Annotated in this window: 57 protein-coding genes and 1 tRNA gene (2 of these 58 only partly in view); 35 read left to right on the top strand and 23 right to left on the bottom strand. The window is 71.2% G+C overall.

Annotation, left to right across the window (positions count from 1 at the left end; translation table 11 throughout):
• From eno to ACIHIX_RS29300, 6 genes are all read left to right on the top strand, one after another.
• Positions 1-929 carry the 3' portion of a phosphopyruvate hydratase gene (gene eno / locus ACIHIX_RS29275; protein ID WP_399961260.1) on the top strand. It extends 358 nt beyond the left edge of the window, so only the last 929 of its 1,287 coding nucleotides appear in the window; its start codon lies beyond the left edge, outside the window; it ends in the stop codon at positions 927-929.
• Positions 930-1,022: 93 nt separating this feature from the next.
• Positions 1,023-1,499, top strand: coding sequence for a septum formation initiator family protein (locus ACIHIX_RS29280; protein WP_399961262.1), 477 nt, complete (start codon positions 1,023-1,025; stop codon positions 1,497-1,499).
• Between the two features lie 23 nt (positions 1,500-1,522).
• Positions 1,523-2,047 (top strand): DUF501 domain-containing protein, encoded by a 525-nt coding sequence (locus tag ACIHIX_RS29285; protein ID WP_399961264.1) that lies wholly within the window; start codon positions 1,523-1,525, stop codon positions 2,045-2,047.
• 98 nt (positions 2,048-2,145) lie between these two features.
• Positions 2,146-3,099: an exopolyphosphatase gene (locus ACIHIX_RS29290; protein ID WP_399961266.1), complete on the top strand. Its 954-nt coding sequence runs from the start codon at positions 2,146-2,148 to the stop codon at positions 3,097-3,099.
• Between the two features lie 467 nt (positions 3,100-3,566).
• A complete protein-coding gene (locus ACIHIX_RS29295; protein WP_399961268.1) occupies positions 3,567-4,958 on the top strand; it encodes an NAD(P)/FAD-dependent oxidoreductase in 1,392 nt (463 codons plus the stop codon).
• Positions 4,959-5,124: 166 nt separating this feature from the next.
• A complete protein-coding gene (locus ACIHIX_RS29300) occupies positions 5,125-6,417 on the top strand; it encodes a class I SAM-dependent methyltransferase (RefSeq protein WP_399961270.1) in 1,293 nt (430 codons plus the stop codon).
• Positions 6,418-6,470: 53 nt separating this feature from the next.
• Here ACIHIX_RS29300 and ACIHIX_RS29305 read toward each other — a convergent pair whose 3' ends face one another.
• Together ACIHIX_RS29305 and ACIHIX_RS29310 are read right to left on the bottom strand one after the other, a co-directional pair.
• Positions 6,471-8,999: an ABC transporter permease gene (locus ACIHIX_RS29305; protein ID WP_399961272.1), complete on the bottom strand. Its 2,529-nt coding sequence runs from the start codon at positions 8,997-8,999 to the stop codon at positions 6,471-6,473.
• Positions 8,999-9,769, bottom strand: a complete 771-nt coding sequence (locus tag ACIHIX_RS29310) for an ABC transporter ATP-binding protein (RefSeq protein ID WP_399961274.1) — start codon at positions 9,767-9,769, stop codon at positions 8,999-9,001. Before ACIHIX_RS29310 ends, ACIHIX_RS29305 begins: the two co-directional genes overlap by 1 nt.
• 395 nt (positions 9,770-10,164) lie before the next feature.
• On the opposite strand from ACIHIX_RS29310, the gene ACIHIX_RS29315 reads away from it, so the two are divergent.
• The 5 genes from ACIHIX_RS29315 (at position 10,165) to ACIHIX_RS29335 (ending at position 14,053) form a co-directional block, all read left to right on the top strand.
• Positions 10,165-10,247, top strand: a tRNA-Leu gene (locus ACIHIX_RS29315).
• A gap of 55 nt (positions 10,248-10,302) precedes the next feature.
• Entirely contained in the window at positions 10,303-10,821 is a 519-nt protein-coding gene (locus ACIHIX_RS29320) for a hypothetical protein (protein WP_399961276.1), read from the top strand.
• A gap of 501 nt (positions 10,822-11,322) precedes the next feature.
• Positions 11,323-11,688 (top strand): hypothetical protein, encoded by a 366-nt coding sequence (locus ACIHIX_RS29325; RefSeq protein WP_399961279.1) that lies wholly within the window; start codon positions 11,323-11,325, stop codon positions 11,686-11,688.
• A gap of 108 nt (positions 11,689-11,796) precedes the next feature.
• The gene (locus ACIHIX_RS29330) at positions 11,797-12,972 is read left to right on the top strand and encodes a 4-hydroxybenzoate 3-monooxygenase (protein ID WP_399961281.1); all 1,176 of its coding nucleotides are present in this window, start codon (positions 11,797-11,799) and stop codon (positions 12,970-12,972) included.
• Between the two features lie 172 nt (positions 12,973-13,144).
• Positions 13,145-14,053, top strand: coding sequence for a Bax inhibitor-1/YccA family protein (locus ACIHIX_RS29335; RefSeq protein ID WP_399961283.1), 909 nt, complete (start codon positions 13,145-13,147; stop codon positions 14,051-14,053).
• A 73-nt stretch (positions 14,054-14,126) separates the two neighbouring features.
• Here ACIHIX_RS29335 and ACIHIX_RS29340 read toward each other — a convergent pair whose 3' ends face one another.
• Complete coding sequence (locus tag ACIHIX_RS29340) at positions 14,127-14,357, bottom strand: DUF4287 domain-containing protein (protein ID WP_194081132.1); 231 nt, start codon at positions 14,355-14,357, stop codon at positions 14,127-14,129.
• Between the two features lie 104 nt (positions 14,358-14,461).
• Between ACIHIX_RS29340 and ACIHIX_RS29345 the strand changes: the two genes are divergently transcribed.
• A complete protein-coding gene (locus tag ACIHIX_RS29345) occupies positions 14,462-14,773 on the top strand; it encodes a hypothetical protein (protein WP_399961285.1) in 312 nt (103 codons plus the stop codon).
• A 6-nt stretch (positions 14,774-14,779) separates the two neighbouring features.
• Here the strand turns inward: ACIHIX_RS29345 and ACIHIX_RS29350 are convergent, their stop codons facing one another.
• The 3 genes from ACIHIX_RS29350 to ACIHIX_RS29360 form a co-directional block, all read right to left on the bottom strand.
• A complete protein-coding gene (locus tag ACIHIX_RS29350) occupies positions 14,780-15,562 on the bottom strand; it encodes a hypothetical protein (RefSeq protein WP_399961466.1) in 783 nt (260 codons plus the stop codon).
• 283 nt (positions 15,563-15,845) lie between these two features.
• A complete protein-coding gene (locus tag ACIHIX_RS29355) occupies positions 15,846-17,066 on the bottom strand; it encodes an acetyl-CoA C-acetyltransferase (RefSeq protein WP_399961286.1) in 1,221 nt (406 codons plus the stop codon).
• A 170-nt stretch (positions 17,067-17,236) separates the two neighbouring features.
• A complete protein-coding gene (locus ACIHIX_RS29360) occupies positions 17,237-18,283 on the bottom strand; it encodes an SGNH/GDSL hydrolase family protein (RefSeq protein ID WP_399961288.1) in 1,047 nt (348 codons plus the stop codon).
• A gap of 149 nt (positions 18,284-18,432) precedes the next feature.
• Here ACIHIX_RS29360 and ACIHIX_RS29365 point away from each other — a divergent pair, with 149 nt between their 5' ends.
• Positions 18,433-19,821 carry a cystathionine beta-synthase gene (locus tag ACIHIX_RS29365; RefSeq protein WP_399961290.1) on the top strand — a complete coding sequence of 463 codons (1,389 nt, stop codon included), beginning with the start codon at positions 18,433-18,435 and terminating at the stop codon, positions 19,819-19,821.
• Between the two features lie 360 nt (positions 19,822-20,181).
• Here the strand turns inward: ACIHIX_RS29365 and ACIHIX_RS29370 are convergent, their stop codons facing one another.
• The 6 genes from ACIHIX_RS29370 to ACIHIX_RS29395 form a co-directional block, all read right to left on the bottom strand.
• On the bottom strand, positions 20,182-20,616 hold the full coding sequence (locus ACIHIX_RS29370) for a hypothetical protein (RefSeq protein WP_399961469.1): 435 nt from the start codon (positions 20,614-20,616) through the stop codon (positions 20,182-20,184).
• Between the two features lie 19 nt (positions 20,617-20,635).
• Positions 20,636-20,887, bottom strand: coding sequence for a hypothetical protein (locus ACIHIX_RS29375; protein ID WP_399961292.1), 252 nt, complete (start codon positions 20,885-20,887; stop codon positions 20,636-20,638).
• 303 nt (positions 20,888-21,190) lie between these two features.
• Entirely contained in the window at positions 21,191-22,126 is a 936-nt protein-coding gene (locus ACIHIX_RS29380; RefSeq protein WP_399961294.1) for an ABC transporter substrate-binding protein, read from the bottom strand.
• A 10-nt stretch (positions 22,127-22,136) separates the two neighbouring features.
• Entirely contained in the window at positions 22,137-22,799 is a 663-nt protein-coding gene (locus ACIHIX_RS29385) for an ABC transporter permease (RefSeq protein ID WP_399961296.1), read from the bottom strand.
• A gap of 1 nt (position 22,800) precedes the next feature.
• Complete coding sequence (locus ACIHIX_RS29390) at positions 22,801-23,442, bottom strand: ABC transporter permease (RefSeq protein ID WP_399961298.1); 642 nt, start codon at positions 23,440-23,442, stop codon at positions 22,801-22,803.
• Positions 23,439-24,473, bottom strand: coding sequence for an ABC transporter ATP-binding protein (locus ACIHIX_RS29395; protein WP_399961300.1), 1,035 nt, complete (start codon positions 24,471-24,473; stop codon positions 23,439-23,441). Before ACIHIX_RS29395 ends, ACIHIX_RS29390 begins: the two co-directional genes overlap by 4 nt.
• Positions 24,474-24,614: 141 nt before the next feature.
• Between ACIHIX_RS29395 and ACIHIX_RS29400 the strand changes: the two genes are divergently transcribed.
• The 3 genes from ACIHIX_RS29400 (at position 24,615) to ACIHIX_RS29410 (ending at position 27,650) form a co-directional block, all read left to right on the top strand.
• Entirely contained in the window at positions 24,615-26,120 is a 1,506-nt protein-coding gene (locus tag ACIHIX_RS29400) for an aromatic amino acid ammonia-lyase (RefSeq protein ID WP_399961302.1), read from the top strand.
• Entirely contained in the window at positions 26,117-26,968 is an 852-nt protein-coding gene (locus ACIHIX_RS29405) for a MurR/RpiR family transcriptional regulator (protein WP_399961304.1), read from the top strand. Before ACIHIX_RS29400 ends, ACIHIX_RS29405 begins: the two co-directional genes overlap by 4 nt.
• A 97-nt stretch (positions 26,969-27,065) precedes the next feature.
• On the top strand, positions 27,066-27,650 hold the full coding sequence (locus ACIHIX_RS29410; protein ID WP_399961306.1) for a hypothetical protein: 585 nt from the start codon (positions 27,066-27,068) through the stop codon (positions 27,648-27,650).
• Positions 27,651-27,662: 12 nt separating this feature from the next.
• Here the strand turns inward: ACIHIX_RS29410 and ACIHIX_RS29415 are convergent, their stop codons facing one another.
• From ACIHIX_RS29415 to ACIHIX_RS29435, 5 genes are all read right to left on the bottom strand, one after another.
• Complete coding sequence (locus tag ACIHIX_RS29415; protein WP_399961307.1) at positions 27,663-28,037, bottom strand: hypothetical protein; 375 nt, start codon at positions 28,035-28,037, stop codon at positions 27,663-27,665.
• A 23-nt stretch (positions 28,038-28,060) separates the two neighbouring features.
• On the bottom strand, positions 28,061-28,534 hold the full coding sequence (locus ACIHIX_RS29420) for a roadblock/LC7 domain-containing protein (protein WP_399961309.1): 474 nt from the start codon (positions 28,532-28,534) through the stop codon (positions 28,061-28,063).
• 31 nt (positions 28,535-28,565) lie between these two features.
• On the bottom strand, positions 28,566-29,375 hold the full coding sequence (locus ACIHIX_RS29425; RefSeq protein ID WP_399961311.1) for a transcriptional regulator: 810 nt from the start codon (positions 29,373-29,375) through the stop codon (positions 28,566-28,568).
• Entirely contained in the window at positions 29,372-29,758 is a 387-nt protein-coding gene (locus tag ACIHIX_RS29430; RefSeq protein ID WP_399961313.1) for a hypothetical protein, read from the bottom strand. The genes ACIHIX_RS29425 and ACIHIX_RS29430 overlap by 4 nt, the downstream gene beginning before the upstream one ends.
• A 188-nt stretch (positions 29,759-29,946) precedes the next feature.
• Positions 29,947-31,332 carry a diaminopimelate decarboxylase gene (locus ACIHIX_RS29435; RefSeq protein ID WP_399961315.1) on the bottom strand — a complete coding sequence of 462 codons (1,386 nt, stop codon included), beginning with the start codon at positions 31,330-31,332 and terminating at the stop codon, positions 29,947-29,949.
• Positions 31,333-31,448: 116 nt separating this feature from the next.
• Here ACIHIX_RS29435 and hutU point away from each other — a divergent pair, with 116 nt between their 5' ends.
• The 4 genes from hutU to hutI are packed head-to-tail and all read left to right on the top strand — an operon-like array spanning position 31,449 to position 36,869.
• Positions 31,449-33,113 (top strand): urocanate hydratase, encoded by a 1,665-nt coding sequence (hutU, locus tag ACIHIX_RS29440; protein ID WP_399961317.1) that lies wholly within the window; start codon positions 31,449-31,451, stop codon positions 33,111-33,113.
• A 32-nt stretch (positions 33,114-33,145) separates the two neighbouring features.
• Positions 33,146-34,348: an allantoate amidohydrolase gene (locus ACIHIX_RS29445; protein WP_399961471.1), complete on the top strand. Its 1,203-nt coding sequence runs from the start codon at positions 33,146-33,148 to the stop codon at positions 34,346-34,348.
• A complete protein-coding gene (locus ACIHIX_RS29450; RefSeq protein WP_399961319.1) occupies positions 34,345-35,676 on the top strand; it encodes a formimidoylglutamate deiminase in 1,332 nt (443 codons plus the stop codon). Before ACIHIX_RS29445 ends, ACIHIX_RS29450 begins: the two co-directional genes overlap by 4 nt.
• Positions 35,677-35,696: 20 nt before the next feature.
• The gene (gene hutI / locus ACIHIX_RS29455; RefSeq protein WP_399961321.1) at positions 35,697-36,869 is read left to right on the top strand and encodes an imidazolonepropionase; all 1,173 of its coding nucleotides are present in this window, start codon (positions 35,697-35,699) and stop codon (positions 36,867-36,869) included.
• Positions 36,870-36,919: 50 nt separating this feature from the next.
• Here the strand turns inward: hutI and ACIHIX_RS29460 are convergent, their stop codons facing one another.
• Positions 36,920-37,849 carry an RNA polymerase sigma factor SigF gene (locus tag ACIHIX_RS29460; RefSeq protein WP_399961323.1) on the bottom strand — a complete coding sequence of 310 codons (930 nt, stop codon included), beginning with the start codon at positions 37,847-37,849 and terminating at the stop codon, positions 36,920-36,922.
• A gap of 237 nt (positions 37,850-38,086) precedes the next feature.
• Here ACIHIX_RS29460 and ACIHIX_RS29465 point away from each other — a divergent pair, with 237 nt between their 5' ends.
• The 7 genes from ACIHIX_RS29465 to ACIHIX_RS29495 all read left to right on the top strand — a co-directional run bounded on the left by ACIHIX_RS29465 (position 38,087) and on the right by ACIHIX_RS29495 (position 43,895).
• On the top strand, positions 38,087-38,464 hold the full coding sequence (locus ACIHIX_RS29465) for an STAS domain-containing protein (protein WP_399961325.1): 378 nt from the start codon (positions 38,087-38,089) through the stop codon (positions 38,462-38,464).
• Positions 38,465-38,703: 239 nt separating this feature from the next.
• The gene (locus tag ACIHIX_RS29470) at positions 38,704-39,219 is read left to right on the top strand and encodes an ATP-binding protein (protein WP_399961327.1); all 516 of its coding nucleotides are present in this window, start codon (positions 38,704-38,706) and stop codon (positions 39,217-39,219) included.
• A 102-nt stretch (positions 39,220-39,321) separates the two neighbouring features.
• Positions 39,322-39,795 (top strand): carboxymuconolactone decarboxylase family protein, encoded by a 474-nt coding sequence (locus ACIHIX_RS29475; protein ID WP_399961329.1) that lies wholly within the window; start codon positions 39,322-39,324, stop codon positions 39,793-39,795.
• Positions 39,796-39,935: 140 nt separating this feature from the next.
• Positions 39,936-40,622 carry an LPXTG cell wall anchor domain-containing protein gene (locus ACIHIX_RS29480; RefSeq protein ID WP_399961331.1) on the top strand — a complete coding sequence of 229 codons (687 nt, stop codon included), beginning with the start codon at positions 39,936-39,938 and terminating at the stop codon, positions 40,620-40,622.
• 56 nt (positions 40,623-40,678) lie between these two features.
• The gene (locus tag ACIHIX_RS29485) at positions 40,679-41,539 is read left to right on the top strand and encodes a hypothetical protein (RefSeq protein ID WP_399961334.1); all 861 of its coding nucleotides are present in this window, start codon (positions 40,679-40,681) and stop codon (positions 41,537-41,539) included.
• A complete protein-coding gene (locus tag ACIHIX_RS29490) occupies positions 41,536-42,606 on the top strand; it encodes a hypothetical protein (RefSeq protein ID WP_399961336.1) in 1,071 nt (356 codons plus the stop codon). Before ACIHIX_RS29485 ends, ACIHIX_RS29490 begins: the two co-directional genes overlap by 4 nt.
• Positions 42,603-43,895, top strand: coding sequence for a hypothetical protein (locus ACIHIX_RS29495; RefSeq protein WP_399961338.1), 1,293 nt, complete (start codon positions 42,603-42,605; stop codon positions 43,893-43,895). Before ACIHIX_RS29490 ends, ACIHIX_RS29495 begins: the two co-directional genes overlap by 4 nt.
• 68 nt (positions 43,896-43,963) lie before the next feature.
• Here ACIHIX_RS29495 and ACIHIX_RS29500 read toward each other — a convergent pair whose 3' ends face one another.
• Positions 43,964-45,460, bottom strand: a complete 1,497-nt coding sequence (locus ACIHIX_RS29500; RefSeq protein ID WP_399961340.1) for an oligopeptide:H+ symporter — start codon at positions 45,458-45,460, stop codon at positions 43,964-43,966.
• Positions 45,461-45,788: 328 nt separating this feature from the next.
• On the opposite strand from ACIHIX_RS29500, the gene ACIHIX_RS29505 reads away from it, so the two are divergent.
• Complete coding sequence (locus tag ACIHIX_RS29505; protein ID WP_016436346.1) at positions 45,789-46,466, top strand: response regulator transcription factor; 678 nt, start codon at positions 45,789-45,791, stop codon at positions 46,464-46,466.
• A gap of 9 nt (positions 46,467-46,475) precedes the next feature.
• On the top strand, positions 46,476-47,750 hold the full coding sequence (locus ACIHIX_RS29510; protein WP_399961342.1) for an ATP-binding protein: 1,275 nt from the start codon (positions 46,476-46,478) through the stop codon (positions 47,748-47,750).
• Between the two features lie 71 nt (positions 47,751-47,821).
• Here ACIHIX_RS29510 and ACIHIX_RS29515 read toward each other — a convergent pair whose 3' ends face one another.
• On the bottom strand, positions 47,822-48,325 hold the full coding sequence (locus ACIHIX_RS29515; protein ID WP_387778188.1) for a GtrA family protein: 504 nt from the start codon (positions 48,323-48,325) through the stop codon (positions 47,822-47,824).
• Between the two features lie 197 nt (positions 48,326-48,522).
• Here ACIHIX_RS29515 and ACIHIX_RS29520 point away from each other — a divergent pair, with 197 nt between their 5' ends.
• From ACIHIX_RS29520 to ACIHIX_RS29530, 3 genes are read left to right on the top strand one after another with little or no spacing between them, the layout of a single operon-like run.
• Positions 48,523-49,662: a 5-(carboxyamino)imidazole ribonucleotide synthase gene (locus ACIHIX_RS29520; RefSeq protein WP_329338322.1), complete on the top strand. Its 1,140-nt coding sequence runs from the start codon at positions 48,523-48,525 to the stop codon at positions 49,660-49,662.
• Entirely contained in the window at positions 49,659-50,183 is a 525-nt protein-coding gene (gene purE / locus ACIHIX_RS29525) for a 5-(carboxyamino)imidazole ribonucleotide mutase (protein WP_399961346.1), read from the top strand. The genes ACIHIX_RS29520 and purE overlap by 4 nt, the downstream gene beginning before the upstream one ends.
• Positions 50,184-50,188: 5 nt before the next feature.
• Positions 50,189-51,367: a dipeptidase gene (locus tag ACIHIX_RS29530; RefSeq protein WP_399961473.1), complete on the top strand. Its 1,179-nt coding sequence runs from the start codon at positions 50,189-50,191 to the stop codon at positions 51,365-51,367.
• On the opposite strand, the gene ACIHIX_RS29535 is transcribed toward ACIHIX_RS29530, so the two are convergent.
• The gene (locus ACIHIX_RS29535) at positions 51,316-52,344 is read right to left on the bottom strand and encodes an alkene reductase (protein ID WP_399961348.1); all 1,029 of its coding nucleotides are present in this window, start codon (positions 52,342-52,344) and stop codon (positions 51,316-51,318) included. The genes ACIHIX_RS29530 and ACIHIX_RS29535 overlap by 52 nt on opposite strands.
• A 27-nt stretch (positions 52,345-52,371) precedes the next feature.
• Between ACIHIX_RS29535 and ACIHIX_RS29540 the strand changes: the two genes are divergently transcribed.
• Both ACIHIX_RS29540 and ACIHIX_RS29545 read left to right on the top strand, forming a co-directional pair.
• The gene (locus tag ACIHIX_RS29540) at positions 52,372-52,731 is read left to right on the top strand and encodes a MerR family transcriptional regulator (protein WP_399961350.1); all 360 of its coding nucleotides are present in this window, start codon (positions 52,372-52,374) and stop codon (positions 52,729-52,731) included.
• 106 nt (positions 52,732-52,837) lie between these two features.
• Complete coding sequence (locus tag ACIHIX_RS29545) at positions 52,838-53,956, top strand: dipeptidase (RefSeq protein WP_399961352.1); 1,119 nt, start codon at positions 52,838-52,840, stop codon at positions 53,954-53,956.
• Here the strand turns inward: ACIHIX_RS29545 and ACIHIX_RS29550 are convergent.
• Positions 53,939-54,346, bottom strand: coding sequence for a VOC family protein (locus ACIHIX_RS29550; RefSeq protein WP_399961355.1), 408 nt, complete (start codon positions 54,344-54,346; stop codon positions 53,939-53,941). The two genes, ACIHIX_RS29545 and ACIHIX_RS29550, sit on opposite strands and share 18 nt — an antisense overlap.
• Before the next feature lie 16 nt (positions 54,347-54,362).
• On the bottom strand, positions 54,363-54,725 hold the full coding sequence (locus tag ACIHIX_RS29555) for a VOC family protein (protein WP_399961358.1): 363 nt from the start codon (positions 54,723-54,725) through the stop codon (positions 54,363-54,365).
• Positions 54,726-54,807: 82 nt separating this feature from the next.
• On the opposite strand from ACIHIX_RS29555, the gene ACIHIX_RS29560 reads away from it, so the two are divergent.
• A protein-coding gene (locus ACIHIX_RS29560) for a CGNR zinc finger domain-containing protein (protein ID WP_399961360.1) crosses the window boundary here: on the top strand, positions 54,808-55,330 show its 5' portion. Its footprint extends 68 nt past the window's final position; only the first 523 of its 591 coding nucleotides appear in the window; its start codon is at positions 54,808-54,810; its stop codon lies beyond the right edge, outside the window.

The raw sequence follows: 55,330 nt of genomic DNA on the forward strand, positions 1-55,330 counted from the left end.
TCGCCCACGCCGCCTCCGAGGCCAGCGACCTCCCGCTCTTCCGCTACCTGGGCGGCCCGAACGCGCACCTGCTGCCGGTGCCGATGATGAACATCCTGAACGGCGGCTCGCACGCCGACTCCAACGTGGACATCCAGGAGTTCATGATCGCCCCGATCGGCGCGGAGTCCTTCTCCGAGGCGCTGCGCTGGGGCGCCGAGGTCTACCACACCCTCAAGAAGGTGCTGAAGACCAAGGGCCTGTCCACCGGCCTCGGCGACGAGGGCGGCTTCGCCCCGAACCTGGAGTCCAACCGCGCCGCCCTCGACCTCATCGTCGAGGCCATCAAGCAGGCCGGTTACATCCCCGGTGAGCAGATCGCGCTCGCGCTCGACGTCGCCGCGTCCGAGTTCTACAAGGACGGCAAGTACGAGTTCGAGGGCAAGTCCCGCTCGGCCGCCGAGATGACGGAGTACTACGAGGAGCTCGTGGCGGCGTACCCGCTCGTCTCCATCGAGGACCCGCTGTTCGAGGACGACTGGGCCGGCTGGAACGTCATCACCGAGAAGCTGGGCGACAAGGTCCAGATCGTCGGCGACGACCTCTTCGTCACCAACCCGGAGCGCCTGGCCCGCGGCATCGAGGAGGGCTCCGCCAACGCCCTGCTCGTCAAGGTCAACCAGATCGGTTCGCTGACCGAGACCCTGGACGCCGTCGAGATGGCCCAGCGCAACGGCTTCAAGTGCATGATGTCCCACCGCTCCGGCGAGACCGAGGACGTCACCATCGCCGACCTCGCCGTCGCGGTGAACTGCGGCCAGATCAAGACCGGCGCCCCGGCCCGCTCGGACCGCGTCGCCAAGTACAACCAGCTGCTGCGCATCGAGGAGATCCTCGACGACGCCGCGGTGTACGCCGGCCGTAGCGCGTTCCCGCGCTTCAAGGGCTGACACCCCCTTAAGGACAGCGTCGTACGTACGTCCCCGTACTCGGTCCCGTACCGTGTGCGGGGACGTACGCGCGTGGGTGAACGGGAGTGAGAGATGGCCGTCAAGGACCGGGACCGTTTCTCCACCGCGACCCGGATCCGGCTGCTCGGCGAGCAGACCGCGGCCCGGGTCTACCGCTCCCAGACCAAACGGCAGGCCCGCCGCTCCCGGCTCACCGGCCGCGCGGCGCTGCTCGCCCTCGTCCTGTGCTCGCTGATCGTCGCGCTCGCCTACCCGATAAGGCAGTACGTCTCCCAGCGCGCCGAGATCTCCGATCTCCAGCGGCAGCAGGAGCAGGCCCGGCAGCGCGTCGAGCAGCTGCGCGATCTCAAGGCGCGGTGGCAGGACGACGCGTACGCCGAGCAGCAGATCCGGCAGCGGCTGCACTATGTGATGCCGGGGGAGACGGGGTTCGTCGTCGTCGACCCGGGCGCGGCCCAGCAGTCGCGCGCCGAGCTGGGGGCGGCGGACCGTCCCTGGTACTCGAACGTCTGGGACGGGGTCGACAAGTCCGACGCCTCCGACCAGTGAAGCCGACCTAGAGAAAGACAGGCATGGAAACGCCCCCGCCCACCACCCCGCGCACCGAGCCGACCGACGCCGACGTCGAGGCCTTCAAGCAGCAGCTCGGGCGTCCGCCGCGCGGGCTGCGCGCCATCGCGCACCGGTGCCCCTGCGGGCAGCCGGACGTGGTGGAGACGGCCCCGCGCCTGCCCGACGGCACGCCCTTCCCGACGCTGTACTACCTGACGTGCCCGAAGGCGAACTCGGCGATCGGGACGCTGGAGGCGAACGGCGTGATGAAGGAGATGACGGAGCGGCTGGCGGCCGACCCCGAGCTCGCCGCGGCGTATCGCGCCGCGCACGAGGACTATGTCCGGCGGCGTGACGAGATCGAGGAGCTCAAGGGCTTCCCGAGCGCGGGAGGCATGCCGGACCGGGTGAAGTGCCTGCATGTACTGGTGGCGCACTCCTTGGCCGCGGGCCCCGGTGTGAACCCGCTCGGCGACGAGGCCCTTGCGATGTTGCCGGAGTGGTGGAGCAAGGGGGCGTGCGTCGTGGCCACCGCTGATCAGTGACCGTCCCTCCGCTCGCCGTACCAGGGGGCTCCGCCCCCTGGCCCCCGGACCTTCGCCCACCCACCACCCGTCTCGGTCAGTTGCCCAGGGGAGCCCTCATGCCTCGCGTCGCCGCCATCGACTGCGGTACCAACTCCATCCGCCTCCTCGTCGCCGACGTCGACCTCGCGACCGGTGAACTCGTCGACCTGGACCGCCGTATGACGATCGTGCGGCTCGGGCAGGGCGTCGACCGGACCGGGCGGCTCGCCCCCGAGGCGCTGGAGCGGACGTTCGCGGCGTGCCGCGAGTACGCGGCGATCATCAAGGAACTCGGCGCCGAGCGGCTGCGGTTCGTCGCCACGTCGGCCTCGCGGGACGCCGAGAACCGGGACGACTTCGTGCGCGGGGTGCTGGAGATCCTCGGCGTGGAGCCCGAGGTGATCACCGGCGACCAGGAGGCGGAGTTCTCCTTCACCGGCGCCACGGGGGAGCTGAAGGGCCGTGACGACCTCGCCACGCCCTATCTCGTCGTGGACATCGGCGGCGGCTCGACCGAGTTCGTCGTGGGGAACGCGCACGTGCGCGCCGCCCGTTCCGTCGATGTCGGCTGTGTGCGGATGACCGAGCGGCATCTGGTCGTGGACGGGAAGGTCACCGACCCGCCCGTGGACGCGCAGATCGAGGCGATGCGGGCCGACATCGAGGCCGCCCTCGACCTCGCCGAGGAGACCGTCCCGCTGCGCGAGGCGCGCACGCTGGTCGGGCTCGCCGGGTCCGTCACGACCGTCTCCGCGATCGCGCAGGAGCTGCCCGAGTACGATTCCGAGGCCATCCACCACTCCCGTGTCTCCCACGAAAAGGTCCGTGAGATCACCGAGTGGCTGCTGCACTCCACGCATGCCGAGCGCGCGGCTGTCCCCTCCATGCATCCGGGTCGCGTGGACGTCATCGCCGCGGGGGCTCTCGTACTGCTGGCGATCATGGAGCGGATCGGCGCCGAGGAGGTCGTCGTGAGCGAGCACGACATCCTCGACGGCATCGCCCTCAAAACGGCGGCGGACGTCCGCTAGCCGGTGGCACGGGTCTCTTTTGTTACTCATCGGTAGCCACCTGTTGAGCAGGCCGGATAACGTATGAGCGGGTCCGGGGGGCCGAAAAACGCCCCTCGGCGACACCGCGTCGGAAAAGTTCGTGAAGTTCTTCACAAGGAATTCCGCCCTGTGGAACCAGGAAAAGTGTCCGACTGACCCTTCCGAGGGTCGAACAGGCCCTTGAACATGTTCAGAAGCGTGATACAGGGGGTCCGTCGGGAGGGCTCGCAAGGGGTCCGCGGAGGGTTGTTGCGGACCGCTCACAGGGGTCCCGAAGGGCAAGAGAGGCAGCTCACGCGGCATTGACAACGGCTCGCCGTACACGCTGGTTCCAGGTCTGCACCATGACCTGGATCACGTGAGTCGCGGAGGATAACACACCCCCTGTCGGAGCTTGTGAAGGGGCGCACGAGCGACCCCCCTGGGGCGGGTGGATACTCGATGGCATGAGCACCACGGAGCGTCCCAGGATCCTCGTAGTAGGCGGTGGGTACGTAGGCCTGTACGCAGCTCGGCGCATCCTCAAGAAGATGCGCTACGGCGAGGCGACCGTCACGGTCGTCGACCCCCGGTCGTACATGACCTACCAGCCCTTCCTCCCCGAAACCGCCGCCGGCAGCATCTCCCCGCGGCATGTCGTCGTCCCGCTGCGACGCGTGCTGCCCAAGGCGGAGGTTCTCACCGGCCGGGTCACCACCATCGACCAGGACCGCAAGGTCGCCACGATCGCCCCGCTGGTCGGCGAGGCGTACGAGCTGCCCTTCGACTACCTGGTGATCGCGCTCGGCGCGGTCTCCCGCACCTTCCCGATCCCCGGCCTCGCCGAGCAGGGCATCGGTATGAAGGGCGTCGAGGAGGCCATCGGCCTGCGCAACCACGTCCTGGAGCAGCTGGACAAGGCCGACTCCACGACCGACGAGGAGATCCGCCGCAAGGCGCTCACCTTCGTCTTCGTCGGCGGCGGCTTCGCCGGTGCGGAGACCATCGGTGAGGTCGAGGACATGGCCCGCGACGCGGCCAAGTACTACAGCACCGTGTCCCGCGAGGACATGCGGTTCATCCTCGTCGACGCCGCGGACAAGATCCTGCCCGAGGTCGGCCCCAAGCTCGGCCAGTACGGCAAGGAGCACCTGGAGAGCCGCGGTGTGGAGATCTACCTCTCCACCTCGATGGACTCCTGCGTCGACGGCCACGTGGTGCTGAAGAACGGCCTCGAGGTCGACTCCAACACGATCGTGTGGACGGCCGGCGTCAAGCCGAACCCGGTCCTGTCCCGCTACGGCCTCCCGCTCGGCCCGCGCGGCCACGTGGACACCGCCCCGACCCTCCAGGTCCAGGGCACCGACTACATCTGGGCCGCCGGCGACAACGCCCAGGTCCCGGACGTCGCCGCCCGCAAGGCCGGTGTCGAGAACGCCTGGTGCCCGCCGAACGCCCAGCACGCGCTGCGTCAGGCCAAGGTCCTCGGCGACAACGTCATCTCCGGCCTGCGGGGCTTCCCGCAGAAGGAGTACGCGCACTCCAACAAGGGTGCGGTGGCGGGCCTCGGCCTCCACAAGGGCGTCGCGATGATCGTCATGGGCAAGATGAAGATCAAGCTCAAGGGCCGTCTCGCCTGGTACATGCACCGTGGCTACCACGGTCTGGCGATGCCGACCTGGAACCGCAAGATCCGCGTCTTCGCCGACTGGACGCTCGCGATGTTCCTCAAGCGCGAGGTCGTCGCCCTCGGCGCCCTGGAGACTCCGCGCGAGGAGTTCTACGAGGCCGCCAAGCCCGCGCCGGCGCCCGCCGCGGCGCAGCCGGAGAAGACCCAGGAGAAGGCCAAGGCCTCCTGACCCGCTCCGGTCGCTGATCGAAGAACCGAAGGGCCTCCCGCCATCCGTGGTGCGGGAGGCCCTTCGGCGTGTCCGGGCTCTTCGGCGTGTCCGGGGATGGCATCGCCGTCTGTGCCTGTTTACGTAGGTGGACCATTCCGGGATCGTCGTCACGGAGGTGTGCGCCATGGCTGACGCCGCGCTGCGGCTGAAGAACCTCTTCGAACTACTGCTGGGAGCTCCGCTCCCGGTCCGGCTGCGGGCGTGGGACGGCTCGCAGGCCGGTCCACCGGGCGCCCCCGCCCTGGTCCTGCGCAACCGCCGCGCCGTGCGCCATCTGCTGTTCAAACCGGGCGAACTCGGTCTCGCCCGTGCCTGGGTCGCGGGCGACCTCGACATCGACGGCGACCTCTACACCGCCCTCGACCTGATCTCCGGCCTGGTCTGGGAGCGCGGTGAGGACACCAGGAGCCGTGCCGCGATGCTCCGCGACCCCGAGGTGCGCGCCGCCCTGCGCGGCCTGGTGCGGCTCTCCGGGCTCCCGCTGCCGCCCGCCCCGCCGCCCGAGGAGGTCCGCAGACACCGCGGCCACCTGCACACCAAGCGCACCGACAGACGCGCCGTCAGCCACCACTACGACGTCGGCAACGACTTCTACGAGATCGTCCTCGGCCCGTCGATGGTCTACTCGTGCGCCTACTGGGAGACGCCGGAGAGCACCCTTGAGAACGCCCAGCGCGACAAGCTCGAACTCGTCTGCCGCAAGCTCGCCCTGACGCCCGGTCAGCGACTTCTCGACGTCGGCTGCGGCTGGGGCTCGATGGCCATCCACGCCGCCCGCGAGCACGGCGTGCACGTCGTCGGCGTCACCCTCTCCCAGGAGCAGGCCGCCTACGCCCGCAAGCGCGTCGCCGACGAGGGCCTGACCGACCGGATCGAGATCCGCGTCCAGGACTACCGGGACGTCACCGACGGACCCTACGACGCGATCTCGTCCATCGGCATGGCCGAACACGTCGGCGCCGAACGCTACCTGGAGTACGCCGAGGATCTGTACGCACTGCTCACGCCCGGGGGGCGGCTCCTCAACCACCAGATCGCCCGCCGCCCCCAGCGTGACGAATCGACGTACCACGTCGACGAGTTCATCGACGCCTACGTCTTCCCCGACGGTGAGCTCGCCCCCCTCGGCACCACCGTCACCCAACTCGAACGCGCCGGGTTCGAGGTGCGTGACGTCGAGTCGATCCGGGAGCACTACGGTCTCACCCTGCGCCGGTGGGTGGCCCGCCTGGAGGCCGACTGGGCCCACGCCGCACGGCTCACCGGCCCCGGCCGGGCCCGGGTCTGGCGCCTCTACATGGCCGCCTGCGCCCTCGCCTTCGAACGCAACAGCATCGGCGTCAACCAGGTCCTGGCCGTCCGTGCGCCCGACTCCGGCGCCTCCGGAATGCCCCTGCGGGCCCGCACCTGGAACTGAACGGACACAACGGGCCCGCCACGTGTCGGTGACGGGCCCCTGATCCACCACGGCTACTCGGCCTTGATGGCCGACAGCATGTTCAGCCTCGCCGCCCGCCGGGCCGGCCACAGGGCCGCCAGGACCCCGACCAGCGCGGCGCCCAGCAGGAAGACGCCCATCCGCGTCCAGGGCAGGACGAGTTCGTACGTCGCCATCTTCGTGCCCAGCAGCTCACCGGCCGCCCAGCCGAAGAAGACGCCCAGGCCGATGCCCAGCACACCGCCGAACAGGGAGATGACCAGGGACTCCAGGCGGACCATCCGCTTGACGCCCTTGCGGTCCAGGCCGATCGCGCGGAGCATGCCGATCTCCTGCGAACGCTCGAAGACCGACATGGCGAGGGTGTTGATGACCCCGAGGACCGCGACGATCACCGCCATGGCGAGCAGGCCGTAGAGCATGTTCAGCATCAGCGTGAACATCTGCGCGATGTCGTCGGAGAGGTCCTGCTTGCTCTGGACCTTGATGGCCGGGTTGGTGCCGAGGGCCTTCTCCAGCCTGTCCTTCGTGGCGTCGGAGGCGCCGTCGGCGGTCTTCACCAGGACCTGCATGTCGGCCGGGTCGGTCAGATGCGGGGTCAGGCCCTTGTTGTCGACCATGATGCCGCTGATGAGCTCGTTGCCCTCGTACACCGCGGAGACGGTGAGCTTCTGTGCCTTGCCGTCCTCGTAGTGCGCGGTGAACGTCGAACCGGCCGTCCAGCCACGGGACTTGGCGGTGTCGCTGTCGACGACCACCTGGCCGCCGCCCACCTCGAAGCGGCCGCTGTCGACCTTCAGCTTCGTCAGCTCGGCGATCGCCGCGCCGTTCACCCCCGTCAGGTACTCGGTCTCGCCGTCGATGCGGGACGGGGCGTTGCGCAGCGGGCTGGTGACGGTGACGCCGTCCGTGGCGTTCAGCTTGCGGTCGACGTCCGTGGACAGTTCGTTGCCGTTCGCCATCGACACGATGTAGTCCGCGCGGATCGCCGACGACGCCATCTTGTCGATCGACTTCTGGAGGCTGCCCGCCATCACGGTCATGCCCGTGATCAGGGTCAGCCCGATCATCAGCGCGGACGCGGTGGCGGCCGTACGACGGGGGTTGCGGACCGAGTTCTGCCGGGCCAGCTTGCCCGCGGTGCCGAAGATCCGCAGGACCGGCGCCGCGGCGGCGATCAGCGGGCGGGACAGCAGCGGGGTCAGGATGAACACGCCGATGATGAGGAGGACCGCGCCGAGACCCATCGGGGCCTGGCCGTCGGAGCCGTCCATCGTGGTCGCCGCGAGGACGACCGCGACACCGGCGCCCGCGAACAGCGCGCCCAGCGTGTTGCGCAGGACCAGCGACTTGGTGGTGGCCTGCGCGTGCACGCTGCTCATCGCCGCGACCGGCGGGATCTTCGCGGCCCGGCGGCCCGGCAGCCACGCGGCCAGCATGGTGATGAGGACGCCGACCGCGAGGGCGGTGGCCACCGTGGAGCCGGAGATGATCAGCGGCCCGTCCGGGACGGTCGCGCCGAGCGTGCCCATCAGCGACCGCAGCCCGGCGCCGATGCCGACACCGGCGACCAGACCGGTGACCCCGGCGACGGTGCCGACGACGAACGCCTCGATGAGCACCGAGCGGGTCACCTGGCGCCGCGAGGCACCGACGGCCCGCAGCAGCGCCAGCTCCTTGGTGCGCTGGGCGACCAGCATGGTGAAGGTGTTGGCGATGATGAACGTGCCGACGAACAGCGCGATCCCGGCGAAGACCAGCAGACCCTGCTTCAGCCCGGACATCTGCGAGGAGATCAACTCGGCCTGGTTGTCGGCGAGTTCCTTGCCGGTGGTCGTCTCGACGACATCGCTCGGCAGCGACTTGTCGAGCGCGGCCTTCAGCGCCGTCTGGGAGGTGCCCGCGGCGGCCTTCACATCGATCTCGTCGTACGTCCCCGTCTTGCCGAACAGCTTCTGCGCGGTCGCCGTGTCGAACAGGGCGAGGCTGCCACCGGCGGCGACATTGCCGTCGTCGGTGGTGAAGATGCCGGTGACGGTGGGGGAGAGGACCGGGCCGTCGATGGAGATACGGACCTTGTCGCCGACCTCGTACCCGGCACGGTCGGCGGTCTCGGAGTCGATGGCGACCTGGTCCGCGCCGCTGGGGGCCGCGCCCTCGACGAGCGGGTACCGGGGGTCCTTGTCGCCCCAGTAGTTCCCGCCCTGCGACTGGAAGCCGCCGCCGATGAGCTTGCCGTCCTTGTCGGCGATGGCGGTGAAGCCGCTCACCACGCCGATGGCGGACGCGGCCCCCGGGGTCCTGGCACTCCTGTCCAGCAGCGCCTGGGTCAGTTCGGGCGCCTTGCCGACCGTGTTGCCCTTGCTCTCCTGGTAGTCGGACTGCACGGCCACGTCGACCTGGTCGAAGCCCTTGGCCGAGCTGTTCTGGTAGGCGTTCGAGATGGTGTTGGTGAAGACCAGCGTCCCCGAGACGAAGGCCACGCCGAGCATCACGGCGAGGACGGTCATCAGGAGCCGGGCCTTGTGCGCGAGGACGTTGCGCAGGGCGGTGCGGAACATCAGGAGGTACGGCCCTTCGCGTCGAACTGCTTCATGAAATCGAGCACGTTGTCCGCCGTCGGCCGGTACATCTCGTCGACGATCCGACCGTCGGCGAGGAAGACGACACGGTCGGCGTAGGCGGCGGCCACCGGGTCGTGGGTCACCATCACCACGGTCTGCCCCAACTCCCGTACGGAGTTGCGGAGAAAGCCCAGCACCTCCGCGCCGGAGCGGGAGTCGAGGTTTCCGGTCGGCTCGTCGCCGAAGATGATGTCGGGCCGGGAGGCCAGGGCGCGGGCGACGGCGACGCGCTGCTGCTGGCCGCCGGAGAGCTGGGAGGGCCGGTGCGAGAGCCGGTCCTTGAGGCCGACCATCTGGATCACCGACTCCAGCCACGGCTTGTCGGGCTTGCGGCCCGCGATGTCCATCGGCAGCGTGATGTTCTCCAGCGCGGTCAGGGTCGGCAGCAGGTTGAACGCCTGGAAGATGAAGCCGATCTTGTCCCGGCGCAACTTGGTGAGCTGCTTGTCCTTGAGCGAGCCGAGCTCGGTGTCGCCGATGCGCACCGAGCCCGACGAGAAGGTGTCGAGCCCGGCCACGCAGTGCATCAGCGTCGACTTGCCGGAGCCGGACGGGCCCATGATCGCGGTGAACTCGGCCTGCCGGAACTCGACGGAGACCCGGTCGAGGGCGACCACCTGGGTCTCGCCCTGTCCGTAGATCTTCGACAGATCCGTGGCGCGCGCGGCCACGGTGGTGGTCCGGTCGGCGATGGGTGTGGTGGTCACGGGTGGGTGCTCCTGACGGGACGACGACGGGTTCTGGACTCCTGAACCATCGTTCCGGCGCTTTGACGCCCTGTAGTCACCCGCTGCTCCGGTTCCGGAGGGCGACTCGAGTCTGACCACACCCGGTGATGTCATACCTGGGGATGACGGCGCGGCTCCGGGGCGAAGGCCGCGTCGAGAACAGGTGGAGCCCCCTGGTTGAAGCGGTGAAATTCCGTCATTCCGCATGCGCGGGCGGGCCTCGCACGTAAGGCTATTGGCAAGTGCGGATGGCTCGTTCCACGGGCTGATGCACCCTCAGACGTCAATAAAATAAGACAACATCGGTCCGCCCGTCCGCTGTTCGGGGGACGTATCCCGATAGGCTCGGAACCTCGACGCGGAGCCCATGGCCTGCCCGGATGGTGGAATGCAGACACGGCGAGCTTAAACCTCGCTGCCCCTCGCGGGCGTACCGGTTCAAGTCCGGTTCCGGGCACCTCCGACCTCTTTCGTCCCCTTTTCGTAAAACCGACGGCCGATGGCCGCTTCCGGTGCGCCCCTGCGTTCAAGACTTCGCCGCGATCGGGCTGACCGTGCTGCTGGGCCTCGGGGCGGTCACCGGGTGCGGTGCGTCGGCGGGTGCCGGCGGGGACGATCCGGGCGGCGGCGGACCGGCGTCGGGTGCGACCGGCCCCGCGGGGTCTCCGGACGCGGGCGTCGGATACGGCGGCGTCGGCGGCGGCAGTGACGGAGCCGATGGGGCCGGCGGGGGCGGTGGAGACGGCGGGACCGACGGGGACCCGGGTGTGCCGGGCGTGGCGCCGCCGTCGGACGGCACGGGCCGGGACAGCATCTCGGTCGGCCTCGACGGCGGCATCGGCGGCATCGACAGCGCCTGTCCCTCGCCGGAGCAGGGCGACTACCCGAACTGCTCCTCGCCGCCGAGCCCGACCGACGGCGGCGGGGCGTCCCCGGTGATCGATCCGCCGATCGGCGACACCCAGCCCTCCGGCGACTCCTCGCTCGCGCCGGGCGACGACGGCGCGAGTCCGTCCCCCGGGCCGACCTGACGCCATGCCTTCCCACCCCGGGGCCCCTACGCCAGGCGCCGGGCGGCCCGCGAACGGCCCCGTGCGCATCCGCCCGGGCCGCCCACGGGTCCGGCCCGCCCGACCACGGCCGTCCGCGCCCGTACCCACCCCCGCGCCCCCGCCCGAGGGCCCCCGCGGGCCCGTCGACATGCTCAACTCGGTGGCCGGAACCGAGTCCTTCGTCGGCGCCCTGATGCTCTACGCCGGCTACATCTACACGAACGCCTACTTCGGCTACTTCCGCCTCAACCCCTTCGCCGTGGGGCAGAGCACCTTCGAACTCGTCATGCACAGCCTGCGGTTGGCCACGCTTCCGGTCCTGGAGGCGCTGGCGCCGGCCCTCCTCGTCCCCGCCGTGCCCAGGCTGCTGACCCTGCTCCACGTCCCCGAACAACAGGTCCGCCGGCTCCGCGAGTTCGGCCGCGCCGTCGCTCGCGCGCATCTCGGGTACGTCGTCCTCGGCGTCGTGCTGATGCTGCTATGGCGCTGGATCCAGCCCTACGGCTGGACGGCGCCGCTGCTGGTCGCGGGCGGGCTCATCCTCGGGCTGACCCGTGCCGCGGGCCCCGACGGGGAGGCCCGGGCCCCCTGGGAGCGCGCCGGGTCCCTCCTGGTCGCCGGGCTCTTCCCCCCCCCCCGCCCGGTCCCCGCTACGAGGACCTCGGCGAGGGCGTCCACTACCGCTACCGCTACACCGGCCTGCGCGTCCTCCTCGAACGTGACCACCGCTACTACCTCCTCCGCGTCGGCTGGGACCACGACACCGACCCGACCTACGTCGTCGAGGACGACGACACCGTCCGTATCGAGCTGCGCCCAGGCGTCCTCCCGCGCACCGACCGTTGACAGGGGCCGCGGGCCGTCGCAGACTCAGCAGGAGTCAATGGTGAAGGAAATTTCACTACACGAACAAGCGCGAACCAGCGCGACGAGTGCGAACAGAGAGGTTCGTCGATGCGCACCACCGTCGGCATCATCGGAGCCGGCCCCGCGGGCCTCCTCCTCGCCCGGCTGCTCCACACCGCGGGCATCGACTCGGTCGTCCTGGAGGCCCGCGACCGCGGCTACGTCGAACAGCGTCAGCGGGCCGGGATCCTGGAGCAGGGGACCGTGGACGTGCTGCGCGCGGCCGGGGCCGGCGAGCGCATGGACCGCGAGGGACTGCGGCACGACGGGATCGAACTGCGGTACGAAGGGAAGCGGCACCGCGTCGACTTCCCCGCCCTCACCGGCGGCCGGTCCGTGATGGTGTACGCGCAGACCGAGGTCTGCAAGGACCTCATCGCCCTCCAGCTGAAGGAGGGCGGGCCGCTGCTGTTCGAGGCGGAGGCGCTGGCCGTCGAGGGCGCCGACAGCGACCGCCCCACCGTCCGGTTCCGGCACGAGGGCCGCGAGGACGTCCTGGAGTGCGAGTACGTCGTCGGGTGCGACGGGTTCTGGGGGGTGGCCCGCAAGGCGGTGCCCGAGGAACTCGTCCGCGTCTTCGAACGGACGTACCCCTTCGGCTGGCTCGGCATCCTCGCCGACGTCCCGCCCTCGCACGACGAGCTGGTCTACGCCCGCCACGACCGCGGCTTCGCCCTTCTCTCCATGCGCTCGCAGTCGGTCTCCCGCCTCTACCTCCAGGTCCCCGAGGGCACCGACGCCGAGGCGTGGGGCGACGAGGAGATCTGGGACGAGCTGGAGCGCCGGTTCGCGACCGAGGACGGCTGGGCGCTGGAACGCGGCCCCATCACCCAGAAGTCCGTGACACCCATGCGGTCCTACGTCCACGAGCCCATGCGGCACGGGCGGCTCTTCCTCGCCGGGGACGCCGCGCACATCGTGCCGCCGACCGGGGCGAAGGGGCTGAACCTGGCCGTCGGCGACGTCGTCACCTTCGCGCGGGCGCTGTCGCACGAGAAGGAGACCGGATCGGCCGAGCTGCTCGACGCCTATTCGGAGACCTGTCTGCGCCGGGTGTGGCAGGCCGAGCGGTTCTCGTACGACATGACGACCCTGCTGCACCGGTCGCCCGACGCCACTCCCTTCGAGGACCGGCTCCAGGTGGCGCGGCTGGAGCGGATCGCCACGTCAGAGGCCGCCGAGACCGACCTCGCCGAGGGGTACACGGGGTTCTCCTTCGAGTGATGTACCGAAATGGTCATGAACCTGCCCCCTTCGTGGCCGGGAATCGACGGGCCGCGTAGCGTGTTGCCTCGCACGACGAGGGAAAGATCCTCCCCAAGCACTAGGGTCAATCCTTTGCCTACCTATTACTCTTGACGCCAAGGCCCACACGTAGTGGCCATGGAGGAGTGAAATGAGGAGCAGCAACCCGGTCTTCTCGCGACGGGGGTTCAGCCGCGACAACGGCTACGCGGGCTTCAACGCCCAGCCGCAGGCCGGGGGCGCAGCCGTGGGCACGCAGGGCAACCCGTACGCCCAGCAGCCGACCGGCAACCCGTACGCGCAGAACCCCTACGCGCAGAACCCTTACGCCCAGCAGGACCTGCAGCACGGCGCGCCGCCGCAGGCCCCGGTCACCACCGGCCGGATGACGATGGACGACGTCGTCATGCGCACCGGTACGACCCTCGGTGTTCTCATCGTCACGGCCGCGGTCGCCTGGGCGGCGCTGCCGGTCGACGACGCGAACATCAGCCGGTCCTACGGCATCGCCATCGGTGCCGGTCTGATCGGCATGGTGCTGGCGCTCGTCCAGTCCTTCAAGCGCAAGGCCTCGCCCGCGCTGATCGTGTCGTACGCCGCGTTCGAGGGTGTCTTCCTCGGCGTGGTCTCCAGCGTCGTCGACAACCGCATCGCGAGTGGTGCGGCCATGCAGGCCGTGATCGGCACGCTCGCCGTGTTCGCCGCGGTCCTCGTGGCCTACCGGGCGGGCTGGATCCGCGTCAACCGACGCTTCTACGGCTTCGTGATGGCGGCCGCGCTCGGCTTCGTCCTGCTGATGGCCGTGAACCTGCTGTTCGCCGTCTTCGGCGGCGGTGACGGTCTCGGCTTCCGCAGCGGCGGCCTCGGCATCGTGTTCGGCATCATCGGCGTCCTGCTCGGCGCCTGCTTCCTGGCCCTCGACTTCAAGCAGGTCGAGGACGGCATCGCCTACGGCGCGCCGAAGGAGGAGGCCTGGCTGGCGGCGTTCGGTCTGACCATGACGCTGGTCTGGATCTACATGGAGTTCCTGAGGCTCATCTCGATCCTCAACAGCGACTGACCTCCACGGAGGTGGTCGTGGAAGGGCCCCGGCGGGAACGCCGGGGCCCTTCGGCGTCTTCGCCGGTGCGCGTCTAGAGGAGCTTGCGCGCGGCCCTCCTCAGGTCGTACTCGTGGATGATCGCCTTCGCGTGGCCGTACGCGAGGTTGTGTTCGTGGCGGAGCCAGCTGACCTTTTCCTCGAAGCGGAAGAGAGCCGGGCCTTCTTCGACGGTGCGGATCCAGTCGGACACTTCACGACCGGTGCAGTGAGGGATGCGGGCGAGCATGTTGCGGTGGGTCTCCTCGGAGAGGACGTGGGACATCGGCGCCTCCGGACGCAAAGGGGATGTAAGCCGGTCCTTCAGGTCACCGTGCCTGAGCGTCGGCCTGTTGGCAACAGTCCCGGTGCGGCGCGTACGGTTGCGCCGTGGCTGATACGACGCGTCTGACGCAGGCTGTGGATCACTTCGCCGACCGTTTGCGGGCCGCTCCGCAGAGCCGGCTGCAAAGGGGCGCCGCGGCCGAGGCGCTGGGCCTGGCCAGGGAGTTGACGCGCCGGGCGCAGCTGATCGAGAACCCCTCGGAGGAGCCCAGGCAGATGCCGGACGCGGGCATGTTCGCCGCCGCGGACCAAATCACCGTCGCCGTGCACGACTTGGCCCTCGTCCTCACGGACGAGGGCCAGATCGACGAAGCGGTGGCGTTGGTGGCGGAGGCGCAGAAGCGGGCGGGCGTCTGAGCCGGGCTACAGGGACGCTATGACCCGGTCCGCCAGGATGTAGACGTTCTCCTCGCCGCACGCGAAGGTCAGCGTGTAGGCGCCCGAGACTCCCGAGCCGCCCAGCAGTATCGGGCTCTCGCCCGCGGTCAGAGCAGCCGAGAGGCGTTCCGCCGTCTCCCGGTGGCCCGGCGTCATGCACAGGGTGGTGCCGTCGGCGAAGACATAGACGTCGAGGGTGCCGAGCGGACCGGGCCGGACGTCGGCCAGTTCCGTGCGGGACGCCGCGAGTTCCTCCAGCGTCGCCACCGTGCGCTCGTGGTCGTTCACGACGGGTGACTGGACCGGTACGAAGTCCGGGTGCGAGGGGTGACGGCGGCGCGCCGCGGCCAGCTCCGGGGAGTCGGCGGCGAACTCGTCGGCGTCCGCGGCGGGCTCCGCGACCGGCTCCAGCGGCTCCAGGCCCACGAAGTCGCTCTGGCGGGGCAGGAACAGCTCGCTGTCGGTCAGCCCGAGGAGGGTGGGGGCGTCCGCGTCCCGCGCTTCCTGGGCGGCCCAGAAGGCGCGCGCCTCGGCGAGTTCCCGCTCCCGCTCCTCCGCGAGGGCCTCGGCCACGGCGGCCCGTATCTCGTCGGCGTCACCGGCGGGACGGGCGGCGGGCACGAGACCGTGCGCGGCGGTCGCCGCGTTCGTCTCGGCGAGCTGGGTGTGCAGGGCCGCCACCTGTCGGCGCAGCTGCAAGAGGGTGCGCAGGACGGCGACGCCCACGGCGCCCGTGGCGGCCGTGGTGACCAGCAAGGCGATCGGCATGGCGCTCACTGACGTACTCCCGGTTCAAAGTCGACCCCCGACTTCCTACATCAGCTTGAAGGGCGGACTATCCCGCTGTCAGTGCGTAACGTCACGAAACGGACAGGACTTTGGGCCCGGAGTTTAGTGTGAGAACGGTTCTGACCTGCGTAAATCCCTATGCGGAGGGAGATAGGTCACATCCTGGGGGAGATTGGATCACAAAACGGCCCAGAACCCTGGTGGTTCAAGGGTTCTGGGCCATGGCGTCACGCGGGGTACCGGTGGAACTACGGGGAGTTGGTCAGCTGAGGCGCTCGATGACCATCGCCATGCCCTGGCCGCCGCCGACGCACATCGTCTCCAGGCCGAACTGCTTGTCGTGGAACTGGAGGGAGTTGATCAGCGTGCCGGTGATCCGGGCGCCGGTCATGCCGAAGGGGTGGCCGACGGCGATGGCGCCGCCGTTGATGTTCAGCTTCTCCAGCGGGATGTTCAGGTCGCGGGCGGAGGGGATCACCTGCGCGGCGAACGCCTCGTTGATCTCGACCAGGTCGATGTCGTCGATGGTGAGACCGGCGCGGCGCAGCGCCTGCTGGGAGGCGTCCACCGGGCCGAGGCCCATGATCTCGGGGGACAGGCCCGAGACGCCCGTGGAGACGATGCGGGCGAGCGGGGTGAGGCCGAGCTCGCGGGCCTTGGTGTCGCTCATGATGACGACCGCGGCGGCACCGTCGTTCAGCGGGCAGCAGTTGCCGGCGGTCACGAGGCCGTCGGGGCGGAACACCGGCTTCAGGCCGCCGACGGCCTCCAGGGTGACGCCGGCGCGCGGGCCGTCGTCCTTCGAGACGACCGTGCCGTCGGGCAGTGTGACCGGGGTGATCTCGCGCTCCCAGAAGCCGTTCTTGATGGCTTCCTCGGCGAGGTTCTGCGAGCGGACGCCGAACTCGTCCATGTCCTGGCGGGTCACGCCCTTGATGCGGGCCAGGTTCTCGGCGGTCTGGCCCATGCCGATGTAGGCGTCCGGCACGAGGCCGTCCTCGCGCGGGTCGTGCCAGGTCGTGCCCTCCTGCGTGGCGACCTCGGCGGTGCGCGCCTCGGCCTCGGCGAACAGCGGGTTGTGCGTGTCCGGGAGGCTGTCGGAGTTGCCCTTGGTGAAGCGGGAGACCATCTCGACACCGGCCGAGATGAAGACGTCGCCCTCGCCGGCCTTGATGGCGTGCAGGGCCATACGGCTCGTCTGGAGCGAGGAGGAACAGTAACGGGTCACCGTGCAGCCGGGGAGGTGGTCCATGCCCATCTGCACGGCGACGATGCGGCCGAGGTTGTTGCCCTGCTCGCCGCCGGGCAGACCGCAGCCCAGGTGCAGGTCGTCGATGTCCCTCGGGTCCAGCTCGGGGACCTTCGCCAGGGCCGCCTGGATGATCGTGGCGGTGAGGTCGTCCGGGCGCAGGTCCTTGAGGGAGCCCTTGAAGGCGCGGCCGATCGGGGAGCGGGCGGTCGAGACGATCACGGCTTCAGGCATCACGGCTCCATTGGCGTACGAGGTTCTTCGGGCAGGGCTGGTTGGGAAGTTACCCGTACGTATGGCCAGGGTCACTGGTGTCGCGGTGTGACCCTGACCGCAGTTTTCTAAGCGCTTGCTTTTTCCTCAAGGTCGGCCCGGGGGGTCGGACTGGGAGGTCGGCCTGGGGGTCACCTTTCCATGGACCGGCTCGGGTGGTGGGCGGGCACAGGCCCCGGCTCCGGCACCCGGCGCCGCTTGCGCCGCTTCAGCAGCGCCCACGGCCCCTTCGGCCCGGTCGGCATCGCCGCCGTCACCTCCGTACCCGGCTCCGCCACGGCCTCCGCCGCGGCCCGCGCCACCGGCAGGAAGCCCTCGCGGCGGCTGACGTCCGGACGCTCCTCCTCCGCCGGCCACAGCCCCAGGGCCGCGCACACCGTCGGCAGCACCGCCATCGCCGCCGTCGCGTAGCCCTCCGCCGAGGGGTGGTAGTTGTCCGGCCCGAACAGCTCCCGCGGGTTCGCCGCGAACTCCGGGCCCAGCAGGTCACCCAGCGACACCGTGCGGCCGCCCTGCTCGACCGTGCCGATCGTCTGGGCGGCCGCCAGCTGACGGGAGGCCCGCCGCGCCAGCCAGCGCAGGGGCTGCTGGACCTGCTCCACCGTGCCGAGGTCGGGACAGGTGCCCACCACGACCTCCGCGCCGGCCGTGCGCAGCCGCCGTACCGCCGTGGACAGATGGCGCACGGAACGGGTCGGCGGCATCCGATGGGTGACGTCGTTCGCGCCGATCATGATCACGCAGACGTCGGGCAGCCGTCCGGGGTCCGCGAGGACCAGGGCCACCTGCCGGTCCAGGTCGTCCGAGCGGGCGCCCGGCAGTGCCACGTTGTGCAGGTCCACCGGCCGCTCGGCCACCGCGGCGAGCCCCGAGGCCAGCAGCGCGCCCGGTGTCTGCCCCGAGCGGTGCACACCCTGGCCCGCGGCCGTGGAGTCACCCAGCATGGTCAGCCTGAGCGGCGGTTCACCGCGGACGGAGTAGGAGAGGCCGTACAGGCCCTGCGCGTTGGGCACGTGCGGCGATGTGCCGTTGCCGTTGCCCACCTGCCGTTTGGCCAGCCGCACCTCGGCCAGCAGCAGACCCACGGCCGCCGCGCCGACCAGACCGATCCCGCCGCCGCCGTACGCCGCGCCTGCCGCGATCCGCCGGGCCACCCTCGCCCTCGACATGCTCGTCATGCGTCGCCGCCACCTCCTCGTTGCCGTACATCCACTCCTTGCCCCGTACGGACCGTCGCCCAATCGCAACGAGGAGTGAACAACCGCCAAGGGGCCGTAGGCTGGCGGAACCACCACGACCACATCTTTTGCAGCATCCGGAGACAACGGTGCAATTCCACGACTCGATGATCAGCCTCGTCGGCAACACCCCGCTGGTGCGGCTCAACAACGTCACCCAGGGCATCCAGGCGACCGTCCTGGCCAAGGTGGAGTACTTCAACCCCGGTGGGTCCGTGAAGGACCGCATCGCGCTGCGCATGATCGAGGCGGCGGAGGAGAGCGGCGCGCTCAAGCCGGGGGGCACGATCGTCGAGCCGACCAGCGGCAACACCGGCGTCGGCCTCGCCATCGTGGCCCAGCAGAAGGGGTACAAGTGCATCTTCGTGTGCCCCGACAAGGTGAGCACGGACAAGATCAACGTCCTGCGGGCCTACGGCGCCGAGGTGGTCGTCTGCCCGACCGCCGTCGACCCCGAGCACCCGGACTCGTACTACAACGTCTCCGACCGCCTCGTCCGTGAGACGCCGGGCGCGTGGAAGCCCGACCAGTACTCCAACCCCAACAACCCGCTCTCCCACTACCACTCCACCGGCCCCGAGCTGTGGGAGCAGACGGAGGGGCGGATCACCCACTTCGTGGCGGGCGTCGGCACCGGCGGCACCATCTCCGGCACCGGCCGCTATCTGAAGGACGCCAGCGACGGCAAGGTCAAGGTCGTCGGCGCCGACCCCGAGGGCTCGGTGTACTCCGGCGGCTCCGGGCGGCCGTACCTGGTCGAGGGCGTCGGTGAGGACTTCTGGCCGACCGCCTACGACCGGACCGTCGCCGACGAGATCGTCGCCGTGTCCGACAAGGACTCCTTCCAGATGACCCGCCGCCTCGCCAAGGAGGAGGGCCTCCTGGTCGGCGGCTCCTGCGGCATGGCGGTCGTCGCGGCCCTGCGTGTCGCGGAGCGCCTGGGCCCGGACGACGTCGTCGTCGTCCTCCTTCCCGACAGCGGCCGCGGCTACCTCTCGAAGATCTTCAACGACGAGTGGATGGCGGACTACGGCTTCCTGGAGGACGAGGGCCCGTCCGCCCGCGTCGGTGACGTCCTCAACGACAAGGAGCACGGCGCCATCCCGTCCCTCGTCCACATGCACCCGGACGAGACGGTCGGCCAGGCCATCGAGGTGCTGCGCGAGTACGGCGTCTCGCAGATGCCGATCGTCAAGCCGGGCGCCGGTCACCCCGACGTCATGGCGGCGGAGGTCGTCGGCTCGGTCGTCGAACGCGAGCTGCTGGACGCGCTGTTCGCCCAGCGGGCCTCCCTGGAGGACCCGCTGGAGAAGCACATGTCGGCCCCGCTCCCGCAGGTCGGCTCCGGCGAGCCGGTCGGCGACCTGATGTCGGTGCTCGGTTCGGCGGACGCGGCGATCGTCCTCGTCGAGGGCAAGCCCAAGGGCGTCATCAGCCGCCAGGACCTGCTGGCCTTCCTCGCCAAGGGCGGGAAGTAGCGGCGAAAGACGGGAAGCGGCGGTGAACCTGCGGTGAACTGCCGGTTCGGTGGGCGAACTTGCGTTTGCCCACCGGATCGGTGGACTTGGCGGAAGTGGTACGAGCGTGTCACGTCCGCGCAGCACTCGCTTAACACGCGTCGGGCACATTAGTGGGTGTCGGCAGGGCGGGAGCGGCTCCCCGCCCCGGCCGGCGCCGAACGTCCAAGGACCTCCGGAGCGGCTCCCGGACCTCCATGGACGCCGGACGTGAGACCTGGCCCTGACCCGGTCCACGTCCCTCGCGGGGACCGCCGTCGTCCCGCCCCCCGGCAACGGGGGTGCGGCGGTCCCCGCGCATATCTCTTCGAATTCCTGCCGTCAGCCGTCCCACTCGCTGTCCTGCTGGGACTTACGACGTCCGGTGCGCCCGCGGAACAGGTCCGGGTTCACCCGTAGGGCCTGGAAGGCGTTCACCCCGACGATGCCGACCCAGGTGACCAGCAGGCCCGGGAGGTGGGAGACGCCGGCGCCGATCGCGGAGAGCGGGACGGCGAGGACCAGCGAGACGATGCCGAAGCCGTAGCGCTCGCCCCAGGAGTCCGTCGGACTCGGCGTCCGGGCACCCCGGGCCACCACCATCTGCTGTTCGGCCAGCTGCCGGCGCACCCGGCGCTCCACCGCGCCGTCGATGCGCTGGTCGACCTTCTCCAGGAAGGAGTCGACCAGCGCCGACTCGTACTCCTCGCCCAGTTCCCTGCGGGCCTGCAGGGTGGCGTCGAGTTCTTTCTTCAGGTCGGCGTCCCGCGCGTCCATTCCGGTCATGCAGTCCAACTTAGGGAGCCGCGGCGCCCGCCGCACTGGGGATAGCCCCCGTCTTGGACGTCGGGATCTCCGGGAGCACCCCCAGGGGCTCCAGCACCCGGCGGTGACCTCGCTCCACGCCGCTCCCCCCGACCGCGATGCCACGGTCCCGCAGCTCCCCGATCGCGTCGACCGCCGTGAGGCCTGACAGGCGCAGGTCGACCGTGCCCGTCGCGCCCGGCAGTGCGTCGGCGGCGGCCGGGGTGAGACGGGTGCCGCGCACCGCCGCCCGCAGGGCGAGCGTGGAGGCGGCGGTCAGGGCACGACGGAGACGAGCCCGGTGTCGAGGTCGAAGCGGGCGGCCGCCACATGGGCCTCCCGGAAGGCGGGGTCGGCCCGGATCGCGTCCCGTACCCAGCGCGTGTGCGCGGCTGGTCGAGGGTGGCCGCGATCGCCCCGCAGCGCTCGTGGCCGAGCACCAGGACCAGCGGGATGCGCGGTTCCTCGACGTCGTACGCGTGTGATTGGTTACGTTATGTGCCTGTTTAACGACCCTTGGCTGATTCATCGTCAGATCATCGACAGCTCATTTCGCCAGCCCGTGCTGCTTCGCGTACGCGTTCGCCACGTCCTCGGGGTCCTTCTTGTCCTTGTCCACCTGACGGTTGAGCTCGGTGAGCTGCTCGGTGGTCAGGGCGTTGCCCAGTTTGGCGAGCGCCTTGCGGACGGTGTCGTCGGCCTTGCGGTCGGCGATGAGCGGGACGATGTGCTGGCTGGGGATCAGGTTCTTCGGGTCGCTCAGCACCACCCAGTCGTTGGCCTTGATGTCGGTGTCGGTGGAGAAGAGGTTCGCCACGTCCACGTCGCCCTTCTTCAGCGCACCCTTGACCAGCGGGCCGTCGGAGTCGAGCGACTTGAACTCCTTGAACTCGACGCCGTACACGTCCTTCAGGCCGATCGCCCCGACCTGGCGCTTCTTCACCTCGGGGGCCGCGCCGATGACCAGCTTGCCGTTCTGCTTCGTCAGGTCGGCGAGGGAGGACAGGCCGTACTTGGTCGCGGTCTCGCGGGTGACGACGAAGCAGTCGGAGTCGGCGGCCTGACCGTACGGCAGCACCTGTAGGCCGCCGGGCATCGCCAGGGTGAGCGCGTTCTGCATGGTGCCCGGCTCCGCGGAGGTGTCCTTGGGGGCGAGGTAGTTGAGGAGGGCGCCCTGGTACTCGGGCAGCAGGTCGATGTCGCCCGCCCTGAGCGCGGGGATCACGATCTCGCGGGTGCCGAGGTTGGGGCGGACCTTCACCTTCACGCCGGCCTGCTGGAGGACGGCCGCGTAGAGGTACCCCAGTACCTGGTTCTCGGTGAAGTTGGCGGTGCCGATGGTGACCCCGCCCTTGCTGGAGCCGCCGCCACCACCGGAGGAGCCGCCCTCGCTGTCGAGGGACGTGATGCCGCTGGCGCAGGCGGAGAGGGCGGGGACGGAGGCCGCCGCGAAGAGGCCGCCGAGGAGGGTGCGTCGGTTCATCGGAGAGGTCCTATGCGGTGCGGTGGCGGAAGAGGAAGCGCTGGAGGGCGGAGAGGGCGAGGTCCAGGGCCACGGCGATCGCGGCGACCAGCACCGCGCCGCCCAGTACCTGGACGAGGTCGCGCTGGGCCAGGCCGTCGAAGACGTAGCGGCCGAGGCCGCCGAAGGAGACGTACGCGGCGATGGTCGCCGTGGCGACCACCTGGATGAGGGCCAGCCGCAGGCCGGTCATGATCAGGGGGAGCGCGAGGGGCAGCTCGACCTGGAACAGGACCTGGTGGCCGCGCATGCCCTGGCCGCGGGCGGCGTCGCGGACGTCCGGGTCGACGGCGGTCATCCCGGCGTAGGTGTTGGTGACGATCGCCGGGACGGCGAGGGCGACCAGGGCGACGTAGACCGGCAGCATCGACAGTCCGCCCGCCAGGAAGACCAGGACGACCAGGCCGACGGTCGGCAGTGCCCGGCCGAAGGACGCGAGGTTGATCGCGACGAACGCGCCCTTGCCGGTGTGGCCGATCAGCAGGCCGAGGGGGAGGCCGATGGCGGCCGCGACGAGGGTCGCGAGGAGCGAGTACTGGAGGTGTTCGGCGAGGCGATGGGCGATGCCGTCCGCGCCGGACCAGCTCGCGCCGCTGGTCAGCCACTTGCCGAGGTTCTTGAAGAGTTCGAACATGTCAGGCTCGCCTCCTGCGCCAGGGGGTCAGCACGTACTGGAGGGCGACCAGGAACGCGTCCGCGACGACCGCGAGCAGGATCGTGAGGACCACGCCCGCGATCACCGGGGTGGGGAAGTCGCGCTGGAAGCCGTCGGTGAAGAGCTGGCCGAGGCCGCCGTCGCCGATGTAGGTGGCCACCGATACGAGCGAGATGGACATGACCGTCGCGATCCGGACGCCCGCCATGATCACGGGGAGCGCGAGCGGGAACTCCACGGTGAGCAGCGTGCGCAGCGGGCGCGTGCCCATCGCCTTCGCCGCCTCCTTGGTCTTCGCGGGCACCGAGTCGAGGCCCTCGACGGTGTTCCGGAGCAGGACGACCAGCGTGTAGACCGTCAGACCGATCACGGTCGTGGTCCGGGTCAGTCCGCTGACCGGCAGCAGCAGCACGAAGATCGCGATCGACGGGATCGTGAACAGGATGTTCGAGACGCCGAGCAGGAAGCCGCGCAGGGGGCGGATCCGGTGGGCGATCACCGCGAGGGGCAGCGAGATCAGTACGCCGAAGAAGACGGCCGACAGGGCGGCCTGGAGGTGCGAGAGGGTGAGGGTGGTGAGCTCGTCGGTGTGGTCGCCGATCCACGACCAGTCGACGCTCACGCCGCCACCCGGGCTTCCGTGTGGGCCTGTCCCGCGTGGGTGTGGATGTCGTCGCGGGAGGAGACACCGGTGAGGACTCCCGCCGCGTCGACGCGGGCGATCAGGCCGGTGGGGGAGGCGATGGACTCGTTGAGCGCCGACAGCAGGGAATCGTTGTCGGTCAGCGGGCGTACGGGGATCTCGGTGTCCTTCGACGCCCAGTGGACGGGCCTGTTCGCCGCGTCCAGGACGAGGGACCACGTGCCGCCCTCGGGCGCCGGGCCCTGCGGAACGTCCGCCAGGGTCGTCAGCGAGAGCAGCTTCAGGCCGCGCTCGGCGCCGAGGAAGTCGGCCACGAAGTCGTCGGCGGGGCGGGCGAGAAGCTCGGCGGGGGAGGCGCACTGGACGAGATGGCCGCCGGTGCGGAAGACGGCGATCCGGTCGCCGAGCCGTACCGCTTCGTCGATGTCGTGGGTGACGAAGACGATGGTCTTGCCCAACTCCTCCTGGAGCCGGAGGAGTTCGTCCTGGAGCTGGGTGCGGACCACCGGGTCGACCGCGCCGAACGGTTCGTCCATGAGGAGCACGGGCGGGTCGGCGGCGAGCGCGCGGGCCACGCCGACGCGCTGTTGCTGGCCGCCGGAGAGCTGGTGCGGGTAGCGCTTGCCGGCGTCCGCGGCGAGGCCCACGGTCTCCAGCAGCTCGGCCGCGCGGGCGCGGGCCTTCCTGCGGCCGTGGCCGAGGAGCAGGGGCACGGTGGCGATGTTGTCGAGGACGGTGCGGTGCGGGAAGAGCCCCGACTGCTGGATGACGTACCCGATGGAGCGGCGCAGTTCGGCCGCGTCCTGCCGGGTGACGTCCTGGCCGCCGACCTTGATGGTGCCGGAGGTCGGTTCGACCATTCGGTTGATCATTCTGAGGGTGGTCGTCTTGCCGCAACCGGAAGATCCGACGAGGACCGTCACGCCGCCCTCCGGCATCTCCAGGGAGAGATCGTGGACTGCTGTCGTGCCGTTGGGGAAGCGCTTGTGGACCGCGTCGAACTGGATCATGAGATGTCCCTTGCCCGGCTGTATAACGTCATGCAGAGTTCTCTGTAGCTGAATAACTTGTCAACGGGTTGGTGTAAATCCGAAGTAACGGATGACCGACGGGCAAGATCGAGTGTCCGGATTGAGGGGAGTTTGGGCTTTATGTCGTCTCGGATCGTGGACACGCCTGAATCTGCGCACACCGGGCTGGTCGTCCTCGACGGGATCGGACTCGGTGTCGCGGACGTCGTGCGCCTCGCCGACGGGACCGCGCGGCCCGTCCCCGGCACCGAGGGCATGAAGCGCGCCACGGAGGCCTGGGACGCCGCCCGGCAGATCGCCGCGACCGGACGGGTCTACGGCCGCTCGACCGGCGTCGGCGCCAACCGGAACGAGCCCGTGCCCACCGAGGCCGCCGCCGAGCACGGTCTCAGACTCCTGCGCAGCCACGCCGGCGCCATCGGCGAGGAACTCCCCGCCCGGCAGGTGCGCGCGATGCTCGCCGTACGGGCCAACCAGCTGCTGGCCGGCGGCGCGGGGCTGCGGCCCACCGTCGTCACCGCGCTCTGCGAGGCCCTGGAGAGCGGGGCGTACCCGGTCGTCCACGAGTTCGGCTCGGTCGGGACCGGGGACATCGCGGCGCTGGCCCAGGCGGGCCTCGCGCTGGCCGGGGAGCACCCCTGGAAGGGGGTCGGGCCCGAGCCCCAGCCCCTCGACAACAACGACGCCCTCGCCTTCATCAGCAGCAACGCCCTCGCCCTCGGCCAGTCCGCGCTCGCCCTCGACGAACTGCGCGGCCTCCTGGAGGCCACCCAGGTCGTCGGCGCGCTGTCACTGCTCGCGGTGGACGGCTCGCACGAGGCCTACGCCGCCCCCGTGCACGCCGCCCGCCCGCACCGCGGGAGCGCCGAGGTCGCCCGCCGGATCAGGGGGTTGATCGGGGCGGACGAACGGCCCACACCGCCCCTCGGCCGGATCCAGGACCCGTACGGCTTCCGCTGCCTGCCGCAGATCCACGGCCCGGCGCACGACGCCGCCGACGCCCTCGAAGCGGTCCTCGCCGTCGAGCTCAACGCCGCCGCCGAGAACCCCCTGATCAGCCCCGAGGACATGGCCGCCTACCACCACGGCGGTTTCTACCAGGCCCAACTCGCCCTCGCCCTGGACCACTTCAGGCTGGCTTTGACCCAGGTGGCGAGGCTGTCGACCTCCCGCCTGTCCACCCTCAATGAGCCCGCCTACACCCGGCTGCGCCCCTTCCTCGCCGACCACGAGCCCGCCTCCTCCGGAGTGATGATCCTGGAGTACGCCGCCGGGGCCGCCCTCGGCGATCTGCGGGCCTTCTCCGCTCCCGCGTCGCTCGGCCACGCTGTACTCTCCCGAGGCGTCGAGGAACAGGCCAGCTTCGCCTCGCTCGCCGCCCGCCAGACCCTGCGGGCGTGCGGCGCGTACCGGCTCGTCGTCGGCTGCGAACTCGTCGCCGCCGTACGGGCGCTGCGCCAGCGCGACCACGGCCCCGACCCGGACCTCCCGGTGGGGCGGGCGCTGGAGCTCGCCTACGCGGTGCTCGACGCGGACCAGGCCGACCGGCCGCTCACGCACGACGTGACGACGGCGGCCCGACTGCTGGACCGGTTCACGGACATCTGGAGGGGGAGCGAGGCATGAGCGACAAGGGTGTGACGGACACTCCCGCGGCACGGCTCCAGGCACTTTTCGAGGGCCACCGGCTCACGCCGACCCAGCGGCGCATCGCGCACAGCATGGTGCGGCGCGCCGCCGACGTGCCGTTCCTGTCCAGTGTCGAGCTGGCCGAGCTCGCCGGGGTCAGCCAGCCGTCCGTGACCCGCTTCGCGGTCGCCCTCGGCTTCGACGGCTACCCCGCCCTGCGCCGCCATCTGCGTGAGGTCGCGCCCGCCGAACAGCCGGCCGACGCGGCGTCGTACAACGAGTACCAGCAGGCCGTCGAGGCCGAGATCGAGAACCTGAGGCACCTCGCCGAGGTCCTCGCCGACCCGCGGCCCGTGCAGCGCGCCGGACGCGTCCTCGCCGCCTCGCGCCCGCTGCCGGTGCTGGGGCTGCGGGCCGCCGCCTCGCAGGCGTACGGCTTCGCCTACTTCGCCGCCAAGGTCCATCCCGACGTACGGCTGCTGCACGAGGGCGGCACGATGGTCCAGGACCGCATCGACGCCGCCGTCCGCGCGGGCGCCTCGGCGCTGCTCTGCTTCGCGCTGCCCCGGCATCCCCGGGAGGTCGTGGACGCGCTCGGCTACGCCAAGGAGGCCGGGCTGACCGTCGTCACCGTCGCCGACTCCGCCTTCGCGCCGGTCGCCAAGGTGTCCGACCTGCTGCTGCCCGCCGCCGTCGGCACCGGGCTCGCCTTCGACACCGCGTGCGCGCCGATGCTGCTCGGGCGGGTGCTCCTGGAGGCCATGGCGGACGAACTGCCGGAGGCGCAGGCGCGGCTGGAGGAGTTCGACGCGCGGGCGGCGGCCCGGGGCCTGTTCGTGGAGTGACCCCGGTTCTGAGGCGCGGGTTTTAAGGCTCGTCTCACGTTCCCTCGTTAATCTGCCGGGCCATCAGGACTGTGCCAGGACGACGAGGAGGACGGACGTGTCACGCGGAGGTCAGGGACTGGCCCGGGTGGCCGTGGTCGTGCGCGCCGGAGCAGCGCCGCTGTGGTGGGCCGGGGTGTTCGCGGCGGGCGTGGGAGTGCTGGTTCCGGGGCTCACCGGGCGCCGGATCGGGGTGATGGCGGGCGCGGCGCTGTTCATCGTCGCCGCGGCCGTCGTGGCGTACCGCCGCCGTAAGCGCTACACCGCACTGAGCGGCGGTGCCGCCCGGGCCGGCAAGCACGACGTGCTCCAGGACCGGGCCGTGACCGTGCGCAACTGGCGGCACGGACACCGCTGGTGGCTGCTGCTCGCCTGGCTGGTGGCGCTCGGCGCCAACTTCGCCGTGCCCGTCGCGGGCGGGCTGCTGCTCGCCGGGACCGGTGCCGGGCTGCGGCTGAAGGCCGCGTGGCTCGGACGGCGCGAGCGGGCCGGGGACGCGCTGCTGTGGGTGCGGGTCGACTGGCTCGACGCGCGCGGCGGACGCCCGGCCGGCAAGGCGGTCAAGGCGTACCGCGGCACGGGCGTCGCGGCGGGCGACGCGGCCCCGGGCGGGGCGCGCCGCCGCACCACGGCACTGGTCTGAGGGACCCTCGCCTCAGACCTCCAGCTCCTCCTCGATCTTCTTCAGCTGGTGACGGGCCATCGCCAGGTTGGCGCGCTTGGCGTCCAGGACCAGGTACATGAAGAGTCCGTTGCCGCTGCGTCCGCTGATCAGCCGGATCAGGTGGTACTGGTCGGACAGGGTGATCAGGATGTCCTCGATCTGGCCCTTGAGCCCGAGGTGCTCCATGGTGCGCATCTTGGAGCGGACGACATCGGTGTTGCCGGCGGCGGCCACGCTGAGGTCGAAGCTCTTGCTGCCGCCCATCGTGCCGAGCGCCATCCCGCTGGTGTAGTCGACCAGCGCGACGCCGGTCGCGCCCTCGATGGAGGCGAGGCACTCCTTGAGGGACGTTTCGGTGTTGGCCATGACTGTCTGCCCTTCTGGTGGATTCAACTGTCCGTTGAGGTACGTGCGTTGGTCGTACGAGGAGCGCGCGCCGTTCTGGTCCGGGCGGGCGCTCTCGCGGGCTTCGTGACGGGCGCCTCGGCGGGCGCCCGGGAGTCGAGGAGCTCCCCGATGCGGGCACCCGCGCGGCGGCCCTCCAGATGGAGGCGGCCGGCGTTGACCCGGTCCTGGGCGAGCAGGGTGAGCACGGCCGTGCGGCCCGCCGCGTACGTCGCCACATAGCCGTACGCGCCGCGCACCGTCAGCTCCCGGAACTCCCCCTGCCCGGTCGCGTCCGTCAGCCGCACGGCGACGCCGAGCGCCGCCGCGGTGAGCGCGGCCATGCCGTCGGGCTCGACACCCGGGGTGTCCTGGGCGAGGACGAGCCCGTCCACGCTCGCCGCCAGGGCCCCGGTGAGATACGGCACCCGGCTCCTCAGCCGCCGCAGTTCGTCCACGATGTCGGGTTCGGCCGCCATGTCACTCCTCTCGGCGCGGGCGCGTTGTCGTTCAAAGGGACTCCAGCGCATCCCTGAGCCTTTTCAGCAGCGTGATGTCGGGGTCGGTGGTCTCGGGCCTGACCGGTTCGGCGGGTCGCAGGGCGCCGCGCACCAGGACCCCGGCCGCCGCGAGCCGCCGGACGTCCACCAGGGTGTGGAACGCCGGGCGGCCCATCGCGCGGGCGATGTCCGGTGCCGTGCGCACGCCGTCCACCAGGTGCACCACCGCCCGCTGCCGGGCGGTGAGCCCGGGGACGGCGACGGTGTCGGCGCGCAGCAGCGGGGCCTCGTCGGTGGCCGGGTCGGGCCAGATGCGGTGCAGCAGATCGCGGCGACGCAGCGTCTCGTGCTCCAGGGCGGCGACCGGGACCGTGCGCACCGCGCCGATCCGGCCCGGGCTCGTGTACCGGAAGCGGCCCGGGGTGCTGCTGGGGGCGAGCGCGAAGTAGGCGGCGTCGTAGAGCGCTTCGAGATGGCACAGCTCCAGCGCGCCCCGGGTGAGCCGGCCGCGGCCGACCAGCAGCAGACCGGCGCCCGGTTCCTGAGCCGCCTCGTCGGCGGCCTGTCGCCAGGTGTCCGCGTCGAGGGTGCCGTGGGCCGTGAGCAGGGCGCCGAGGCCGGGGGCCGCGGGGCTCTCGGCGTGCACGACCCGGCCCTCGGTCAGATGCAGGGTGCCGCGCTCGCGGAGCAGGACGCCGGTGGCCCGCTCGGCGGCGAGCCGGGTCAGCATCGGGGAGACGCCGCCCCAGGCGCGCTCACGGGCATCCGCCTTGTCCCGTACCGGCAGCCGGGGCGGTGGCGTGGTCCTCACCGCGGTCACCCGAGGACCAGCCGTCCGGTCATCTCGCCGAGCCGGATCCGGGCCAGCGCGAGGTTGCCCTCCACGCGGGCCAGCCACAGATGGAGGAAGACGCTGCTGTCGAAGGACGTCTGTACGAAGCACAGGACGTGGTAGCTGTCCCGGTTGCTGATGATGACGTCCTCGACCGGGGGGTCGGTGACATCGTCGTCCGGCGCGAACGCCCGGTGCTCGGCGGCCAGCCGGGCCAGCTCGGCGGCCTCGGCCGCGGCCGTCTCGTGGTCGCCGCCCGGTGACTCGCCGGCGGTGCCGAGGGCCAGCCCGCTCGTCCAGTCGACCAGCGCGGCACCCCGGGCACCGGGTAGTTGCATGACTTCCGACAGACACTCGTCGATACCGGGCACCGTGAGTTCCCCTCCCGCCTGGGGTTCGGCTGAGTGACGCCGAAACTACGCAGGGTGTGCGTGAGGGGTGAGGGTTATGGCATTTTCCGGTGGAACATGCGTCAGATGACTAAGGTGGGTCAACTGGGCTCGTTTTCCGAACGGTTGAGCCCCATGTCCACCGGCGTGCGTCAACGGCGCCCGGCTGCTCAGAGGGTGGTGAGGGCCGAGGCGTGCGCCCCTCCGGACTCGGCCACGATCTCGTCGAGCGTCTGCGGAGTGCGGACGGTCGCGAAGGCGACCCCCACGCCGTCGCCGTCGCTCGGTGCGAATCCGTAGATGCCCGGCCGCGCGAGGGAGTTGTACGCGTAGTGGTGCGCGAAGTAGTACGCCCCCGTGTCCAGCGCCGCCGCGTAGTCGCCCTGCTCCAGCAGGGGCAGCGCCCTGCCCTCGGCGAGCAGGTCGCCGGAGAAGCAGGCCGGCCCCGCGACGTCCTGCACCACGTCGGGCCCCTCCTTCGGCCGCCCCTTCCCGTCGTACGCGGCGATCCTCAGCGGCCACGACCCCGGCACGTACACCGTCCGCGTCGCCACCTGCACGCCCGCGTGCGTCACCGCCACCGCCCGCCCGCCCGCGCTCTTCGTGTACTCCACCCGCGCCACGACCGTCCCGTGCTTGGCCAGCAGCGACCGCCCGAACTCGGTCACCAGCCCGTAGCGACCGTCGAACAGTCCCGGCACCGCCTCGCTCAGCAGCCGGGCGTACTGCGCGTACGTCGGCGCCGTCTCGTCCGAGCCGAAGTTCACCGGCAGTCCGCCACCGATGTCGATCGTGTCGATCTGCGGGCGCCCGACGTGCCGGTTGATCTCCTCGGCGAGCGCGTACGTCTCCGCCACGCCCCGCGCCATCAGGGACAGCGGGATGCCCTGGGAGCCGGTGTGCGCGTGCAGCCGGTTCAGCCAGGGCCGGTCGGCGTAGGCGCGCAGCAGCCACTCCCGGGCGCCGGGGTCACGCAGCGCCACCCCGAACTTCGAGGTCGCCGTCGCCGTCGAGGTCGCCCCGATGGAACCCCCGCCGACCTGCGGATTCACCCGGATCCCGAGGGGGGACCGGCCGGCCGCGGACCTGATCAGGGCGTCGATGCGGTCCAGCTCCTGCGGGTTGTCCGCGTTCACGGCGATTCCGAGGGCGAGGGCCTCCCGCAGCTCGGCGGGCGTCTTCGCGGGCGAGTCCAGGACGGTCTCCCGCGGGGTCAGCCCCGCCGCCCGCGCCAGCGCCAGCTCGCCCGGGCTCGCCACCTCCGCCCCGATCCCGGCCTCCCGCAGCAGCCGCAGCACCGGCACCAGCGGGGTCGCCTTCACCGCGAACGCGTGCAGCACCGGAGTGCCGGGCGCGGTGACCGCGTCGAAGGCCGCCCGCAGTTCGGCCGCCGACTCCCTGATGCCGGCCACGTCGAGCAGCCCGACGAGGGGGGAGTCGGGCCCCAGCAGCCCCTGCTCCACCGCCGCCCGCACCGCGCCGTCGCGCCGGACGGCGCGCTCACCCCGGCCTTCGTTGTCCATGACGTCCCCCGTCAGGTCGTTGTCCGCACCCATGCGTCCAGCCAAACACCCGCGACGCGCCCGCGCCGGGGGGACCGCGCTATTGACTAGCTCTATTCAGGCGGCGACTATGTGAATAGAGAGCCAAACAGTCCACCAGGAGGCAGACCATGTCAGGACCCCGCCCCGTCCGAGCGCCGCGCGGTACGGAACTGAGCGCCCTGGGATGGCAGCAGGAAGCCGCTCTGCGGATGCTGCAGAACAACCTCGACCCCGAGGTCGCCGAGCACCCCGACAAGCTCGTCGTCTACGGCGGCACCGGCAAGGCGGCCCGCGACTGGCGCTCCTTCGACGCGATGGTCCGCACGCTGCGGACGCTGAAGCAGGACGAGACGATGCTCGTCCAGTCCGGCCGCCCCGTCGGCGTCATGCAGACCCACGAATGGGCCCCGCGCGTCCTCATCGCCAACTCCAACCTGGTCGGCGACTGGGCCAACTGGGAGGAGTTCCGCCGCCTGGAGGCCCTCGGCCTGACCATGTACGGCCAGATGACGGCCGGCTCCTGGATCTACATCGGCACCCAGGGCATCCTCCAGGGCACCTACGAGACCTTCGCCGCGGTCGCCGCGAAGAAGTTCAACGGCACCCTCGCCGGCACGATCACCCTCACCGCCGGCCTCGGCGGCATGGGCGGCGCCCAGCCCCTCGCGGTCACCATGAACGACGGCGTCGCCATCTGCATCGACTGCGACCCCCGCGCCATCGAGCGCCGCATCGAGCACCGCTACCTCGACGTCAAGGCCGACAGCCTGGAGCACGCCCTCCAGCTCGCCGTGGAGGCCCGCGACGCCCGCCGCCCGCTCTCCATCGGCCTGCTCGGCAACGCGGCGGAGCTGTTGCCCCGCATGCTCGCCGAGAGCGCCCCCATCGACATCGTGACCGACCAGACCTCGGCGCACGACCCGCTGGCCTATCTGCCGCTGGGCGTCGACTTCGACGACATGGCGGACGCGGTGGCGAAGGACCCGGCCGGGTTCACGACCCGCGCCCGCGAGTCCATGGCCCGGCACGTCGAGGCGATGGTCGGCTTCATGGACGCCGGTGCCGAGGTCTTCGACTACGGCAACTCGATCCGCGGCGAGGCCCAACTCGCCGGATATGAGCGGGCGTTCGCCTTCCCCGGCTTCGTCCCCGCCTACATCCGCCCCCTCTTCTCCGAGGGCAAGGGCCCCTTCCGCTGGGCCGCCCTGTCCGGCGAGGCCTCCGACATCGCCAAGACCGACAAGGCGATCCTGGACCTCTTCCCGGAGAACGAGTCCCTCGCCCGCTGGATCAAGATGGCCGGCGAGCGGGTCCACTTCCAGGGCCTCCCGGCCCGCATCTGCTGGCTCGGCTACGGCGAACGCGACAAGGCCGGCGATCGCTTCAACGACATGGTGGCCAGCGGTGAGCTGGCGGCCCCGCTGGCCATCGGGCGCGACCACCTCGACTCCGGCTCCGTCGCCTCCCCGTACCGCGAGACCGAGGCCATGCTCGACGGCTCCGACGCGATCGCCGACTGGCCGCTGCTGAACGCCATGGTCAACGTCGCCTCCGGCGCCTCCTGGGTGTCCATCCACCACGGCGGCGGCGTCGGCATGGGCCGCTCCCTCCACGCCGGCCAGGTCACCGTCGCCGACGGCACGAAGCTGGCCGGCGAGAAGATCCGCCGCGTCCTCACCAACGACCCCGGAATGGGCGTCATCCGGCACGTCGACGCGGGCTACGAGATCGCGGAGACGGTGGCGGACGAGCGGGGCGTGCGGGTGCCGATGCGCGAGGGTGACTCGGCGTGACGGAGACGTCCAACGGCAGCTCGTTCCACACCATGTGGCGCGAGCTGCTCCCCATCGGCCGCCACGCCGACTCCCACGGCTACCGCCGCTTCGCCTGGACCGGTGCCGACACGGAATGCCGGGCCTGGTTCCGCACGCAGGCCGAGGACCGCGGCCTGGCCTACGAGGTCGACCGGAACGGCAACCAGTGGGCCTGGCTCGGGGATCCGGCCGCCGGGGACGCCGTCGTCACCGGGTCGCATCTGGACTCCGTGCCCGACGGCGGGGCCTTCGACGGGCCCCTCGGGGTCGTGTCCTCCTTCGCCGCGCTCGACGAACTGCGGGCCCGGCGGGTGGAGCTCACCAAGCCCCTCGCCATCGTCAACTTCGGCGACGAGGAGGGCGCCCGCTTCGGCCTCGCCTGCGTCGGCTCACGGCTCGCCTCCGGACAGCTCACCGTCGAGCAGGCGCACCAGCTGACCGACGGGGACGGCATCACGCTCCCCCGGGCCATGGAAGCCGCCGGGTACGACCCCGACGCCATCGGCGCCGACCCGGAGCGGCTCGGCCGGGTCGGCGCCTTCGTCGAACTGCATGTCGAGCAGGGGCGGGCCCTGGACATCTCCGGCGACCGGGTCGGCATCGCCAGCGCCATCTGGCCGCACGGCCGGTGGCGGTTCGACTTCCGGGGCGAGGCCAACCACGCCGGCACCACCCGCCTCGTCGACCGGCGCGACCCGATGCTGTCCTACGCCGAGACCGTCCTCGCCGCCCGCCGCGAGGCCGAACTCGCCGGTGCCGTCGCCACCTTCGGCAAGATCTCCGTCGAACCCAACGGCGTCAACGCGATCCCCTCCCTCGTACGCGGCTGGCTCGACTCCCGCGCCGCCGACCAGGCGAGCCTCGACCAGGTCGTCGGCGGGATCGAGAAGGCCGCCCGCGCGTACGCCGACGCCCACGGCATCGCGCTCGACATCGTCCGTGAGTCCTTCACGCCCGTCGTCGAGTTCGACCACGCCCTGCGCGACGAACTCGCCCGGATCCTGGGCCGGGACAGCGAGCTGAGGGTCCCCGTCCTGGGTACCGGTGCCGGACACGACGCCGGAATCCTGTCCGGGACGATCCCGACCGCCATGCTGTTCGTACGCAACCCCACCGGCGTCTCGCACTCCCCGGCCGAGTTCGCGGCCGAGGACGACTGCGCCGCCGGGGTCCTCGCCCTCGCCGACGTACTGGAAGGACTGGCCACCACGTGACCACGTACTGGCTGGAGCACGCCTGGCTCGACACCCACGTCGAGCCGGGCGTGGCGGTGGTGACCCGGGACGGCCGCGTCAGCGACGTCCGCACCGGCGTCGACACCCCGCCGCCCGGCGCCGAGATCCTGCGCGGTCTCACCCTCCCCGGCCTCGCCAACGCCCACAGCCACGCCTTCCACCGCGCCCTGCGCGGCACCGTCCAGGTCGGCTCCGGGACCTTCTGGACCTGGCGCGAGGTCATGTACGCCACCGCCGACCGGCTGACCCCGGAGAGCTACCACGCCCTCGCCCGTGCCGTGTACGCCGAGATGGCGCTGGCCGGGGTGACCTGCGTCGGTGAGTTCCACTACCTCCATCACGCCCCCGGCGGCACCCCCTACGCCGACCCCAACGCCATGGGCGAGGCCCTCGTCGCGGCCGCGGCCGACGCCGGCATCCGGATCACCCTCCTCGACACCGCGTACCTCTCCGCGGGCTTCGGGCAGCAGCCCAACACCCATCAGCTCCGCTTCTCCGACGGCACCGCGGACGCCTGGGCCGAACGCTGTTCACTTCTCAAGGAACGGGATCACGCGCGGATCGGCGCCGCCATCCACTCCGTACGGGCCGTGCCCGCGGGGCAGTTGGCGACCGTGGCCGAATGGGCCGAGGCCCGGCGGGCCCCGCTCCACGTCCACCTGTCCGAGCAGACCGCCGAGAACGACGCCTGCCGCGAGGCCCACGGGTGCACGCCGACTCGGCTCCTCGCCGACCACGGTGTCCTCGGCCGCCGCACCACCGGCGTCCACAACACCCACCTCACCGACGAGGACATCGCCCTGATCGGCGGCTCCGGGACCGGTACGTGCATGTGCCCGACCACCGAGCGGGACCTCGCCGACGGCATCGGACCGGCCGTCGCCCTGCAGAAGGCCGGCTCGCCGCTCTCCCTCGGCTCCGACAGCCACGCCGTCATCGACCTGCTCGAAGAGGCACGGGCGATGGAGCTCGACGAGCGGCTGCGCACCCGCACCCGGGGTCACTGGACCGCGGCGGCGCTGCTGCGGGCCGCCTCCGCCGACGGCCACGCGGCCCTCGGCTGGGACGAGGCGGGCACCATCGAGCCCGGCGCCCTCGCCGACCTCACGACCGTCGCGCTCGACTCGGTCAGAACAGCGGGGCCGCTGCCCAGGCTCGGCGCCGAGACGGCCGTATTCGCGGCGACGGCAGCGGACGTACGGCACACCGTCGTGGGCGGACGGCACATCGTGCGCGACGGGGCGCACACCCTCGTACCGGACGTGCCGCAGGCTCTCGCGCGGGCCGTCGAAGCCCTCCGCTCCTGAAGACGACCGACAAGGACGCCATGAGCAGCACCGTCATCACCAACATCGCCGCGCTCGTCACGAACGACCCCTCCCTCGGTGACGGCTCCCCCCTGGGCCTGATCCAGGACGCGGCCGTCGTCATCGACGGCGACCGCGTCGCGTGGACCGGTGAATCAAGCAAAGCACCCGCCACTGACAACCGGGTCGACGCGGGCGGCCGTGCGGTGCTCCCCGGCTTCGTCGACTCCCACTCCCACCTCGTCTTCGCCGGTGACCGCACCCAGGAGTTCAACGCCCGGATGTCGGGCCGCTCGTACACCGCCGGCGGCATCCGTACGACGGTCGCCGCGACGCGGGCCGCGAGCGACGCCGAACTCGAAGCGAACCTCACCCGCTATCTCGCCGAGGCCCTGCGTCAGGGCACGACGACCTTCGAGACGAAATCCGGCTACGGCCTGACCACCCACGACGAGTCCCGCGCCCTGCGCATCGCCGCCGCCCACACCGACGAGGTCACCTACCTCGGCGCGCACATCGTCTCCCCGGACCACGCGGACGACCCGGCGGCGTACGTCGCCCTCGTCACCGGCGAGATGCTCGACGCCTGTGCCCCGTACGCCCGTTGGATCGACGTCTTCTGCGAGAAGGGCGCCTTCGACGGCGACCAGGCCCGCGCGATCCTCACCGCAGGCAAGGCCAAGGGGCTGCACCCGCGCATCCACGCCAACCAGCTCTCCCACGGCCCCGGCGTCCAGCTGGCCGTCGAACTGGACGCGGCCAGCGCCGACCACTGCACTCACCTCACGGACGCCGACGTCGACGCCCTCGCGAACGGCGACACCGTCGCCACGCTGCTGCCCGGCGCCGAGTTCTCCACCCGCGCCGAGTGGCCGGACGCCCGTCGGCTCCTGGACGCCGGCGTCACCGTGGCGCTCTCCACCGACTGCAACCCGGGCTCGTCCTTCACCTCGTCCGTCCCGTTCTGCGTCGCGCTCGCCGTGCGGGACATGGGCATGACCCCGGACGAGGCGGTCTGGTCGGCCACGGCGGGCGGCGCGGCGGCCCTGCGCCGCGACGACATCGGCCGCCTCTCCCCGGGCAGCCGGGCTGACCTCACCCTCCTCGACGCCCCGAGCCATGTGCATCTGGCCTACCGGCCCGGAGTACCGCTGGTGAGCGGGGTATGGAAACGGGGCGCGCGCGTCGTCTGACGCACACGCCCCGCACCCGGCAAAAGCCGGAACGACTCAGAGGATCAGGGTCACTCCTCGACCGTCAGCCCTTTTCGCAGCCGTACCAGCGTCCGTGACAGCAGTCGCGACACATGCATCTGTGAGATGCCGAGCTCGTCGCCGATCTCCGACTGGGTCATGCCCGCCACGAAGCGCAGGGAGAGGATCGTCCGGTCCCGGGAGGGGAGGTCGGCGATCAGGGGCTTCAGGGACTCCACGTACTCGATGCCCTCGATGCCGTGGTCCTCGTAGCCGATCCGGTCGGCCAGCGCGCCCTCGGCGTCGTCCTCCTCCGGCTGCGCGTCCAGCGAGGACGCGGTGTACGCGTTGGAGGCGGCCATGCCCTCGACGACCTCGTCCTTCGACAGCCCCAGGCGCTCCGCGAGCTCGCCCACCGTCGGCGCCCGGTCCAGCTTCTGCGCCAGTTCGTCGCCGGCCTTGGCCAGGTCGAGGCGGAGCTCCTGGAGCCTGCGCGGGACCCGCACCGACCACGAGGTGTCGCGGAAGAAGCGCTTGATCTCGCCGATGATCGTCGGCATCGCGAAGGTGGGGAACTCCACGCCGCGGCTCAGCTCGAAGCGGTCGATCGCCTTGATCAGGCCGATCGTGCCGACCTGGATGATGTCCTCCATCGGCTCGCTGCGGGAGCGGAAGCGGGAGGCGGCGAACTTGACCAGGGCCAGGTTGAGCTCGACGAGCGTGTTACGGACGTACGAGTAGTCGTGGGTCCCTTCCTCCAGCGACTCCAGGCGCGCGAAGAGGGTCTTGGACAGAGCCCTCGCGTCCACCGGTCCCACCTCGTCGTACGGGGGGATCTCCGGGAGCCCGGCGAGCGCGTCGTCCGCGTCAGGGCCCGCGAGGGCGTCCTGCTCGATGGGATCAAGCTCTTCCGGGGGGGATGTCGACGTCGCCTTCTGGGTATGCGATGCGTCGAGCCGGGGTGACATGATGTCCTCCATCGTTCTCGGCATGTGGCTGCCGAAGCCGTGCGTGCACTGCGGTGTGCGGCGCCTCCAAAGCCGGCCGTGTCGAGTACGTGTCTCTACTAGCCCTACCCGGTTTCCCGACCTCGCCGCAAGTGCGTTCTGTGGGGAAATGTCCGTTTGTGTGCGGATGTTCGGGTGTCAGGGTGTGTGAGGAAGGCGTAGTGTTCGAGGGCGTCAGCAGCAGCCACGACGTCGGGAGAGAGAGACGGCATGGACCGCGGGACGGTCGGCAGCGCACAGTCTGGCCGGCTTCTGGTCGAGGTGCGAGAAGAGGGCGTCAGCGCCGTCGTGACCCCGGCAGGTGAGTTGGATCACCACACGGCAGATCTGTTGCGTGAGCCACTGGAGGAATGTCTGTCCAAGGGCTTCACCCGCCTGGTGGTCGACTGCTCACGCCTGGAGTTCTGCGACTCCACCGGCCTGAACGTCCTGCTCGGTGCGCGGCTGAAGGCGGAGGCCGCCGGGGGTGGGGTGCATCTCGCCGGGATGCTGCCCGTCGTGGCGCGCGTCTTCGAGATCACGGGCGCCGACGCGGTCTTCACGGTCCATGAAACGCTCGCCGCGGCCCTGGCCGACGAGACCGGCTGAGCCGGCCCGCGCCGACCGCGTGGAGCGCTCCGTCGCCCCAGGCGGGGCGGCGCATTCCGCGGGTCGCGCCTTCCGTGCCGAAACAGGGGGTGTTCTGCCGGTTCGGTCGGGCAGGAGACATCCTGACAGCCGCTCGGCAGACAGCCCGGGGTCGTACGACCCGCGGTTCCGCCTGCGGACGACGTACTGCAACGTGACTATTGAATCGTGAACTGGTGAATCGGTGAGGTGAAGCGCTGATGAGCAGCACCCGGCCTTACTCGCCGGGCGACCGCGGCCCGGGGGCCGACGGCGCTTCCGGGGCGTCCGAAGGGGGTGTGGCCGTGCCGTCTGAGTCCTCGGCGGGCCGGCAGGTCCGCAGACTGAACTTCGACGGCGCGAGCGGTGTCGTCCCGATGGCCCGCGACTTCGCCCGGCAGGCGCTGTACGCGTGGGGCTGGCTGCCAGCCGCCACCGCCGACCAGCGGGCCGCCGCCGAGGACGTGCTGCTGGTCGTCTCCGAGCTGGTCACCAACGCCTGTCTGCACGCCGAGGGCCCGGACGAGCTGTGGATCGCCTGCGACAACAAGGTGATCCGGGTCGAGGTCTCCGACCGCGGCGCCGGCCAGCCCGCCCCCCGCACCCCGCACCGCGCGGGCCGCCCCGGCGGCCACGGCATGTTCATCGTGCAGCGCCTGTGCCTGGACTGGGGCGTCATCCGTACCCCGGGGGGGACCGGCAAGAAGGTGTGGGCGGAACTGGGCGCTCCGGCGTAGCCGCGACGGCGTGGTGACGCACGTCACGCACGCCGATGTCACAGGGGGCCCGCCTCTCTCGTCCTGGATGTGTAAGTCCAAGCGACGGCAGAGGAGCACACCGTGGAAGCCCGCCTCAACCCCTTCGGCGTCCCGCTCATGCGCAAGGTCCTGCCCCACTTCCTCTCGGCGAACAAGGCGCTCGTGGAGTCGGCCCTGCCCGCCGCGACACAGGAACTGGTCAAGATCCGGGCGAGCCAGATCAACGGCTGCGCGGCCTGTCTCGACATGCACACCAAGGAAGCCGCCGCCGCGGGCGAGACCACGGAGCGCCTGCTCATGGTGGCGGCGTGGCGCGAGGCCAAGGCATTCACCGAGGCCGAGCGCGCGGCCCTGGAGCTGGCGGAGGCGGGCACCCGTATCGCCGACGGCGCCGGAGTCCCGGACGAGGTCTGGCGGAACGCCGCGAAGCACTACGACGAGGAGCAGCTGATGGCCCTCGTGATCCTGATCGGCCTCATCAACACCTTCAACCGCATGAACGTCATGATCCGGCAGCCGGGCGGCGACTACGAGGTGGGCATGGTCCAGCACTGACCTCCACCCGAACCCCCTTTCGTGCGCGCCGGATCGCCACAACTCCGGCGCGCTCCGTGTCTTCCTTCCTCACGACCCCGGGCGTACCTTGACGGCCGAATCTGATGTGCCGTCAGAACCGAGGAAGAGGGAGCGGAACCGTGTCGTACCGGAATCGAACCGCCGCGCTCGCGTCCGCCGCGGCCCTGGCCGGGTCGGCGGTGCTGATGGCCGCCCCCGCCGCCCACGCCGAAGTGGTCGACGTCAAGTACCAGTGCAAGACACCGATCGGCGACAAGAGCGCCGTCTCGCCCATCGACATCAAGGGCGTCAAGAGCGGCAGCGGCTACAAGATCACCATGTCGTGGCAGAAGGGCGTCTCCTCCAGCCCGGTCGACCTGGGCAAGGGCGCGATGGCACCGAGCGCCGTCATCGAACTGGGCGGCGCCGACAGCGGCACCCTGAACGTGTCCGGGCCGGCCAACCAGGCGGTCGTTCCCGCCAACACCCCCATCAAGATCAGTGACTTGAGCGGGACGTACACCCCGAAGAAGTCCGGCAAGGTCACCTTCACCGCCGGCGTCCTCACCATCAAGGCACTCGGCACCACGACCACCTGCACCCCGACCAACAGCCCCGGCCCCTCGCTCACCCTGGACGTCACCGCCGCGACCGGCACCCAGAGCGGTTCCGGTTCCGGTTCCGGCACGGACTCCGGCGGCGAACTCCCGCAGACCGGCCCCGAGGACTCGGCGATCGCCCTCGGCACCCTCGGCGGCACGGTGCTGCTCGCGGGCGCGGCGGGCGCGCTGTGGCTGACGCGCAGGCACCAGGCGGCCCGTCGCTGACCTCGCACGCCGTACGACAGCTGGAACCGCGAACAGTACGACAGCTGGAGCCGCCGATGCCGTCCGCCGTCCGTGCCGTCCCCGTCGTCCTCGCCGTGCTGGGGGCGACCGTCCTCACGCTCCTGGTCGTCGCACCTCCGGTGACCGCCGCCGACGGCTGGTCGGCCGCGCCCTCGGGGGAGGCGAGGCCGGCCTTCTACGCGGAGGGCGAGCCCGGCGCGGCGCTCCAGGACACGGTGTCCCTGACCAACCGCGGCCGGACGTCCGTCGAGGTCTCGCTGCGCGCGGCGGGGGCCGAGGTCGCCTTCGCGGAGAGCCGCCTCCGGCTGCCCCCGCGCACCCGCACGGAGGTGCCCTTCACGGTGACGGTCCCGGCCGACGACGCCACCGCCGAACTCGTCGCCCGCGACGCCGACGGCCGCACCCTGCGGGTCGCCCTCCATCTGCGCGCCACCGTCCCGAGGGTCTCCGCGCTGACCGTCGAGCATGTGGCGATCCACGCCGACCGCATCACGTACGAGCTGGTCAACCGCGGTACGACCGCCCTCGTCCCGCGGCTCGCGATCCGCGCCGACGGTCTCCTCGGCCCCCTCCTCGACCGCGCCCCGCGCACCCTGCCCCGCGACCTGGCGCCGGGCCGCCGCCTGAAGCTCAGCGAACCCTGGGACGGGCCCGCCCTGGACTGCGTCGAGGTGCGACTGACGGTCACGGCGACGGGCGGGGCGCGCGACGAGGCGCGGGTGTCGGCGGGCGTCGGGCCGTGGGGCGCGGTGGCGGGCGGCGCGGGGACGGTGGCGGCCGGGGGCGCGCTGTGCGTCGTACGGCGGCTGCTCGTCCTACGACGGCGCAGGCGCTCCGCTGCGGTCCTGCCCGAACCCTCTTGTCCGGGAGCCGAGTTGACGGGAGCGGTGTCGTGAAGCTGCGGATTCTCGGGGCGGCGGTGCTGGCGCTGCTGCTGGCGTCGGTCTCGGTGGGCCCCGTGCAGGCCGCCGAGCGGCCCACCGTCAGGCTCTCCAAGTCGCAGGCCGGGACGGGTGGTTCGGTCACCGTCACCGGCGGCGGATGGCGGGCGAAGGCGTTGCTGATGATCCTGATCTGCGGCCAGTCGGTGCCCGAGCGAGGGGTGCCCGGCGGCACCAACTCCTGCGCCAACGCCGACGGTCGGGCCGTCACCACCGACGCGAAGGGCCGCTTCAGCAGGAAACTGCCGGTCGCCGAACCGCCGGTGCCCTGCCCCTGCGTGGTCCATGTGGCGACGGTGACCGGGGCGAAGGCCGAGGCGGACGCGATCTTCCAGGTGGCCGGGCACGCCGTGGAGCCGCTGCCCGCCGAGACCTCCGGCGGACGGCTGTCCGTCCTCACCGACACCCGACTCGACGGCTCCGGCGGCCTGCTCACCTGGTTCGGCGCGCCACCCGCCCGCACCCTCGTCTTCACCGTCGGCAACGTCGGCACCTCGGCCGTCAAGAACCCCCTCTTCCAGGTCGGCACCTCCCACGGCGTGTTCGCCCCGCAGTGGGAGGAACAGCAGTGGCGCGGCACCATCGAGCCCGGGAAGAAGGCCCGCGTCGAGCTGCCCGTCGAACTGCCGGGCGGCGCCCACGGCGACTACACCGTCTCGCTCAAGTACGGCGGCAAGGTCCTCGCCGAACAGCCCTGGGGGGTCGGCCGGCCCTGGGGCGTGACCCTGTTCTGGGTGCTGGTCTGCCTGGTCGTGCCCGCCGCGCTGTTCCGTGCCGCGATGGCCGTCATCGACCGGGCGCGGCCCCGCCGTCCGGGCCGCCCGTCCCGCGCCGCCGCCCGGCTGCGCATGCCCGAACTCACCCTGCGGCTCCCGGGCGCGCACAGCGGCCCCGCCGAACAGCCGCCCCCCTCCTCGACCCTGCCGTGGTTCACCCCGGACTCCGATCCCGGCGCGGCAGGTCGGCTCTCCGCACCGCACGACGACAGCCCGACGACTCCCACCAGAAAGGGACCCACGTGAGCAAGCGAAGGAGAGCCGTACCGGACCGTGTCAGAGTCGCGCTGGCGCTCTGCGGGGCGGGCGTCCTGATCGGCGTCGCCGTCGCGCCCGCGCAGGCCGCGGAGGTGTCGTACGCGACGCACTGCGTGCCGCCCGCGGGCGTCGGCCTCGACCCCGTGGACGGCACCACCGAGGTGGAGATCACCGCGCCCGCCACCGCCGAGGTCGGCGACGAGGTCGAGGTGGTGTGGAAGTTCGTGCAGGCCGCCTCGAAGAACCCCGACCTCATCGACATCGGGGAGAACCAGGTCAAGCCGTCCGGCACGCTCAAGGCGGCCGGCGCGCAGAGTGCCGCCGTCCCCATGGAGGGGCCGCAGGAGAACCCGCCCATCCCCAAGGGCGGCGACATGGTGCTCTCCGACATGAAGGGCACCCTGAAACTGACCACGGCGGGTGAGGTCACGCTGACGCCGGACGCGTACACCGTCACCGCGTACGGCACGGACACCAAGTGCACGCCGAGCGAGGCCGTTCCCGCCGCGGCGACCATCAAGGTCGAGGCGGGCGACGGAAGTTCACCGACGACCTCCGACGAGCCGACCGACAGCGCGAGCCCGACCCCCAGCGCCTCCGACGAGCCCAGCGAGAGCGCCTCGTCGACCCCGAGCGCCACGGCGTCCGACAGCGGGCAGACCGACTTCACCGGCAAGGTCGTCGACATCCCCTACACCTGCAAGTCGCCCATCGGGGAGCAGAAGGCGACCTCCACGATCCAGATCAACGCCAAGAAGGACGGCGGAAACTTCGCGCTCACCGTGCAGTTCAAGAAGTCGCCGATGAACAGCCCGGCCAACATCCCGAAGGACTCGATCAAGCCGTCGATGCAGGTGGTCCTCGGCGGCGCCGACGAGGGCTCGGTGCGGGTGGAGGGCCCGACCAACGCGGAGGACATCAAGGCGGGCGACCCGATCGAGATCACGGACATGACCGGCACCTACAAGCCGGGGGCGACGGGCGAGTCGACGCTGTCGCCGGGCGTCCTGACGATCGAGGCGCTCGGTACGACCACGACCTGCACCCCGGACTCGACGTCGGTGTCGCTGAAGCTGGACACCACGGCGCAGGAGGGCGGCGCCTCCGGCGGCTCCTCCGCCGGCGGCTCCTCGACCGGAGGCGGCACGTCGGGCGGCCTCGCGGCGACCGGCTCCGAGGACCACGCGGCCCTGAAGGCGCTGGGCCTGGTGGCCGGGACGGCCGTCCTGCTGGGCGCGGCCGTGTTCACGTTCATGCCGGGCAGGCGGCGCGTCTGAGCACCTCCCGAAAACCCGAAGGGCCGCCGCACCGTGGGGTGCGGCGGCCCTTCGCGACAGCGGTGGGTTCAGCGGACGCTGCCCATGAGCTCCTTGACCCGGCTGCGGTACATCCAGACCGCGACACCGGCGACCACGGCGAGCGTGGCCTCCAGAGCGACGATGCCCGTCTTGTTCAGGTCGACGCCCGCGATGGACAGCAGACCCGTGGTCGCGTCACCCGCGGTCACCGCCAGGAACCAGACACCCATCATCTGGGAGGCGTACTTGGCGGGCGCCATCTTCGTCGTCACCGACAGGCCGACCGGGGAGAGCAGCAGCTCACCGACGGTCTGGACGAAGTAGATCGCCACCAGCCAGGCCGCCGCCGCCTTGTGACCGCCCTCGGCGATCGACAGCGGGGCGAGGAACAGGAAGAAGGACGCGCCGACCAGGACCAGGCCCGAGGCGAACTTCACGATCGTGCTCGGCTCCTTGCCGCGCCGGTTCAGGGCGAGCCAGAACCAGGCGAAGACCGGGGCGAGCGCCATGATCAGGACCGGGTTGACCGACTGGTACCAGGAGACCGGGAACTCCCAGCCGAAGATGGTGTTGTCGGCCGAGGAGTCGGCGAAGATCGACAGGGTCGAGCCGCCCTGGTCGTAGATCATCCAGAACACGGCCGCGGCCACGAAGAACCAGATGTACGCCGACATCGAGCGCTGCTCGGTGCGGTCCAGGTCCTTGTCGCGCTTGATGCGGGCCAGCACCATCACCGGGATGATCAGGCCGAGCAGGGTCAGCGGGACCAGGATCCAGTTCAGCGTGTAGTGACCGGAGAAGCCGACGATCGCGTAGAAGACGACGGCGATGGCAGCCCAGATCGCGGCCTTGCGCAGGGTCGAGGCCTTCTCCTGCTCCGACAGCGGCGTCGGGACGACGCTGGAGCGGTCCGCCAGGTGACGGGAGCCGATCAGGAACTGGCCGAGGCCCAGCGCCATGCCGAGCGCGGCGAGCGCGAAGCCCAGGTGCCAGTTGACGTTCTCACCGATGGTGCCGATGACCAGCGGCGCGGCGAACGCGCCGAGGTTGATGCCCATGTAGAAGACGGTGAAGCCACCGTCGCGACGCGGGTCGTCCGGGCCGTCGTAGAGGTGGCCGACCATCGTGGAGATGTTGGCCTTCAGCAGACCGGAGCCGATCGCCACCAGGCCGAGGCCGGCGTAGAAGGTGCCGGAGGACGGCAGGGCCAGGGTGAGGTGGCCGAGCATGATCACGCCACCGGCGACGGCGACGGTCTTGCGGGGGCCCCACACACGGTCGCCGAACCAGCCGCCCGGCAGGGCGAGCAGGTACACCAGGGACACGTACACGGAGTAGATCGCGGTCGCGGTCGCGGCGCTCAGGTGGAGGCCGCCCGGGGCGACGAGGTACAGCGGGAGGAGAGCCCTCATGCCGTAGTAGGAGAAACGCTCCCACATCTCGGTCATGAAGAGAGTGGCCAGTCCGCGGGGGTGGCCGAAGAAGGTCATCTCGGAACCGGGGGTGCCCGGTCGGGCCGAGTCCTTCGTCAGGCTGGACGCCATTGGTCGTTCCTTGCTGGTGGGGACGCACAACGTGCTTCAAGGCTGGCGGTGGCCGGCCCGCACATGAAAGAGACCTTCAGCGTGAACTGCTTTGCCAAAGGTCCCCGTGCTGCAAAAGGCGTCTTTCACCATACGGCAGGACACTGCCGGAAATGGAAGGACTTGAGACATGGATCACAGGTATTCATGGAACCGCGCACACGTTTTCCAAGGGTCTGCACACCCTCTCACCTCTGGTACATAGGTTCGTACCAAATCGCCCCATGGTAAGAATCACGGGCTTGCGATCACACCCCAGCATCTGCATTCCGCGGTCTACCATCAGCTCATGACCCGTGTACTGCTCGCCGAGGACGATGCGTCCATCTCGGAGCCGCTGGCCCGCGCACTGCGCCGGGAAGGGTACGAGGTCGAGGTGCGTGAGGACGGCCCCACCGCACTCGACGCCGGAATGCAGGGCGGTGTCGACCTGGTCGTGCTCGACCTCGGTCTGCCTGGCATGGACGGCCTCGAGGTCGCCCGCCGGCTGCGCGCCGAAGGCCACGCCGTGCCGATCCTCATCCTGACCGCGCGCGCCGACGAGGTGGACACCGTCGTCGGTCTGGACGCGGGCGCCGACGACTACGTCACCAAGCCCTTCCGCCTCGCCGAACTGCTCGCCCGGGTCCGGGCCCTGCTGCGGCGCGGCGCCGCCGAGCCCGCGCAGCCGCCGGCCACCCACGGCGTGCGGATCGACGTCGAGTCGCACCGCGCGTGGATGGGCGACGAGGAGCTCCAGCTCACCGCGAAGGAGTTCGACCTGCTGCGCGTCCTCGTGCGCGACGCGGGCCGGGTCGTCACCCGTGACCAGCTGATGCGCGAGGTCTGGGACACCACCTGGTGGTCCTCCACCAAGACCCTCGACATGCACATCTCCTGGCTGCGCAAGAAGCTCGGCGACGACGCGGCGAACCCCCGCTACATCGCCACCGTGCGCGGTGTCGGCTTCCGGTTCGAGAAGAGCTAGCCGACCCCCGTGCGCCGCCGTCTCATCCAGTCGACGCTCGCCGTCGTCCTCGTCGTCATCGCCGTGTTCGGCGTCTCGCTGGTCATCGTCGAGACCCGGACCATCAGCAACAGCGCCCAGGAACGCGTCGACTCCGAGGCGGTCCGGCTGGCCAGCATCATCGACAGCCGGCTCCTCGGCGAGCAGACCGTCGACGCGGACGTGCTGAAGGACCAGGTCGCGGGGGAGCGGTACGCCGAGATCCGCATCCCCGGCGAGCCCCTCATCGAGGTCGGCACCCGGCCCACCGGTGACGTCATCAGCTCCACCGAGCGGGGCGAGGAGGGCGAGACGGTCACCGTCCAGGAGCCGCGCTCGTCCGTGACCCGCGAGGTCGGCCGGACCCTGCTGATCATCGGGGCGGTGGCCCTCCTCGCGGTGATCGCTGCCGTGCTGCTCGCCGTACGGCAGGCCAACAAGCTGGCCTCACCGCTGACCGACCTCGCCGAGACCGCCGAGCGCCTCGGCTCCGGCGACCCCCGGCCCCGGCACAAGCGGTACGGCGTCCCCGAACTGGACCGGGTCGCCGATGTGCTGGACGGTTCCGCCGAGCGCATCGCCCGCATGCTCACCGCCGAGCGCCGCCTCGCCGCCGACGCTTCCCACCAGCTGCGCACCCCGCTGACCGCGCTCTCCATGCGCCTGGAGGAGATCACCCTCACCGACGACCCGGACACGGTGAAGGAGGAGGCGACGATCGCGCTCACGCAGGTGGAGCGGCTCACCGACGTCGTCGAGCGGCTGCTCACCAACGCCCGCGACCCCCGCACCGGTTCCGCCGTCTCCTTCGACCTCGACGAGGTCATCCAGCAGCAGCTCGCCGAGTGGCGCCCCGCCTACCGCAGCGCGGGCCGGGCCATCGTCAGCTCCGGCAAGCGGCATCTGCGGGCGGTCGGCACGCCGGGCGCGGTCGCGCAGGTGCTGGCGGCGCTGATCGAGAACTCGCTCATGCACGGGGGCGGCACGGTGGCGCTGCGCACGCGTGTCACCGGCAACCAGGCCGTCATCGAGGTGACCGACGAGGGGCCGGGCGTACCGGCCGACCTCGGGGCGCGGATCTTCGAGCGGACGATCAGCGGGCGGAACTCGACGGGGATCGGCCTGGCGGTCGCGCGTGACCTCGCGGAGGCCGACGGGGGGCGCCTGGAGATGCTTCAGGCGCAGCCGGCGGTGTTCGGGCTGTTCCTGTCGCGTACGCCGTTGAAGAAGCCGGCGGTGGATGAGGCCGAGCCCACGGTTCGATAGGGCTTGGGTTGTGTAGCGGGTGCGGGTCGGTGGGGGTTGATCGCGCAGTTCCCCGCGCCCCTAAAGGCCCTTCAGCTGACCCGCTGCTTCGAGCGCGGCCTGCGCTCCGCCTGTGCCAGGATCTCCTCCGCGCTCGCCACCAGCTCCGGGGCCGGCAGGGCCTTGAAGACCCACGTGCGGTACGACCAGAAGCGGAACAGGGTCGCGATGCCGATGCCGAGGAACTTGAAGACGTTGCTCTCCAGCGGGCTGTCCCAGCCGAAGCCGTAGGTCGCCACGTACAGGACGCCGTTCTCGATCACCAGGCCGACCGCGCTGAACAGCAGGAACAGCGTCAGCTCCTTCGTACGGCCGCTCTTGTCGCGGTCGCGGTACGTGAAGTAGCGGAAGCCGATGTAGTTCGAGACGATCGCGACCACCGTCGCGATGACGCTGGCGCGCACCACCTGGAGGTCGGTCGTGTGCCGTACCAGGTTGAAGACGAGCAGGTTGACGAGCAGCCCCGCCCCGCCCACGGCGCCGAACTTGGCGATCTCGTGCACGAGCCTGCGCAGCCCTGAGGAACCACGTCCCATGGAAGTACAGGCCCCCAGTCGGTCGGTTTCGTCAACCCAGCCATGCTAACCATCCCCCCACCCGGTTGCCTGTGGGCGGACCCACACCGCCGTAAAGAAGCTGGTATGAGCGGGGGAAAGTGGCCGGAAAGCAGGCACAGAGGGGGCGGAGGAGGAGCGGAATCCGGCCGCCGTGGCGCGGCCGATACCCTAGGAGCGTGACGTTCCCGGTAGTCGGCATGGTCGGCGGGGGGCAGCTCGCTCGTATGACACACGAGGCGGGCATCCCGCTCGGCATCAGATTCAAGCTCCTCAGTGACACCCCTCAGGATTCCGCGGCGCAGGTGGTGAGCGATGTCGTCATCGGCGACTATCGCGACCTCGACACGCTGCGTGAGTTCGCGAGGGGCTGCGACGTGATCACCTTCGATCACGAACATGTACCCACCGAGCACCTCAGGGCGCTGGAGGCGGACGGCATCCCCGTGCGCCCCGGCCCCGACGCGCTGGTGCACGCCCAGGACAAGGGCGTGATGCGGGCGAGGCTCGACGCGATCGGGGTGCCGTGCCCACGGCACCGGATCGTGAGCGACCCGGCGGACGTGGTGGCGTTCGCCGAGGAGGGCGATGGCTTCCCGGTCGTGCTGAAGACCGTCCGCGGCGGCTACGACGGCAAGGGCGTGTGGGTCGTCGACTCCGTCGAGGAGGCCGAGGACCCCTTCCGGGCCGGTGTGCCCGTCCTCGCGGAGGAGAAGGTCGACTACGTCCGCGAGCTCGCCGCCAATGTCGTCCGGTCCCCGCACGGCCAGGCGGTCGCCTACCCGGTGGTCGAGTCCCAGCAGGTGAACGGCGTCTGCGACACCGTGATCGCCCCGGCCCCCGACCTGGACCCGGCCCTCGGGCTGAAGGCCGAGGAGATGGCGCTGACCATCGCCAAGGAGCTGGACGTCGTCGGCCACCTCGCCGTCGAGCTGTTCCAGACCCGCGACGGCCGCATCCTCGTCAACGAGCTGGCGATGCGCCCGCACAATTCCGGTCACTGGTCGATGGACGGCGCGATCACCAGCCAGTTCGCCAACCACGTCCGGGCCGTCCTCGACCTCCCGCTCGGCGACCCGCGCCCGCGCGCCCGGTGGACGGTCATGGTCAACGTCCTCGGCGGCGACTACCCGGACATGTACTCCGCGTACCTGCACTGCATGGCCCGCGACCCCCAGCTCAAGATCCACATGTACGGCAAGGACGTGAAGCCCGGACGCAAGGTCGGCCACGTCAACACCTACGGCGACGACCTGGACGACGTCCTGGAGCGCGCACGCCACGCAGCCGGTTACCTGAGAGGCACGATCACCGAATGAGCCCTGTCGTAGGCATCGTCATGGGGTCGGACTCCGACTGGCCCGTCATGGAGGCCGCCGCCCAGGCCCTCGACGAGTTCGAGATCGCGTACGAGGTCGACGTCGTCTCGGCCCACCGCATGCCGCGCGAGATGATCGCGTACGGCGAGGAGGCGGCCGGGCGGGGCATCAAGGCGATCATCGCCGGTGCCGGTGGTGCCGCCCACCTGCCGGGCATGCTCGCCTCCGTCACCCCGCTGCCCGTCATCGGCGTCCCGGTCCCGCTGAAGTACCTCGACGGCATGGACTCGCTGCTCTCCATCGTGCAGATGCCGGCCGGGGTGCCCGTCGCCACCGTCTCCGTCGCCGGCGCCCGCAACGCGGGCCTGCTCGCGGCCCGGATCCTCGCCACCTCCGACGAGGAACTCCTCGGCCGGATGAAGGAGTTCCAGCAGGAGCTCAACGACCAGGCCACGGAGAAGGGCAAGCGGCTGCGCGCCAAGGTCGAAGGACCGGGCAACGGCTTCGGCTTCGGGAAGTGACGGCCGTGACCTCGGTGGAGGCCGCCCGGGAACTGCTGCGGGAGTTCCCGGTCGTCGACGGCCACAACGACCTGCCCTGGGCCCTGCGCGAACAGGTCCGCTACGACCTCGACGCCCGTGACATCGCCACCGACCAGAGCGCCCATCTGCACACCGACCTCGCGCGGCTGCGCGCGGGCGGCGTCGGGGCGCAGTACTGGTCGGTGTACGTGCGCTCCGACCTGCCCGACGCGGTGCCCGCGACGCTGGAACAGATCGACTGCGTACGGCAGTTGATCGACCGCCACCCGGACGCCCTGCGCGCCGCGCTCACCGCGGCCGACATGGAGGCGGCGCGGGCGGAGGGCCGTATCGCCTCGCTGATGGGCGCGGAGGGCGGGCACTCCATCGCCAACTCCCTCGCCACACTGCGGGGGTTGTACGCGCTGGGCGTGCGCTACATGACGCTCACGCACAACGACAACAACGACTGGGCGGACTCGGCGACGGACGAGCCGAACGTCGGCGGTCTGTCGGCCTTCGGCCGTGCGGTGGTCGGGGAGATGAACCGCGAGGGCATGCTCGTCGACCTCTCACATGTGGCTGCCACGACGATGAGGGACGCGCTGGACACCTCGGTGGCTCCGGTGATCTTCTCCCACTCCTCGTCGCGCGCGGTGTGCGACCACCCCCGCAACATCCCGGACGACGTCCTGGAACGCCTCGCGGGCAACGGCGGCATGGCGATGGTGACCTTCGTGCCGAAGTTCGTGCTCCAGGCCGCCGTGGACTGGACGGCCGCCGCCGACGAGAACATGCGGGCCCACGGCTTCCACCACCTCGCCACCACCCCCGACGCGATGAAGGTGCACCGCGCCTTCGAGGAGCGCACCCCGCGCCCGGTCGCGACGGTGTCGACGGTCGCCGACCACCTCGACCACATGCGTGAGGTCGCGGGCGTCGACCACCTCGGCATCGGCGGCGACTACGACGGCACGGCGTTCACCCCGGACGGCCTGGACGACGTCTCCGGGTACCCGAACCTGATCGCCGAGCTCCTCGACCGCGGTTGGTCCACCTCCGACCTCGCCAAGCTCACCTGGCAGAACGCGGTCCGGGTGCTGGGCGCGGCGGAGGACGTGGCGCGGGACCTTCAGGCGACCCGGGCGCCGTCCAACGCGACGATCGAGTCGCTGGACGGCTGAGAGCCGGTTTCGTACAGGGCGGGGTAGTCGGTGTAGCCGGCCGCCCCGCCCACGTACATCAGATAGCGGTCCCGTACGGGGTTCAGCGGCGCCCCGAGCCGCAGCCGCTCGACGAGGTCGGGGTTGGCGAGGAACGGGCGGCCCAGGGCGATCAGATCGGCGCCCGCGTCGAGCAGCCGGTGCGCGGCGTCGGTCACGGGCCCTGTGGCGAGGTCGCCGAGCACCGGGTTGGCGATGAGGGTGCCGTGCCATTCCTCGCGGATCCGCCGGAACGCCGGAGCCTCCGGATCGGCGTGCACGACATGCAGATAGGCGAGGTCAAGGCGGTTGAGCCGGGCGACCAGCGCCGGGTAGAGGTCCGCCGTGTCGCCCTCCTCGATGCCGTTGACGGTGAGCCCGGGGGAGAGCCGTACGCCCACCCGCTCGGGTCCGACCGCCGCGGCGACGGCCTCGACGACCTCCACCGTGAACCGGATGCGGGCGTCGACGGAGCCGCCGTACGCGTCCGTGCGGCGGTTGGTGTTGCCCGCCAGGAACTGGTGCAGGAGATAGCCGTTGGCGGAGTGCACCTCGACGCCCTCGAAGCCCGCCTCGACCGCGTTGCGCGCGGCGGTCGCGAAGTCGGCGACCGTGGCGTGGATGTCGTCGAGGCTCATCTCCCTCGGTGTCACGGCCTGTTGATGACCGTCGGGGGTGAAGACCGTGTCGGGGAGCGGGACGGGGGAGGGGGCGAGCGGGGTGTGCCCGCTGTTCGCCGGGTGACCGACCCGGCCACCGTGCTGGAGCTGGAGGAACATCCGGCCGCCCGCCTCGCGCACGGCGTCCGTCACCCGCCGCCAGCCGGCGATGTGCGCCGGGGTGTGGATCGCGGTGATGTTCGGATACGTCTGCCCCACCGCGTTCGGCGTCGAGGCCTCGGCGACGATCAGGCCCGCGGTCGCGCGCTGGGCGTAGTACCGTACGCTAGAACCTGACATCAGTGTCAGATTCAAGTCGAGGTGTCCATGCGGATCGGTGAACTGGCCCGGCGCACCAACGTCAGCGAACGGTCGCTGCGCTACTACGAGACCCAGGGACTGCTCGCCGCCGACCGCACCCCCGGCGGGCACCGGGACTACCCGGAGGCAGCCGTGGACCGGGTCGTACGGATCCAGGAGCTGTTCGCGGCCGGGCTGCACAGCGAGAAGATCCGGCAGCTGCTGCCCTGCATGCGGGACCGGGACGGCGGCCCCTCCGTCGTCGCCACCCCGAAACTCGTCGCCGACCTGGCGCAGGAACGCGATCGCATCGACCGCATGATCCGCGATCTGGAGCGGTCCCGGGACACCCTCGACGAGGTCATCCAGGTGGCCCGCGGAAGCTGACCGGCGTACCCCCGAACGCCCCATCCACCAGGAAGCCCTCGGTACCCCGTGCGACCGTGACCGTACTGCTGATCATGCCGCCGATCACGACGTACGGGAGCACGCCATGGCAGACCTCCAGGACGAACTGGACACCACGACCGAGGTCGGCACGCTCGACGGCCTGACCGACCCCTTCATGGCGGAAGAGCCCTACGCCCCCGTCTCCGACCCGGACACCGGCCCCCTGGAGCGCGCGCACGCCATCCTCGCCGCGCACCCCGTCGCCGACGGCTACAGCGGACTGCCCTGGGCCCTGCGCCACCTGCCCTGGTTCGACCTCGAACTCGGCGAGAGCTCCGTCGACACGGACGTGCCCCGGCTGCGCGAGGGCCATGTGGGCGCGCTGTTCTGGTCGTTGCACCTGCCCGAGAGCATCGGCGGCGACCGGGCCGTGGCCGCCACCCTCGAACAGCTCGACCTGGTACGGACGGTCGTGGGCGCCCACCCCGAGGGCCTCCGCCTCGCCCACACCGCCGGCGAGACCGCGGACGTACGGCACTGCGGCCGGGTCGCCGTCCTGCTCGGCCCGGCCGGCGCCGCCGCCCTCGGCGACTCCCTCGGCATCCTGCGCTCACTGCGCGCCCTCGGCCTGCGCGCCCTCACCCTGTCCGGCGCCTCCTGGGCGAGCGAGGCGGGCCTCACCCGGTTCGGCGAGGAGGTGCTGCGCGAGATGAACCGGCTCGGCGTCCTCGCCGACCTCTCCGGCGCCTCCGCCGACACCGTCCGCCGCGCGATCGCGGTCTCCAAGGCGCCGGTCGTGTGGACCCGCTCCGCGGCCCGCGCCCTGCGCCCGCACCCGGCCAACCTCCCGGACGACCTGCTCGCCGAGCTGGGCGCCGCCAAGGGCCTGTGCATGGTGCCGCTCACCGCCGAGCAGACCGGCCCGAGCGTGCGGGACGTCGCCGACCATCTCGACCATGTGCGCGAGGTCGCCGGACCGGAGTGCGTCGGCCTGTCCGGCACCTACGACGCCGGCACCGCCCATCCCCAGGACCTCGCCGACGCCTCCTGCTACCCGCTCCTCGTCGCCGAGCTGCTCCGCCGCGGCTGGGCCGAGTCCGACATCGCCCTGCTGACCTGGGGCAACGTCCAACGTGTGCTGCGCGGCGCGGACTTCACGGCCCGCGCCGCCCGGGAGCGACGCGAGCCGTCGACGGCGAAGATCTCAGACCTGGACGGGTAGCCGCCGGTGCGGGTCGATCCGGCAGAGGCAGAAGGGATGCCCCGCCGGATCGGCGTACACCCGGAAGTCGTCCTTGTCCTCGGCGTGCAGCGCCTTCGCGCCGAGTGACAGCACCTTCCGCTCCGCCTCCTCGATCTCCTCCCACGTCGAGCCCGCGTCGAAGTCGATGTGGAACTGCTGCGAGTTGCGGTCCGCGCGCGGCCACTCCGGCGGGGTGTACCCCTCGGCCCGCTGGAAGGAGAGCCGGGGCCCGCCCGGCACGTCGAGGACCACCCACTCGGGATCGTCGTCCTGCGGCGTGCCGCCCACCACCCCGGCGTAGAAGCGGGCGAGCGCCCGGGGGTCGGGGCAGTCGAGGACGACGGAACGGAAACGGGTCACGGTGGTCATGCGGATACCTCCGGGCTCAGCAGGCGCACAGGCAGAACGGGTGCCCCGCCGGGTCCGCGTACACACGGAACGAGCGCGAGCGGTCCTCGGCGTCCAGCGCCTTCGCGCCGAGCGCCAGGACACCCTTCTCGGCGGCGTCCAGGTCCTCCACGGTCAGGTCCAGATGGAACTGCTGGGAGTCGTGGTCGGCGCGCGGCCACCGCGGCGGGGTGTGTCCGGGCGCGGCCTGGAACGCCAGCGCCTGTCCACCGGGCACCTTCACGTCCACCCACTCCCCGTCGCCCTCGACGGTGCCGCCCAGCACCTCGGCGTAGAAACCGGCGAGCGCGCGGGGGTCGGGACAGTCCAGGACGACGACACCCAGCTTGGCGAGAGCCATGACTTCCTCCGGTGTTACCTCTAGAAGCGGTCAACCAGTAACGGTTACTCCATGCTCCCGCACAAGAGGTAACGTCGCAAGCATGAGTGAGAGATCGGCCGCCCCCGGGAGCCTGGCTCTGGTCGAGTCCCTGGTGAACACGCTGGACCTCGAGTCGGGCGCCGACGCCCTCGACACGGCGGACGGCCGGGCGCGCTTCGGGCTCACGGAGGAGGACGTGCCGGGAGCGCGCGAACTGCGCGAGTCGCTGCGGGCGACGCTGCTGGCCCACGCCGGGCATCCGGCGCACGCCGCGGTCACGCCCCTGGGCGAGCTGCTGGCGACGGCGCCGCTGCGCGTGACGATCGACCCGGCGGACGGCTCCGCCGACCTCACGGCCGCCGGCCTCGCGCCCGCCGGCCTCACGGCCGCCGAGGAAGCGCCCGTCGAGGAAGCGTCCGCCGACGAAACGCCCGCCGAACCAGCGCCCGTCGACGCGGGGCGCCTGCACTCCCGTGTCGCCGAAGCCGTCGCCGCTGCCCTGATCGCCGGGACCTGGCAGCGCCTCAAGTCCTGCGAGGCCGCCACCTGCCATTGGGCGTACTACGACCGCAGCCCCGCCGGAC

Source organism: Streptomyces sp. NPDC051913 (assembly GCF_044593635.1).
Lineage (GTDB): Bacteria > Actinomycetota > Actinomycetes > Streptomycetales > Streptomycetaceae > Streptomyces.

Excerpts from the sequence above, each read along its gene's own strand:
- ACIHIX_RS29405 (WP_399961304.1), top strand. The coding sequence starts at position 26,117 with ATGAGCGACAAGGGTGTGACGGACACTCCCGCGGCACGGCTCCAGGCA.
- ACIHIX_RS29540 (WP_399961350.1), top strand. The coding sequence starts at position 52,372 with ATGCGGATCGGTGAACTGGCCCGGCGCACCAACGTCAGCGAACGGTCG.
- ACIHIX_RS29285 (WP_399961264.1), top strand. The coding sequence starts at position 1,523 with ATGGAAACGCCCCCGCCCACCACCCCGCGCACCGAGCCGACCGACGCC.
- ACIHIX_RS29380 (WP_399961294.1), bottom strand. The coding sequence starts at position 22,126 with ATGAACCGACGCACCCTCCTCGGCGGCCTCTTCGCGGCGGCCTCCGTC.
- ACIHIX_RS29435 (WP_399961315.1), bottom strand. The coding sequence starts at position 31,332 with ATGGGTGCGGACAACGACCTGACGGGGGACGTCATGGACAACGAAGGC.
- ACIHIX_RS29395 (WP_399961300.1), bottom strand. The coding sequence starts at position 24,473 with ATGATCCAGTTCGACGCGGTCCACAAGCGCTTCCCCAACGGCACGACA.
- ACIHIX_RS29305 (WP_399961272.1), bottom strand. The coding sequence starts at position 8,999 with ATGTTCCGCACCGCCCTGCGCAACGTCCTCGCGCACAAGGCCCGGCTC.
- ACIHIX_RS29505 (WP_016436346.1), top strand. The coding sequence starts at position 45,789 with ATGACCCGTGTACTGCTCGCCGAGGACGATGCGTCCATCTCGGAGCCG.
- ACIHIX_RS29330 (WP_399961281.1), top strand. The coding sequence starts at position 11,797 with ATGCGCACCACCGTCGGCATCATCGGAGCCGGCCCCGCGGGCCTCCTC.
- ACIHIX_RS29465 (WP_399961325.1), top strand. The coding sequence starts at position 38,087 with ATGGACCGCGGGACGGTCGGCAGCGCACAGTCTGGCCGGCTTCTGGTC.
- hutU (WP_399961317.1), top strand. The coding sequence starts at position 31,449 with ATGTCAGGACCCCGCCCCGTCCGAGCGCCGCGCGGTACGGAACTGAGC.
- ACIHIX_RS29500 (WP_399961340.1), bottom strand. The coding sequence starts at position 45,460 with ATGGCGTCCAGCCTGACGAAGGACTCGGCCCGACCGGGCACCCCCGGT.
- ACIHIX_RS29370 (WP_399961469.1), bottom strand. The coding sequence starts at position 20,616 with ATGGACGCGCGGGACGCCGACCTGAAGAAAGAACTCGACGCCACCCTG.
- ACIHIX_RS29515 (WP_387778188.1), bottom strand. The coding sequence starts at position 48,325 with ATGGGACGTGGTTCCTCAGGGCTGCGCAGGCTCGTGCACGAGATCGCC.
- ACIHIX_RS29300 (WP_399961270.1), top strand. The coding sequence starts at position 5,125 with ATGGCTGACGCCGCGCTGCGGCTGAAGAACCTCTTCGAACTACTGCTG.
- hutI (WP_399961321.1), top strand. The coding sequence starts at position 35,697 with ATGAGCAGCACCGTCATCACCAACATCGCCGCGCTCGTCACGAACGAC.
- ACIHIX_RS29460 (WP_399961323.1), bottom strand. The coding sequence starts at position 37,849 with ATGGAGGACATCATGTCACCCCGGCTCGACGCATCGCATACCCAGAAG.
- ACIHIX_RS29290 (WP_399961266.1), top strand. The coding sequence starts at position 2,146 with ATGCCTCGCGTCGCCGCCATCGACTGCGGTACCAACTCCATCCGCCTC.
- ACIHIX_RS29360 (WP_399961288.1), bottom strand. The coding sequence starts at position 18,283 with ATGACGAGCATGTCGAGGGCGAGGGTGGCCCGGCGGATCGCGGCAGGC.
- ACIHIX_RS29385 (WP_399961296.1), bottom strand. The coding sequence starts at position 22,799 with ATGTTCGAACTCTTCAAGAACCTCGGCAAGTGGCTGACCAGCGGCGCG.
- ACIHIX_RS29325 (WP_399961279.1), top strand. The coding sequence starts at position 11,323 with ATGGCGCTGGATCCAGCCCTACGGCTGGACGGCGCCGCTGCTGGTCGC.
- ACIHIX_RS29415 (WP_399961307.1), bottom strand. The coding sequence starts at position 28,037 with ATGGCCAACACCGAAACGTCCCTCAAGGAGTGCCTCGCCTCCATCGAG.
- ACIHIX_RS29545 (WP_399961352.1), top strand. The coding sequence starts at position 52,838 with ATGGCAGACCTCCAGGACGAACTGGACACCACGACCGAGGTCGGCACG.
- purE (WP_399961346.1), top strand. The coding sequence starts at position 49,659 with ATGAGCCCTGTCGTAGGCATCGTCATGGGGTCGGACTCCGACTGGCCC.
- ACIHIX_RS29445 (WP_399961471.1), top strand. The coding sequence starts at position 33,146 with ATGTGGCGCGAGCTGCTCCCCATCGGCCGCCACGCCGACTCCCACGGC.
- ACIHIX_RS29555 (WP_399961358.1), bottom strand. The coding sequence starts at position 54,725 with ATGGCTCTCGCCAAGCTGGGTGTCGTCGTCCTGGACTGTCCCGACCCC.
- ACIHIX_RS29550 (WP_399961355.1), bottom strand. The coding sequence starts at position 54,346 with ATGACCACCGTGACCCGTTTCCGTTCCGTCGTCCTCGACTGCCCCGAC.
- ACIHIX_RS29340 (WP_194081132.1), bottom strand. The coding sequence starts at position 14,357 with ATGTCCCACGTCCTCTCCGAGGAGACCCACCGCAACATGCTCGCCCGC.
- ACIHIX_RS29335 (WP_399961283.1), top strand. The coding sequence starts at position 13,145 with ATGAGGAGCAGCAACCCGGTCTTCTCGCGACGGGGGTTCAGCCGCGAC.
- ACIHIX_RS29400 (WP_399961302.1), top strand. The coding sequence starts at position 24,615 with ATGTCGTCTCGGATCGTGGACACGCCTGAATCTGCGCACACCGGGCTG.
- ACIHIX_RS29280 (WP_399961262.1), top strand. The coding sequence starts at position 1,023 with ATGGCCGTCAAGGACCGGGACCGTTTCTCCACCGCGACCCGGATCCGG.
- ACIHIX_RS29420 (WP_399961309.1), bottom strand. The coding sequence starts at position 28,534 with ATGGCGGCCGAACCCGACATCGTGGACGAACTGCGGCGGCTGAGGAGC.
- ACIHIX_RS29350 (WP_399961466.1), bottom strand. The coding sequence starts at position 15,562 with ATGCCGATCGCCTTGCTGGTCACCACGGCCGCCACGGGCGCCGTGGGC.
- ACIHIX_RS29535 (WP_399961348.1), bottom strand. The coding sequence starts at position 52,344 with ATGTCAGGTTCTAGCGTACGGTACTACGCCCAGCGCGCGACCGCGGGC.
- ACIHIX_RS29355 (WP_399961286.1), bottom strand. The coding sequence starts at position 17,066 with ATGCCTGAAGCCGTGATCGTCTCGACCGCCCGCTCCCCGATCGGCCGC.
- ACIHIX_RS29470 (WP_399961327.1), top strand. The coding sequence starts at position 38,704 with ATGAGCAGCACCCGGCCTTACTCGCCGGGCGACCGCGGCCCGGGGGCC.
- ACIHIX_RS29295 (WP_399961268.1), top strand. The coding sequence starts at position 3,567 with ATGAGCACCACGGAGCGTCCCAGGATCCTCGTAGTAGGCGGTGGGTAC.
- ACIHIX_RS29485 (WP_399961334.1), top strand. The coding sequence starts at position 40,679 with ATGCCGTCCGCCGTCCGTGCCGTCCCCGTCGTCCTCGCCGTGCTGGGG.